Source organism: Sphingomonas sp. CFBP 8760 (assembly GCF_014841615.1).
Classification (GTDB): Bacteria; Pseudomonadota; Alphaproteobacteria; order Sphingomonadales; family Sphingomonadaceae; genus Sphingomonas.
Map to the genome: position 1 here is coordinate 1 of NZ_JACYUG010000021.1, position 54,251 is coordinate 54,251.

Annotated in this window: 40 protein-coding genes and 1 pseudogene; 12 read left to right on the forward strand and 29 right to left on the reverse strand. The window is 63.8% G+C overall.

Features of this window, described 5'->3' with window-relative positions; all coding sequences use genetic code 11:
* The 9 genes from IFT82_RS17695 to IFT82_RS17740 form a co-directional block, all read right to left on the reverse strand.
* On the reverse strand, positions 1 to 249 hold a 249-nt coding region (locus IFT82_RS17695; RefSeq protein ID WP_199860567.1), incomplete at its 3' end, for a hypothetical protein.
* A 571-nt stretch (positions 250 to 820) separates the two neighbouring features.
* Positions 821 to 2,107 carry an MFS transporter gene (locus IFT82_RS17705; protein ID WP_192129346.1) on the reverse strand — a complete coding sequence of 429 codons (1,287 nt, stop codon included), beginning with the start codon at positions 2,105 to 2,107 and terminating at the stop codon, positions 821 to 823.
* A 1-nt stretch (position 2,108) separates the two neighbouring features.
* Positions 2,109 to 3,320, reverse strand: a complete 1,212-nt coding sequence (gene manD / locus IFT82_RS17710) for a D-mannonate dehydratase ManD (protein ID WP_192129348.1) — start codon at positions 3,318 to 3,320, stop codon at positions 2,109 to 2,111.
* A 157-nt stretch (positions 3,321 to 3,477) separates the two neighbouring features.
* Positions 3,478 to 6,237: a glycosyl hydrolase 115 family protein gene (locus IFT82_RS17715; RefSeq protein WP_192129350.1), complete on the reverse strand. Its 2,760-nt coding sequence runs from the start codon at positions 6,235 to 6,237 to the stop codon at positions 3,478 to 3,480.
* On the reverse strand, positions 6,237 to 8,312 hold the full coding sequence (locus tag IFT82_RS17720) for a beta-galactosidase (protein ID WP_207105822.1): 2,076 nt from the start codon (positions 8,310 to 8,312) through the stop codon (positions 6,237 to 6,239). The genes IFT82_RS17715 and IFT82_RS17720 overlap by 1 nt, the downstream gene beginning before the upstream one ends.
* Positions 8,309 to 9,970: a GH35 family beta-galactosidase gene (locus tag IFT82_RS17725; RefSeq protein ID WP_192129352.1), complete on the reverse strand. Its 1,662-nt coding sequence runs from the start codon at positions 9,968 to 9,970 to the stop codon at positions 8,309 to 8,311. Before IFT82_RS17725 ends, IFT82_RS17720 begins: the two co-directional genes overlap by 4 nt.
* Positions 9,967 to 10,290 (reverse strand): hypothetical protein, encoded by a 324-nt coding sequence (locus tag IFT82_RS17730; protein WP_192129354.1) that lies wholly within the window; start codon positions 10,288 to 10,290, stop codon positions 9,967 to 9,969. Before IFT82_RS17730 ends, IFT82_RS17725 begins: the two co-directional genes overlap by 4 nt.
* Positions 10,287 to 13,673 (reverse strand): glycoside hydrolase family 2 TIM barrel-domain containing protein, encoded by a 3,387-nt coding sequence (locus tag IFT82_RS17735; protein WP_207105823.1) that lies wholly within the window; start codon positions 13,671 to 13,673, stop codon positions 10,287 to 10,289. Before IFT82_RS17735 ends, IFT82_RS17730 begins: the two co-directional genes overlap by 4 nt.
* An 11-nt stretch (positions 13,674 to 13,684) precedes the next feature.
* The gene (locus tag IFT82_RS17740) at positions 13,685 to 16,666 is read right to left on the reverse strand and encodes a TonB-dependent receptor (RefSeq protein WP_192129358.1); all 2,982 of its coding nucleotides are present in this window, start codon (positions 16,664 to 16,666) and stop codon (positions 13,685 to 13,687) included.
* 255 nt (positions 16,667 to 16,921) lie between these two features.
* Here IFT82_RS17740 and IFT82_RS17745 point away from each other — a divergent pair, with 255 nt between their 5' ends.
* Both IFT82_RS17745 and IFT82_RS20605 read left to right on the forward strand, forming a co-directional pair.
* On the forward strand, positions 16,922 to 17,677 hold the full coding sequence (locus IFT82_RS17745; protein ID WP_192129360.1) for a FadR/GntR family transcriptional regulator: 756 nt from the start codon (positions 16,922 to 16,924) through the stop codon (positions 17,675 to 17,677).
* 36 nt (positions 17,678 to 17,713) lie between these two features.
* The gene (locus IFT82_RS20605) at positions 17,714 to 17,884 is read left to right on the forward strand and encodes a hypothetical protein (protein ID WP_207105824.1); all 171 of its coding nucleotides are present in this window, start codon (positions 17,714 to 17,716) and stop codon (positions 17,882 to 17,884) included.
* 86 nt (positions 17,885 to 17,970) lie between these two features.
* Here the strand turns inward: IFT82_RS20605 and IFT82_RS17750 are convergent, their stop codons facing one another.
* From IFT82_RS17750 to IFT82_RS17760, 3 genes are read right to left on the reverse strand one after another with little or no spacing between them, the layout of a single operon-like run.
* Positions 17,971 to 20,973, reverse strand: a complete 3,003-nt coding sequence (locus IFT82_RS17750) for a TonB-dependent receptor plug domain-containing protein (RefSeq protein ID WP_192129362.1) — start codon at positions 20,971 to 20,973, stop codon at positions 17,971 to 17,973.
* 41 nt (positions 20,974 to 21,014) lie between these two features.
* Entirely contained in the window at positions 21,015 to 22,319 is a 1,305-nt protein-coding gene (locus IFT82_RS17755; protein WP_192129364.1) for a sugar porter family MFS transporter, read from the reverse strand.
* On the reverse strand, positions 22,319 to 23,461 hold the full coding sequence (locus IFT82_RS17760; RefSeq protein ID WP_207105825.1) for a mannonate dehydratase: 1,143 nt from the start codon (positions 23,459 to 23,461) through the stop codon (positions 22,319 to 22,321). Before IFT82_RS17760 ends, IFT82_RS17755 begins: the two co-directional genes overlap by 1 nt.
* Positions 23,462 to 23,839: 378 nt before the next feature.
* Here IFT82_RS17760 and kdgD point away from each other — a divergent pair, with 378 nt between their 5' ends.
* Complete coding sequence (gene kdgD, locus IFT82_RS17765; protein ID WP_342355149.1) at positions 23,840 to 24,754, forward strand: 5-dehydro-4-deoxyglucarate dehydratase; 915 nt, start codon at positions 23,840 to 23,842, stop codon at positions 24,752 to 24,754.
* A 48-nt stretch (positions 24,755 to 24,802) separates the two neighbouring features.
* Complete coding sequence (locus tag IFT82_RS17770; protein ID WP_192129370.1) at positions 24,803 to 25,690, forward strand: LysR substrate-binding domain-containing protein; 888 nt, start codon at positions 24,803 to 24,805, stop codon at positions 25,688 to 25,690.
* 23 nt (positions 25,691 to 25,713) lie between these two features.
* Here IFT82_RS17770 and IFT82_RS17775 read toward each other — a convergent pair whose 3' ends face one another.
* Positions 25,714 to 27,051, reverse strand: a complete 1,338-nt coding sequence (locus IFT82_RS17775) for an MFS transporter (protein WP_192129372.1) — start codon at positions 27,049 to 27,051, stop codon at positions 25,714 to 25,716.
* A gap of 88 nt (positions 27,052 to 27,139) precedes the next feature.
* Positions 27,140 to 27,403 (reverse strand): hypothetical protein, encoded by a 264-nt coding sequence (locus IFT82_RS17780; protein ID WP_207105826.1) that lies wholly within the window; start codon positions 27,401 to 27,403, stop codon positions 27,140 to 27,142.
* A gap of 210 nt (positions 27,404 to 27,613) precedes the next feature.
* Here IFT82_RS17780 and IFT82_RS17785 point away from each other — a divergent pair, with 210 nt between their 5' ends.
* A complete protein-coding gene (locus IFT82_RS17785) occupies positions 27,614 to 27,799 on the forward strand; it encodes a hypothetical protein (protein WP_192129377.1) in 186 nt (61 codons plus the stop codon).
* Positions 27,800 to 28,192: 393 nt separating this feature from the next.
* Here IFT82_RS17785 and IFT82_RS17790 read toward each other — a convergent pair whose 3' ends face one another.
* The 9 genes from IFT82_RS17790 to IFT82_RS17830 all read right to left on the reverse strand — a co-directional run bounded on the left by IFT82_RS17790 (position 28,193) and on the right by IFT82_RS17830 (position 36,307).
* Positions 28,193 to 28,339, reverse strand: coding sequence for a hypothetical protein (locus tag IFT82_RS17790; protein ID WP_192129379.1), 147 nt, complete (start codon positions 28,337 to 28,339; stop codon positions 28,193 to 28,195).
* Between the two features lie 573 nt (positions 28,340 to 28,912).
* Positions 28,913 to 29,251 (reverse strand): hypothetical protein, encoded by a 339-nt coding sequence (locus IFT82_RS17795; protein WP_192129418.1) that lies wholly within the window; start codon positions 29,249 to 29,251, stop codon positions 28,913 to 28,915.
* Entirely contained in the window at positions 29,251 to 30,351 is a 1,101-nt protein-coding gene (locus IFT82_RS17800) for an IS5 family transposase (RefSeq protein ID WP_192129381.1), read from the reverse strand. The genes IFT82_RS17795 and IFT82_RS17800 overlap by 1 nt, the downstream gene beginning before the upstream one ends.
* A gap of 944 nt (positions 30,352 to 31,295) precedes the next feature.
* Positions 31,296 to 33,341 (reverse strand): TonB-dependent receptor, encoded by a 2,046-nt coding sequence (locus tag IFT82_RS17805; RefSeq protein ID WP_192129383.1) that lies wholly within the window; start codon positions 33,339 to 33,341, stop codon positions 31,296 to 31,298.
* Complete coding sequence (locus IFT82_RS17810) at positions 33,338 to 34,177, reverse strand: DJ-1/PfpI family protein (protein ID WP_192129385.1); 840 nt, start codon at positions 34,175 to 34,177, stop codon at positions 33,338 to 33,340. The genes IFT82_RS17805 and IFT82_RS17810 overlap by 4 nt, the downstream gene beginning before the upstream one ends.
* The gene (locus IFT82_RS17815) at positions 34,174 to 34,614 is read right to left on the reverse strand and encodes a copper uptake system-associated protein (protein WP_192129387.1); all 441 of its coding nucleotides are present in this window, start codon (positions 34,612 to 34,614) and stop codon (positions 34,174 to 34,176) included. The genes IFT82_RS17810 and IFT82_RS17815 overlap by 4 nt, the downstream gene beginning before the upstream one ends.
* The gene (locus IFT82_RS17820; RefSeq protein WP_192129389.1) at positions 34,607 to 35,224 is read right to left on the reverse strand and encodes an SCO family protein; all 618 of its coding nucleotides are present in this window, start codon (positions 35,222 to 35,224) and stop codon (positions 34,607 to 34,609) included. Before IFT82_RS17820 ends, IFT82_RS17815 begins: the two co-directional genes overlap by 8 nt.
* Complete coding sequence (locus IFT82_RS17825; protein WP_192129391.1) at positions 35,224 to 35,700, reverse strand: copper chaperone PCu(A)C; 477 nt, start codon at positions 35,698 to 35,700, stop codon at positions 35,224 to 35,226. Before IFT82_RS17825 ends, IFT82_RS17820 begins: the two co-directional genes overlap by 1 nt.
* Positions 35,701 to 35,887: 187 nt before the next feature.
* Positions 35,888 to 36,307 (reverse strand): DUF2946 family protein, encoded by a 420-nt coding sequence (locus IFT82_RS17830; protein ID WP_192129393.1) that lies wholly within the window; start codon positions 36,305 to 36,307, stop codon positions 35,888 to 35,890.
* 196 nt (positions 36,308 to 36,503) lie between these two features.
* On the opposite strand from IFT82_RS17830, the gene IFT82_RS17835 reads away from it, so the two are divergent.
* Positions 36,504 to 37,691: a DJ-1/PfpI family protein gene (locus IFT82_RS17835; RefSeq protein ID WP_207105827.1), complete on the forward strand. Its 1,188-nt coding sequence runs from the start codon at positions 36,504 to 36,506 to the stop codon at positions 37,689 to 37,691.
* Between the two features lie 111 nt (positions 37,692 to 37,802).
* On the opposite strand, the gene IFT82_RS17840 is transcribed toward IFT82_RS17835, so the two are convergent.
* Together IFT82_RS17840 and IFT82_RS17845 are read right to left on the reverse strand one after the other, a co-directional pair.
* Positions 37,803 to 38,399: a cytochrome b gene (locus IFT82_RS17840; RefSeq protein WP_244646926.1), complete on the reverse strand. Its 597-nt coding sequence runs from the start codon at positions 38,397 to 38,399 to the stop codon at positions 37,803 to 37,805.
* A gap of 1 nt (position 38,400) precedes the next feature.
* Positions 38,401 to 38,736: an STN domain-containing protein gene (locus tag IFT82_RS17845; protein WP_192129396.1), complete on the reverse strand. Its 336-nt coding sequence runs from the start codon at positions 38,734 to 38,736 to the stop codon at positions 38,401 to 38,403.
* 221 nt (positions 38,737 to 38,957) lie between these two features.
* Between IFT82_RS17845 and IFT82_RS17850 the strand changes: the two genes are divergently transcribed.
* Positions 38,958 to 39,938: a GlxA family transcriptional regulator gene (locus tag IFT82_RS17850; protein ID WP_192129398.1), complete on the forward strand. Its 981-nt coding sequence runs from the start codon at positions 38,958 to 38,960 to the stop codon at positions 39,936 to 39,938.
* A gap of 128 nt (positions 39,939 to 40,066) precedes the next feature.
* Here IFT82_RS17850 and IFT82_RS17855 read toward each other — a convergent pair whose 3' ends face one another.
* Positions 40,067 to 40,960 carry an MBL fold metallo-hydrolase gene (locus tag IFT82_RS17855; protein ID WP_192129402.1) on the reverse strand — a complete coding sequence of 298 codons (894 nt, stop codon included), beginning with the start codon at positions 40,958 to 40,960 and terminating at the stop codon, positions 40,067 to 40,069.
* 14 nt (positions 40,961 to 40,974) lie between these two features.
* Complete coding sequence (locus tag IFT82_RS17860; RefSeq protein ID WP_192129404.1) at positions 40,975 to 41,523, reverse strand: isochorismatase family protein; 549 nt, start codon at positions 41,521 to 41,523, stop codon at positions 40,975 to 40,977.
* Between the two features lie 91 nt (positions 41,524 to 41,614).
* On the opposite strand from IFT82_RS17860, the gene IFT82_RS17865 reads away from it, so the two are divergent.
* Positions 41,615 to 42,586: a GlxA family transcriptional regulator gene (locus tag IFT82_RS17865; protein ID WP_199860572.1), complete on the forward strand. Its 972-nt coding sequence runs from the start codon at positions 41,615 to 41,617 to the stop codon at positions 42,584 to 42,586.
* A 175-nt stretch (positions 42,587 to 42,761) separates the two neighbouring features.
* Here IFT82_RS17865 and IFT82_RS17870 read toward each other — a convergent pair.
* Positions 42,762 to 42,908: pseudogene (locus tag IFT82_RS17870) on the reverse strand (IS481 family transposase); the annotation flags it as partial.
* 389 nt (positions 42,909 to 43,297) lie between these two features.
* Entirely contained in the window at positions 43,298 to 44,326 is a 1,029-nt protein-coding gene (locus tag IFT82_RS17875; protein WP_192129407.1) for a substrate-binding domain-containing protein, read from the reverse strand.
* Positions 44,327 to 44,441: 115 nt separating this feature from the next.
* Between IFT82_RS17875 and IFT82_RS17880 the strand changes: the two genes are divergently transcribed.
* The 4 genes from IFT82_RS17880 to IFT82_RS17895 are packed head-to-tail and all read left to right on the forward strand — an operon-like array spanning position 44,442 to position 53,495.
* Positions 44,442 to 46,502, forward strand: a complete 2,061-nt coding sequence (locus tag IFT82_RS17880) for a glycoside hydrolase family 31 protein (RefSeq protein ID WP_192129410.1) — start codon at positions 44,442 to 44,444, stop codon at positions 46,500 to 46,502.
* A gap of 50 nt (positions 46,503 to 46,552) precedes the next feature.
* Positions 46,553 to 47,944 (forward strand): MFS transporter, encoded by a 1,392-nt coding sequence (locus IFT82_RS17885; protein ID WP_192129412.1) that lies wholly within the window; start codon positions 46,553 to 46,555, stop codon positions 47,942 to 47,944.
* A gap of 38 nt (positions 47,945 to 47,982) precedes the next feature.
* Positions 47,983 to 50,703: a cellulosome protein gene (locus IFT82_RS17890; protein ID WP_199860573.1), complete on the forward strand. Its 2,721-nt coding sequence runs from the start codon at positions 47,983 to 47,985 to the stop codon at positions 50,701 to 50,703.
* Between the two features lie 41 nt (positions 50,704 to 50,744).
* Positions 50,745 to 53,495 (forward strand): TonB-dependent receptor, encoded by a 2,751-nt coding sequence (locus IFT82_RS17895; protein ID WP_192129414.1) that lies wholly within the window; start codon positions 50,745 to 50,747, stop codon positions 53,493 to 53,495.
* Positions 53,496 to 54,251 lie beyond the last annotated feature (756 nt).

Below are 54,251 nucleotides of genomic sequence, written 5' to 3' on the forward strand. Positions count from 1 at the left end.
CGATCCCAGGAAATAATAGGTTTTTCCCTTGCGAAACATCGCAGGCGACTCAAAGCCATGAGCCATCGCCTTGTTGATATGCTCGCGGACGCTCCGATAGTCGTCGGCAAGGCGATAGATATCGCCGCCGTGCAGCAGGACATAGCCAGTGCCGTCTTCATCCTGGAACGCACCCATGTCCCACTTCGCGATCGGCTTGCCGTTGAACAGCAGCGGGCCTTGGAACGCGTAGGGTCCGGTGATGTTCATGGCTGTGGCATAGCCAANGGCCCCAGTGCGCCGGATTGCTGCACGGGCAACGCCACGCTTTCGAAGCGCCAATTGGCCAAATCCTTCGACGAGTAGCAATTGAAGCCGGCAAACGCGTTCGTCATGTCGCGGTGCGCTTCCCCGAACAGGTAATAGGTATCACCGTCCTTGGTGATCCCGCCGCCATGCGCACTGACCGGCAGGCCACGCTGATCGAACCAGGGCGTACCGGAATGGATGGCGTCGTATCGGCCCGGTGTTTGCGCGGAGACGGAATGGGAAAATGTGACGAGCGGAAGCAGAAGACCAGCGTAGGCGCATGGGCGGATCATCATCGTGTCAACCTCCAAGGTCTTGGTCAGAACCTGTCGAACTTCGTCGTGCTACGCGATCTTGGTCCATTCTGCCGGGCGCTTCTCGATTGGCATGCCAAATCAGAAAGCCATCCGATCTTGGCAGGTCCATCGGCTTCTGACCGGTGGGTTGGCATGTCGATCTGCTATAGCGGCGTTAGGGAAACACGTCGCCCCGGCGTGCCCATGGCCCGTGCTCCCGCATGTTGATCGACCGATCACGGCAGCCGTTCCCGATCTACGGGCGCGTAGTGGGGTATCAGCAGATGAACGACCAGCAGCGCTGCAAAGTAGGCGCAGCCGGCGATCATGAAGATCGGGCCGTAGCTGCCGACGCCTGCCAGTATCGCGCCGGCGAACTTCGCCATCAGCATGCCGCCGACCGCACCGGCGAGGCCACCTAACCCGACTACGGATCCGCCCATCCCTCGCGGGAACAAGTCGCCGGGGATGGCATACACGTTGGCTGAGAAGCCCTGATGGCAGGCGCATGCCATGCCGATCGCCAGCACCGCCCACCACAGGCCGGGCGCCTGTGCGGCGAAGATGATCGGCAATGCGAACACAGCGCATCCCGCCATGGCGGTCTTGCGTGCACGGTTGGGGCTGGCGCCTCGCGCCAGCAGGCGCGAGGAAGCCCACCCACCTGCGACCGATCCGACGTCGGCCAGCACGTAGACCGCGACCAGCGGCGGTCCGAAGTCCAGCATCTTGACGCCGTACTGGCGGTTGAAGAAGTCGGGCAGCCAGAACAGGAACGTCCACCAGATCGGATCGATCATGAAGCGCGCAAGCATGTAGGCCCAGGTCTGCCTCAGCCGCAGCAGCGTCCGCCACGCCACCGGTCGCGCGGGGGGCACCGGGTCGCTCTCGATCCATCTGAGCTCCCCGGTGGTAACGCGACGATGCACCCGCGGGCTGCGATAGAAGATCAGCCACGCCGCCAGCCATACGACGGTCAGCGCACCCGTCGCTACGAACGCCATCCGCCATCCGAACGTCACGGCGATCGCCGGCACGATCAGCGGGGTCAGGATCGCGCCGACGTTCGACCCTGCGTTGAAGATGCCGATCGCCAGCGCCCGCTCGCGCTGCGGAAACCACTCGTTCGCCGCCGCCAGGGCCGCCGGAAACGCACCCGCCTCGCCGATCGCGAGCGGTAGTCGCGCCCAGATCATCCCGCCCGCGCTGGTGAACAGGACATGCGCGACGTGTCCGATCGTCCAGATCGTCACCGCCACCGCGTAGCCGATCTTCGCTCCGACCCGATCGACGAACCGGCCGAACAGGACGTACGAGATCCCGTACGCGGCCTGGAACGCGATCGCGAGATCGGCGTAGCCCTGTTCACTCCAGCCGTAGCGCGCCTGAAGTTCCGGCTTCAGCGTCGGAAGCACCAGACGATCGACGTAGCTGAGCGCCACGGCGGCGAAGAGCAGTGCGCAGACGATCCAGCGGATGCGGCCCGCCGGCTTTTCGAGCAGATCCGCCGATGGAGCGGTCATTCTACCAGCTCCACAGCGTGCCGTCCTCCAGACGGTTCACCGGCAGATACGCGCGGCGATACCCGTATTCCTTCGCAAGCTCCTCGTCGATGTCGACGCCCAGACCGGGCGCGTCGCCTGGATGCATGAGACCGTCTTCGAAGCGATAAGCGTGCGGGAACACGGCGTCGGTATCCGTGGTGTGCGGCATATGCTCCTGTATGCCGAAATTGGGTACCGAAAGACCGAAGTGCAGTGCCGCCGCCATTGCGACTGGACTGAGGTCGGTCGCACCGTGGCAACCGGTCCGGATCTGGTACAGATCGGCCAGCGCCGCGATCCGGCGTAGGTGCGTGATCCCGCCGGCATGCACCACGGTCGCGCGGATGTAGTCGATCAGCTGGTTCTCGATCAGTGTCTTGCAGTCCCAGATCGAGTTGAACACCTCGCCGACGGCAAGTGGCGTGGTGGTGTGGTGACGGATGAGGCGGAACGCCTCCTGATCCTCTGCCGGGGTCACGTCCTCCAGCCAGAAGGGGCGATAGGGCTCCAGATCGCTGCCCAGCCGTCCGGCCTCGATCGGTGTCAGGCGGTGGTGGACGTCGTGGAGCAGGTGCACGTCCCAGCCCAGCGCCTCGCGTGCTAAGCGGAACAGTTCCGGTACGACGCGCAGGTATTGGGGCGTCGACCAGACGCTCTCGGTCGGCAGCTCGCCATCGGCCGGCTCGTAGCGCTCGCCCGGCTTGGCGACGCCGTACGTCGTCGGCAGCCCGGGGACGCCGCATTGTAGCCGCACCGCGCGATAGCCATCACGGATCGCGGCCCGGGCCTCGTGAATCGTATCCTCGATCGTGACGCCATTGGCATGGGCGTAGACGAGGCAGCCGTCGCGTGCCGCGCCGCCCAGCAACTGGTAGACGGGCAGACCGGCGATCTTGCCCTTTATGTCCCACAGCGCGGTATCGACCGCGGCGATCGCGGTCATCGTCACCGGGCCACGCCGCCAATAGGCGCCCTTGTAGAGATACTGCCAGACATCCTCGATCCGGTGCGCGTCCCGGCCGATCAGACAGGGCACGACGTGCTCGGTGAGGTAGGCGACGACGGCCATCTCGCGGCCGTTGAGCGTCGCGTCGCCCAGGCCGGTCGTGCCGTCGTCGCAGGTGATCTTGAGCGTGACGAAGTTGCGGCCCGGCGCGGTGATGATGACGCGGGCATCGACGATCCGCGGCATCAGCGTGGCCGCGTCGCGTATCGGGGTGCGAACCGTGCAGCGATCATAGGGGTAATGTCCTTCTCATCCGATCCAATCGTCCATCGCCGAGCCGTCGGCGAATTGCCCTCGTGCGGGAGGCGGGGTGGACCACCGCTCTCCGACGCCATCGTGCTGGTCATTGCTTCAGCGGTGCGCCGTAATGGTCCGGCGCGCCTTCCAGCCGCAGGTCGATGCGGTCGAGCAGGAAGCCCGGGTCGAGCGCGTAGAGGCGCAGGTGATGCCGGCCGGGGGCCAACGTCGCCAGACGCAGCGACCGGACCGCACTGTTCGACAGGACGTTGCGTTTCCATTCCTCGCTGCGACCATGCGTCTCATAGTCGAGTATCTGCATGACACCGTCATCCACGCGCACGCCGATGCGTAGCCGGGTTTCCGACGTGAGCGGGTGAACGGGCAGCGCGACGATGCGCAGATCGGCATCGGCTTCCGCGCCAGTCGTGAAGCTGTAGCGCAGTGGATCGCGCGCGGCGTCCGGCTTGATGGAGGATAAGGTAAGCCGCGAGCGCAACGCCGTGCCGCGCGACCCCAGGCCGGGAACCGGCTCCCAATCGGTCGGAAGCAGTCCGTCCGCATCAGTCGCGGCGAGCGATACAATACGCTGATAGGTCACCGGTGCGCCATCCGTCGCAGCGGGAAGCAGGCGGGGCGTGACGGGGTAGCTGCTCCCCTCGCAGCGGACGGTCGCCGACCCGACCGGTCCTTTGCCGTCGTAGCGGAGCATGACTCGCCGCTCGAAGCCGTTGCCGGCATCCAGCCTGCCCGACGACGCGTCAGCAGTGAGTCCGGCGATCGCGCCCATCGACCAGTCTGCGGCTTGTCCAGTGCTCCGGATGGTCGCCGGGTGGCTGGCCGGTTGCCCCGCGACGAACACGAGATCGTCGCTGTCGACCATGCAGCCCGGAACGGCGGGCAGGTCGACCTTGGGATAGAGAGGCTCGGCGAACACCGGCAGGCGGCGTGGCGCCATGTCCATAATGTGCCGCCATTTGCCGCCGTTCTGCTCGTTGTAGGCAAGGGTGTCGGCGATGATCGCGGCGTGAGCCGCGCGAGCCCGGTCGGCCAGGGCATTGACGTTCGCATGGCCTTGCCGGGCAGAAAGCGCGGCGAGATCGAGCGTCAGATTGCGCGTGTTGATGTTGGCGGCGGACCGGACCGGATAAAGGACGATCTGGAAGAAGGCGTCGCGCCGGTCGGCGGGAAGCCCGGCGGCGATCGCCTCTGCTCTTGCGACAAGGTCGGCATAACGGTCGATGCGGCGGCGCGCTTCCTCGCCGCCGCTGCGCACATGGTCGCCGATGCGGATCGGCGTGACCGGTTCGACCTGGCTGAACCCCATGAATTCCGGACGGCGCTCGAATGCCAGATCATAGTATTCGGTCATCACCGCTGCGATACCGTCGGCCTGTCCGGCCCCGAACTGATCGCGCGCCCAGGCGGCGAGATGCGCGCGTGGGGTATCGGTAAAGGCGCGGTGATCGAAGGCGAGGTCGAGGAAGTATTGCGTCAGATACTCGGCCGGCTTGATGTCGCCCACGTTGACCACCCACAGCCGGCGCGCGTCCGTCTGCCAGGCGCGGTCCAGCTGCTCGCGGATCAGCGCGGGATGGGTCGTGGCCAGCCAGAGATAGTCGTGCGGCCGACCCCAATAGGAAATGTGATAGTAGACACCTGACCCACCGTTCCGCGCGCGTTCCATGGGGTTCGGCAGCTGGTTGATGTAGCCGTAATTGTCCTCCGGCCACACGATCGTCACGTCGTCCGGCACCTTGAGTCCGGTCGCATAGATGTCGAGCACTTCCTTGTAGAGCGTCAGCACCTGCGGCACCGCCGCTGCCGGGCGGCCCTGCGCGGCGGCCAGAATGTCGCGCTGCAGCCGGATCGCGTCGGCCATCGCGCCGCGCGCCTCGCCCGGCGTGGACGCCCCCTCCATGCCCGAATCGTGCTTGCCGCGCAGGCCGATGGTGTAGACGTTCTCGAAGCCCTTCACCTCCTCCGCCCGACGGCGCCAGTATCTGGCCATCGCGGCGCGGTTGGAGAAGAAGTTGAACTCGCCGTCGGTCTTGTCATCCCATTCGCGCACGTTGTTGCGCATCATCGGTTCGGCATGGGAGGTGCCGACGACAATGTCGTGCGCGCGGGCGGCCTCGGCGTTGCCAGGAATCTGATAGAAAGGCTTGGTACTGTCGTGCATCGCCGGCCAGATCAGATTGGCCTTCAGTCGCCAGAGCAGTTCGAAGATCCGGGCATAGGTCTTTGGCCCGATGTCACCGACGGCGGGCTCGTGCGTCTTCGCCGCCCAGGGCTGCAGTCCCCAGTCCTCATCGTTCAGGAAGATGCCGCGGTAGCGAACCGATGGCGCGTTCGACAGGCGACGCGTGCCGTTCACCGTCAGCCGATCGACCGTCCGCGGCGTCACGTCCGCCCACCATTCCCAGGCGGAAACGCCAATCTCACGCGTCAGGTCGGTCACACCCCAGACCGCGCCCCGCCGGTCCGACCCGGCGAGCAGCAGATAGCGGCGCGAGGGTACGCTGCGTGACCGGGTTTCGAGCCGCAGATAGCGTTCCCACTGGCCGGCAAGCTCGCCCAAGGCGACCCCCGTGTCGCTGGCGACAGCGCGAACCAATGCGGTGTCCGCCGCACCGACGATTACGCACAGGCGACGGCATTGCGCCACGTCGGTCAACACGCGCGGCGTGCGCCCGGTGACCCGGGTCAGATCACGCGCCAGCATCTGGCTGGCGAGCCGTGCGGAATCATCGGCGGCATGGACGATGTCGGCGACCTCGCGTCCGTCGAACAGCGTCACGGACTGTGCGGCTGCTGCGGCGGGCATGGAAGCGAGGGCCGCCGCCAGGAAAGCGAGCCGCCGCATCAGCGCGCCATCCCGCGCCCGGCGCGCCAGATCGCCAGCGAGCAGGGCTCCACGCGGCGCCCGCCGAGTAGAAAGGGGCCGGCATCAACAGGGGCATTCCATGGCTGCGGCCCATAGTTGAAGGCGAATTGCAGGTCGCCGCGCCGGCGCAGGCGGACATGGTCCGGCAGCGGCAGGATGGTCAGGCCGGCCTTGACGCACGCTGCCTTCATCAACGCGCGGGTGAAGGTCGCATCACCCCGGCAGCCGACGTACCAGCGACGCTCGCTCCCCACCACCGCCGCTTCGCCATCGTCATAGCGCGCCAGCACCGGCAGCGCGGTGTCGAGCCATTCGCGCCAGCCATGGGCGCTGCCGGCAAGGTCGGTTCCGACGACCGGGATGGCGGTGCCCGCGCGCAGCGCCGCCACCTGGGTGACCCGAACCGGCAGCGATTTGCCGAGCGGTCCGGGCGGCAGGGTCGGCGGTATCGCGAAGTCCGCAGTCTTCGATCCGGTGCGCGGGCCGATCACGATGGTGCCGGGGCACCGTTCCAATGCGCTGCGCAGCGCGTCGTCTACGATCCACACCGACGGGACCACCACGAGCCGGTAGCCAGCAAGGTCGGCGCCCGGGCGGACGATGTCCACGTCCAGCCCCAGCCCGCGCAGCGCGGCATACCAGGACTGGACGTGATCGAGGTGCTGCTGGCCGGCGCCGTTCGGCTGTATCTCCGCCATCCACACCGTCTGGTAGTCGAAGACCAGCGCGACGTCGCCGCGGGCGGTGGGCGGCAACGGACCGACCTTCGCGATCTCCCTTGCCACCTGGGCCGCTTCGCGTCCGCCGACCGAGATGGTGCCATCGGGCAGGTTCAGGCCGGCATGCATCTGTTCCTGCCCGATCTGCCCCTGCCGCCAGCGGAAGTGGCTGACCACGGCCGCTCCGTGCGCGAACGCCTCCCATGCCCATAGACGGACCATGCCGGGCATCGGCACGGGGTTGTACCGTGCCCAGTTCACCGCGCCGGGTTGTTGCTCCATGATCCAGAACGGCGCCGGGCTGATCGCGCGCATCACGTCGTGGTTCCAGGCGGTGATGTCGGGGTAACCGGTACGGTCCCAGCGCGGATCGTCCCGTCCCGCCGCGATACCCAGCGGGTAACTGTCCCACGATGCGAAATCGATCGCGTCGCCGATCGGATAATGATCGAATTCGGTGAAGTTGCCCATGAAGTTGGTCGTGACGAACCGTCCCGGCGACGACGGCCGGATGGCCTGCACCTGCGCGTCGTGGAACAGCTTCACCTGTTCGGATGCATAGCGACGATAGTCGAGCAGCTTGGCGGGCGAGGGGTCGTAAGGCGTGGCGACCGGCAGGCCGACCTCGTCGAAGCTGCCGACCTGCTGCGACCACACGACGGCGCCCCAGGCGGCGTTCAGCCGCTCGACCGTGCCGTATCTGCGTGCTGTCCAGGCGCGAAAGCCGGCCAGATCGACGGGACCATAGGAATAGGTCGTGTCGTGGCAGCCATATTCGTTGTCGATCTGCCAGCCGACGACCGCCGGGTGCCGGCCATAGCGGCCGGCCATCGCGCGGGCGATGCGCACGCACTCGGCCCGGTAACGGGCGCTGGAGAAGGTGTAATAGCGTCGCGACCCGAAGCCCTTGGTCTGCCCGTTCGCGCCGACCGGCAGGATCTCCGGCAGTTCGGCCACCAGCCATGCGGGCGGCGTCGCGGTCGGCGTGCCAAGCACGACGCCGAGGCCCGCATCGCCCAGCACCGCGACGACGCGGTCCAGCCATCCCCAATCGTACCGGCCGCGACGTGGCTCCATCAGCGTCCAGGCGAATTCTCCGATCCGGACCCGGGTGATGCCGCGGGCGCGCATTTCAGCAGCGTCGATCGGCCAGCGGCTTTCGGGCCAGTGCTCGGGATAGTAGCAGACACCCATCGTCGCCGTACCCTGGGCGGGCTCCGCCGCATTGGCGACCATCGGCCCGGCGATCAACGCGCCGATCGCGCCGGCGCCGCCGGCCTTCAGAATGGAGCGTCGTGGGTACTGAAGCATCGCGTCGTCCTTATGGTGGGTCATCGGATCGGGAACACGCTGACGCGCAGGATTTGCGGCGCGTCGCCACCGAGGCGCAGCCCCGTGCCATCTTGATAGGTCGCGGCCAGCGTTCCCAGACCATAATCCAGCATCGTCTCGTCGCCGTTCAACCGACGTCTGGGCACCCAGCGCCCCTCGGCGAACTGTCCTTCCTCCACCACGTCCAGGCCGACCGTGGTCCGGGGTGGGCTGGCCGAGAAGGTGATCTGAACGTCCTTGCCGGCGATGGTGAAGCGATCGGCGGCGTCGGCGATGACCAGAGCATAGCCGTGCGTCGCGGCCGTGCTGCTGCCCCGGTTGCGGCGCAGCGCGATATTCAGGACATAGTCGCCGAGCGTGATGCGGCCGCTGCCGTTCGTCGCATCCACCACTACCGCCTTTACCATGCCCCGGGGTTGCTGCGCGAGGATCGCGGGGCCGAGTTGGCGCAGCGTCGCATAGGCGTCGGCGATATCCTTGCCGCCGGCCGCGCCGTCGATACCGAACGGCGAGACGCCGATCGCGCCGTGATTGCCGATGGCGAGAAATGCGTTGCCGGCGCCCTGTGGGCCACCGGGCATCTCGGGAACGAACAACGGATTTCCGGATTGGGTGTATTTCGCCGACCAGTCGGCGAAGCTGCCGTAATAGATGTCGGGGGAGAGAATTCCGATCTCGGGCGCGCCTGTTTGCCAGATGTTCAGCACGAGCGGCAGCGGCCCGCCGCTGGGATATGTGCCTACCTTGCCGTCCTGCCGGCCGATCGCCGCATTGGTGAACAGCGGCAACGGATAGGCCCGGTGGCCGTCGCCGACCACGCCCGACAGGTAACGGGCATAATGCCAGGCCATGAAGATCTCGCTCGTTTCGGGTCCTGTGCCGAACACCTCTTCCCAGGTGCCGGCCGTGCGGCTGCCCGCCGCCCCCCAGACGCCGAGCAATTCGCGCGACAGCGATGCCCGGTCGCCGGTCAGACGCGCGATCAGCGCGGGCGGGACCGGGCCGGCAAAGGCGCGGTTGGCTGCCTCCGAATGGTCGCGTTCGCCCGATCCTAAACCGACCTCGTTTTCGACCTGCACCATCAGCACTGTGTGCTGCGCTCCGTCGATCTGCCGCAGATGACCCATCAGCGCGGCGAAGGCATGTCCGTCGGCCGCCTGTCCTTCCACGCCGAAGGTCGACAGGATCGGCAACGCGTTGCCTGCCCGATCGATCACAGCGGGGAATCGCGCTCGGTCGCGGCGGACCCAGGCGGGGGCGTAGGACGACACCATGTTCTTCCACGTTCCGAACCACAGCAGGCCCAGTCGCATGTCGTGACGGCGCGCATCGCGGATCAGCCCATCGACCAGCGAGAAATCGTAAACGCCCTCACGCGGTTCCATCTGCTCCCACGATATCGGCACCAGGACGGTGTTGAGGTTCATCGCCGCCAGCCGTGGCCAGATCGGCGCCATATGGGCTAGGCTGGACGAACTGGAATTGTGGACCTCGCCGCCCAGCACCATAAACGGCACGCCTTCGACGATCAGCTGCGAGACCGCGCCGCGGCGTTCCAGTCGTGGTGGGTCGGACGCGCGCTGCGCGATGGCGGGCGAAATGGCGAGCGTGGCAACGAAGACGAGTCCGGCGATGCGGCGGCGTGCGGTCGATCGGGTCATGAATACTCGCATGGCAACAGGGAAAGGCGGGAGTTCGGGATTGGCAATCGCGCGGCTGGCCGTACGGTCGCATCGCACAGGCTCTCGGCACGGATGCCGAGCTTCGTTCGATCGCGGCTGCCCGGCTTTGCACGCACGGCGGAGAGTAGTATGGGCTGCGCAGATGGGCAGTTGATGAGATCGCCGTAGCCGGCTGGGTCGACCATCTCGAAGTGCTCGTCATCGTTCGTCGGCGCATGTCGGCGCTGAACCTGCGTCGGTTGGCGGAGCACGATCGTGACCGGCATTGCCACCGCTGCCAGTCCAGTCAGACCCGTCACGGCCGGTCGATCTTCGTGTCGCGATCCGTGAAGCGCACGCGCACGCTGTTCGTGTAGCCGTTCGTCACCAGCACCGGTTTCTTCACGTAGTTGCCCCAGGATAGCTGCGGATAGTTCCAGAGATTGTTGACGATCATCCGGACCTGGCCGTTCGCCGCCTCCTGTCCGATGCGGAAGCCGGCGATCGATACCGTCCGGCCAGCCGTTTCTGCCTGGCGGGCGACGATGCGCAGTGTGTGCTTACCATCCGGCAGCCCCTCGCGACTGAACAGCGCTTCGCGCGTCGTGTCGTTCGCCAGCTTGTCGGGCGGGACGGCGGGGGCGAACAGGCTGATCGCCGCGGCCTCCAACTTGCCGTCGATATAGACGTCGGCGATGCCGCCGGTCGGCGAGCGTGGGCCGAACCAAGTGACGCTGCCGCCGTCGAATGCCAGCTCGGCCGTATCGCCCACGCCGCCGCTGCCCGTAACCGCGCCATCGCTGATCCAGTGACCGGTCAGGCGGACGCGCGGATCGCCGATCTCGACATGCGTCTTGGGGTCCTCCTGCACCGCGAGGCGCACGGCGTCGGTTCCAGGCGAAAGCGCTTCGAGCCGCGCCTTGGACCCGTGCAGCACGGCCGAAGCGCGGTAGATGCCCGCCTTGGTGCTTCGGAAGTCGTTGGTTCCGCGTCCGCCAAGGTCATGCTGGCCCCAGAGTAGGACATTCCGATCGTCGTGTGACCATGGCCATTCCGGCCGTGTGCCTACGCGATGCCCAGCCGACGTCCCGACCCGGACCGCCTCGCCTCGGGTTCGTCCGATATGGTCGGCGGGATACGCCGACCACTGGCCATGGCGATGCCAGGTCAGCCGGTCGATGTCCGGATTGAGCAGGAACGACAGGCCGACCTCGAAATGACCCCCGACGTCGCGGGCGAAGGAATGGCCGCGCGCCAGTTGGCGCTTGATAGGCGGCACGGCGTCCAGCGTGTAGCGCGCGTCGATCGTGCCGGCGCCGTCGATCGTCAGGACGAAGCGGACCTTCGTGGCACCATGGCTGCCGGCGATCCTGACGACGGCCGCCGTGCCCTCCGTCGCGGCCGATAGTCCGTCTAATGTCCATGCTAGAAGCGGAGTGCCGGAGTTCAGGTTCAGGAACAGCCCGCCCTGGATCAGTTCCGCCCCCTTGTAGGTGCCGCTCGCAATCGACCCGGTACGCCGATCGAAGCGTAGGGCGAAGTCGGTGCCGGAAACGAGGATCGCGTCCCGCGTCCGTTCAATCCGTGGGGTGGGGCCGGTGGGGAAGGGGACCGTAGTCAGCTGCGCCGGCGCAATCTGGAGCCGATGCTCGTCTGCGAGCAGGTCGCCGGCGCGGAAGAACCGCAAATCGACGATGTCGCCCGCCTGCCAGTCGCGCGCGGGCAGGGTGATGAGTCCGTCCGCGTGCGGAGCGATGTCCGGTCCGGACATCGTGCCCTTCTCGCCCGCCACCGCCCAGTCGATGCGCAGTTCCTTGAGGTTGCTGTGGTCGAAACGGTTTCCGATGCGGACCAGCAACGGCTTGCCGATCGCGGGCACGGCTGGATTGCTTTCGTCCAGCCGTACCGGCGAATAGGCCTTCTTGACCAACCACCATTCGGGCTTGGGGCGGCGCCATACGTCGACTATCCCCCATTCGGGCGCAGACAGGCGACCAGGTGTCGGCACCTCGTCGATCCCCGCCCAGATCGCGCCGCCCAAGGCGCCGTTCGCCGGAAACAGGCCGTTCCAGAACCGCGCGATGCTCTCGCCCCAGAAATCGCGCAAGCCGGGATCGCGGCGGAGCTCATCGGTGTTGTAGGTAGGGACGTGCGCCCATTCGTCGTGCAGCACCGGCTGCGCGATATGCTCCCAGGCACTGGCGCCATTGGTCTCGAGGTCACCCGGCCCGTGACGCCCGCCGGCGGACAGGTCACGCGACCAGGATGCGTAATGGAGGCTGTAGATGTCGTATGGAGCGTCGGTGCCGCCGGGTGCGCGATCGCCGAAGCTCCATACGGTCGGCCGACTCGGATCCTCGCGCTTCGCGTAGTCGAGCACCGCTGCCATGCCTGCGCCCCAACTCGACTCGTTCGCCAGATCCCAGGCGAATACGGAGGGGTGGCTGCGATCGCGTTCGATCATGTCGGCGACCGCACCGACGAGTTCGGGCATCCGCTTCGGATCATTGGCGGTCGCCGCATCGACGAATGCAATCGACGCCGCGTCGCCGACATAGACGCCAAGACGGTCGGCGGCATCCAGAAACGCCTCGCTCGGCGGATAGTGCGAGGTACGGATGTAATTGATGTTGGCGTCGCGAAACAGCCGGACGTCCTGCTCGTCCATCGCCGCGGTCACGCTGCGCCCGGCAGGACCCACGTCGTGATGATTGATGCCGCGCAACTTCACTTCCTGGCCGTTGACCAGGACGATCCGACCGCGCCGCTCGATCTGGCGGAATCCGATCCGGCGTGTCACCGTCTCCACCGTACGGCCGCCCACTTCCAGCCGCCCGGCCAATGTGTAGAGCGCGGGATGTTCCGCATCCCACTTCGTGGGGGCGACTACGGGAAGCGCGACGGTCGCCTCGCCGACGCCTGCACGCAGATCAACCGATGCGCGCGGCAGCGGTACCGTACGACCTTGCGGATCGGTCAGCGTTAGATGGAGGCGCGCCGCCCGCGCACGGTGGAATGCCGCCTCGGCGGTCACGCGCAAGGTAGCGTCACGATAGTCGCGATCGAAGAGGGTGTCGGCGTGAAAGCGCGTGACGTGGTCCTGCGGCGTCGCGACCAGCCTCACGTCACGCAGCACGCCACCGGCTTCGAAGCTGGAGATGCCGCCGATGGGATCGGTGACCCCGAGCAAGATCGTCGCATCACGGCCCGGCGTCACCAGGTCGGTGATGTCGCGTTCCCAGGCGACGAATCCGCCGCGATGGCCGGGCACGGCCTGTCCGTTCACCCACAGCCGGACGTGCCCAGTCACGCTTTCGAAGCGCAGGATCGTCCGGCTGCCCGCAAAGTCCGCAGGCACCCTGACCGTGCGGCGCAGAGCATACTCCCGACCCTGTCGCGGCGCACGCGCACCAGTCTGAAGATCAGACGGCAGGACCACGTCGCTCCAGTCCGCCTGAACTGTTGCGGTCGTCCAGAACGCTGCCGGGGGATCGAGCGCCAGCGCCCAGGATCCCGCTAGGGACACCACGGGTCGGGCGACGCCGGCGACCGACGATGGCAACGGACGCAGGAGTGGCCGCGGAACCGACAGTGGCCGGTCCTGTGCCGACGCCGCGGCAAGCAGCAGCGCGCCGGGCATCAGGGTCAGCATTCGGGTGAGGGGGCGGCGGTTCTTCACGTCGAGGCTCCTGCCGATGGTCACGACAAACAGGATCAGAAGCTCCCGGCCAAGCCGATGCTGAAGGTCCGGCCGGGCGCGGTGACGGACACCGGCATCTGGCGCTGCCCGTCGATGTTCACGATCTGCGCCTGGTTGGTCAGGTTCTGTGCCTCCAGGGTAAGGCGCGCCGCCCGGTAGAAGGGCAGCTCGATGCCGATGGACGCGTCGAGGAACGACGATTTCTCCATGATCGAGTCGCCCTCGACGTTGTTCACCGGTCCGAAGGAGACGACATACGGATCGCGGTAATTGTAGGAGACGCGCGCACTGATGCCGTGGTTCTCATAATAGGCCGACACGTTCACCGTGCTGGGGGACACCGACGTGACGGGCGGCTTGCGCAGTCTGGTGCCCAGGATGCGATCGGGCGCGTTGGTGGTCTGCTTGATGTAGGTGTAGTTGGCGGTGAAGCCCAGGCCTTCGACCAGAATGTCCAGCGGCTGAAGCAGGCTGATTTCGATCCCCCGTAGGGTGACAATCTCGGTCGTGTTCTGCCGTTGGCTGATGTTGACGGGCGCGTTGTTGGGATTGCCGTTGCCGGCGTTGGTAAGCCCCTGCTGCGTGGCCGCGGGCAGGTTGGCGAAATTGACTCCCAGCGTGCCGAACGGCTGCACCGAACGGACGATGTCGGTGAAACCCTCCACGTTCTTCTGCCACAGGTTGATCGCGATCGTGTTGTTCCGCGCGAGATACCATTCCAGTCCGATGTCGGCGCCATCCGCATAGAAGGGCCGAAGCTCCGGATTGCCGATCGACAACGAATCGCCACTGACGCTGAGTGAAAAGCCCGGTGCCAAGTCGCCCGGATTGGGGCGCGTGATCGTGCGGGAGGCGGCGAGGCGCAGCACCAGCCGGTCCGTCACGTCCACCGCCAGATTGCCGCTCGGCAGCCAGTCTGAATAGGTGTTGCCGAAGAACTGCACGTCGCGCCCCAGCGTCGGATCGCTGACGATGCCCGACACGCCCTGCCTCGTGCTGATGTACCGCATGCCCAGATTGTACCGCACGCCGTGACCGCGCAGATCCTGGTTGCCGTCGACCTGCACATAGGCGGAATGGGTTCGTTCGGTAATCGCTCGGGGGTTGATCGTCGACAGGTGGTTCACCGGATCGAGTTCGCGTTCGAAATAGGGGATGTCGATCGCCGCTTCCAGCCGGTCGTAATCCGGCAGCGCCCAGGCGTTCAGGCCGACGTCGAAGCCGGATCGTCGGTACAGCGGCTTGGACGAGAATGGGACCATGTAGCCGTTCAGCTGCGAATTAGGGACCGAGGCGATCGCTCCGTTGCGGTCGGTGACGATTGTCGTACCGGGGCAGGGCTGTCCCGCGACGCCGTTGGTGGCGCAGTTGCTCGTGTCCCAGTTGACGATGCGCCGCTCGAACTTCGGCAGTTGGATGCCGGCTGTGACCTTCAGCGCTTCCGTGCCGTATTCGCCGTGGAGCTGGAAGTCGCGCTGCTTGGCGTCACGGAATTGCGGCTGAACGCGCAGCGTGTCCCATACCCAGCCGAGATTTGGATCGTTCACGTTGCGGTTGAGCGTCATCGTCGGCGCGATCGCGCCCTCGGGATGGTTGTAATCGACCGCCAGCCCGATGTTGGGCGCGGTACGCAGCAGGAACGTCCAGGCGCGCTGGTCGAAGCTGCTTGTGTTGTAAGCGGCCGACCCGCGGATGCGCAGCAGATCGGTGACGTTGTAGTCGAAGCCAATCGAGTAGTAGCCGAAATCGGAGTTGGTGTAAACGCGCCGGTTCTCCGACAGCATCTGGACGTTGCCGAACGTACCCTGGGTGAGCAAGTTGGCGTCGTTGACCGCAAAGTTGACAGGAACGAGATTGTTGGTGCTGCGCACCATCATCATCAGATCGTTCTGCGAATAATACATCTTGGCGTGGCTGTACATCGCGTCGAAGTTGAAGGTGAGATCGGCATCGGGTGCCCATTGACCGGTGACCAGCCCGGTCAGTCGGGTGCGATTGCCCACCTGCACCTCAGACCGGGCAAGGCGCGGCAGGATGGCGTAGCTCAGCGCGTTGCAGCTCAGGCCCGACGTGCCGCCCGGTCCGCAGGGGTTGAGCGGGGCGCCGCTGGTCAGTCCAAGGCCGGTATTGGCGGGCACGAAGCCCGGGATGGTCGCACCGCCGCCGTACCCATAGGTCGGGTTGGAGGCATTGCCCGCAAATGACTGAGAATTACACCCTCCCTGGGTGGGCGGGCACCGCGTCTGCAGGTTGAGGCTCGTATGGCCGACGGTATGGAACAGGTCGGTGCGATACTGATTGCGCACGAATGCGAAGCCGCCGAGCAGGCCGACCTTCCCGATCCCCGTGTTCCACGTGTTGCTGGCGAAGATGCTGCCGCGGGGGGATACCCGATCGCTCACGTCCTGGTAGGTCGCCTTAGTCTGCCAGTTGAGGTTGAAGCCGTCGCGGTCGAAGGGCCGCACCGGCCGCAGGTCGACGTTGCCGGCGATGGCGCCTTCGAGCTGGCCTGCGGTCGCGCTCTTCGACAACGTCAAGCTGCGGAACAATTCGGTCGGAAACAGGTCCAGGCTGATGCCGCGCCCTTCCGACGAGGCGCCCGAAGTTTCCGACACCGACTGGATCTGGGCGTTGTTGAGCGAGACCAGACTGAATTGCGGTCCGAGGCCCCGGACGTTGATGCGGGCGCCTTCGTTGTTCACGTCACGCTCGATCTGGATGCCGGGCAGGCGCTGGAGCGATTCCGCGAGGTTGACGTCGGGAAACTTGCCGATGTCCTCGGCGAAGATCGAATCCGTGAAATTGGTGCGCGAACGTTTGTCCCGAGCGGCGTTCTCAAGCGACTGACGGAAGCCCGTGACGACAATGTCGGTGGATGCGTCATCCGGAGCCGCCGGAGTGGTTTCGGTAACGGCATCGGCTTGAGCGGGTGCCCGCTCCGTTACCTGCGCGTCCGCGTTGGCGATGGCGATCGTCGCGGTCGCGCTGAGCATCATGGCGCGAACGCTCCATCCCGCACGAGTAACCATTACCCTCTCCCCTCCGATGGATATTGGTAGGACCAATATTCTGTTGTTGTTGGGTCATTTAGATTGGTGAGATCAATCGAGTCAAGAAATGGTTTTCCATGGAAGACGAAATTAGTCTTGGATGAAGCTGCTCAATCCCGCTGAAGCAGATGGCTGCTGTGAGGTCATGGCCCAACCAATTATTTCATTGATTGATGCCGGTCGCGTGTGGCAGCTGCGGTCATGGCCAATGTCGATAAGCTCTATAAGTTGATCGCTCAGCGGTTGCTGACGCAATTGCAGTCAAGTCGCTTCGTCGTTGGGCAGCGAATGCCTACAGAACGCGAGCTGGCGGTCGAGTACGGGGTCAGCCGCAACACGGTTCGTGAAGCGCTGATCGTACTCGAGGCGAGGGGCTGGATCGCCATCACCCACGGCCGCGGCGTGGAGGTGCTGCGGATCGCGAACGAAAGTCCGATGACCTTCGACGATTCGGAGGTCGGATCGTTCAAGCTCATTGAGGCGCGTCGCCTGATCGAAGGCGAAGTGTGCGCCTTGGCCGCTCCGGGCGTCACTCCGCACGAACTCGCGCACCTGGAGGGATTGTTGGAGGCGATGACGGACGCTAACCGTGAGATCGCTGAGCGCGCCGACCGAGAGTTTCACCTCACGATCGCGAGGGCCACCAACAACGAGGCGATCATCGCCGTCGTCCAGAGCCTCTGGGACTGGCGCTACTGGTCGGCCACCGCGAAGCAGCTGCTGGTCGATGTGGCCGACAACGGCATGCAGGATCGCATCGTCGAGCACCGCGCCATTCTGGACGCGTTGCGATCCGCGTCGGCCGGGTCCGCCCGTACGGCGATGCGTAACCATCTGGATCGCGTGCGTGACCATCTGCTCGCCGCCATCGAACAGGAAGAAATCAAAAGGATCCAGAACGTCAGTTCGCAGCGGGGTCAGAGCCTGAAGGCCCGCGCCCGCAGCGTCGACGTATGACCGATCCGGTGGGCTTCCGACCGGATCCGAGTGCTGATGGACGAAGATGATCGTGTTCTGAACCCACAGAACGGCGTTCAATGTCGATCATTCTTTCTGGTCAAGCATCACGGAGATGCCTGCGGCAAGTTCGGCACACGGTGGCGGCGGCAATTCACGCGGGCCGATACCACCGGCAAGGACGAGCACGAAGGCAGACCTTTCTAATATATCTTGCCGTCATCGACGGCACCTAATCGACCGCGATGCTGGGGTCTTCCAGCCGGCATCGCGGTCAAGGGGAGGCGAAGCGGTCAGCGGTTGAAGCGTACGCCCAGACGGAAGACGCGCCCGATCGTGTCGTAGATGGTAGTGCTGCCGAATGGCGGAATGCGATGATTGCCGACGTTGTCGATCCGGCCGTAGAATTCGACCGCATCGTTCACCTTCAGTGCAGCGCCGACGTCCACATACAGGGCACCGGGCACACGGTTGAAGTTGGTGGTCGGGTTCTGGACGGTGGGTGCCGGACAACCGGTCAGGCAGGTGATGTAGTTCGGGTTGATCTTGCCCGCGCTTACCCAGCGTTCGGTGAGGTTGAACGATACCGCGCCGCGCGTCCATGCCTGGCTGGTGTTGACCTTCCAGCGCGGCGTATCGGCGGTGTTGTTGCCCGCCTGCTGCTGGATGATCTGACCCGAGATGCCCGGATTGACGGTGTAGTCGATCGTGTGGGTGGCCAGCGCATGCAGGTCCAGCTTGCCCACCGATCCCAGTCCGAGGCGATAGCCGGCCTCGAAATCGATGCCGCGCGTCTGCAGTTGGGCAAGGTTGAACGGCTGGACGTTGACGAAAGGCGCCGTACCAGTGCCGATCGTCCCGGTCAGGTTGAACGCGCTGCAGAAGTCCTGATTGCCGTTGGTGCAGAGGTCGATGATCTGCTGCGCGGTGAAGGCCGAGATCGCCTGCTTGATCCGGATGTCGAAATAATCGATCGAGAAGACCAGTTGTGGCAGGAAGGCCGGACGATAGACAATCCCGAATTCCTTGCTGTTCGAAACCTCTGGGCGAAGGTTGGTGTTGCCCGTCGTGTTCGCCAGGATCTGCACGCTGGCACCGCTCGCGCGATTGATCACGATCTGGGTCTGGGTCTGCGGGGCTGCGAACAGTTCGCTGAGGTTGGGTGCACGGATGTCGCGCGACAGCACGCCGCGCAGCCGCAACCCGTCGAGCGGCGTCGCCCAGGTCGCACCGGTCTTCCACGTCCTGGCGGTACCCGACGTGCTGTAGTCCGCGATCCGGCCGGCGAGATTAACGTCGAACTTGCCCGCCGCCTCGCTGTCGAGCAGGGGCACACCCAATTCGAGGAACGCCTCCTTCACCGAATAGGCGCCGCGCCCGTTCTTGTAGTTGCCCGCGAACCAGTTGCTCCCATTGGTGGACAGCAGCGGATCGACCGGATAGTCGGCGCCGTTCAGCGAGGCCGATCCGGGGCCGGCGCCATAGGGGTCGGCGCGCGTCACATAACGTTCGCGGCGCCATTCCGCTCCGGTCGCCACCGCGACCTTGCCTGCCCAGGTGCTGAACGGCGTCGCGTTGAACGCCAGCGAGCCGGCGTCCTGAACGAAGTTGGTGCGTACCCGCGGTCCGTTAGCCGGTGCGAGGTAGTTGTACTGCGCATCGGTCAACGGGCGACCGCCGAATACATTGATGGGGACGCAGCCGCCCGCGATCGCGGCCGCCGACGCGCAGACGATCTGGCCTGCCGCATTGCGGGTCGCCTGAATCGCCGCGTTGAAGCGGGGCAGCAGGATCATGTTGTCGATGTCGATATCGACGCGGTTCTCCCCGTGCGTGTAATAGGCGTCGAACTTCACCCGCTCGCCGAGCAGGTTGAACGATCCATCCGCGCCGCCGACGAGGCGGGTCTGGAGCCGCTCGGTGAAAATCTCCGCCCGTCGCGGGAAGTTGGCGTTCGTCGTGCCGAAGAGGAAGCTGGTGATGCGGTTCGCGGAACAGGCGGTCGATACCGACTGCGGCAGGAGCGGGTTCGAACACTGGATCGTGATCCCCGCGCGCCGCGGATAGGCGATCGGCGTGTTCGAGATCTTGACGCTCGCAATGCTCCCGGTGCCATAGATCTCGATGTCAGGCGTCACGTCGAACCCGATCCGGGTATAGCCAACGAGGCGCTTCAGCGGATCGTCGATGGTCCGGGTGGAATTGACGAAGTTGGACTGGTCGCCACCCTGACAGATCGCGCCGATGCAGCCCGAGACGCCCGGATTGCCGGTCCGCAGCGGGGTGCCGTTGCCGCCGTACTGGAACGTCGTGACGTTGCCGTTCGCGTCGAATGCGGTGCCCTGCAGCGGTCCGGCGGTGATGAGACCGAAACGCCCGAAGGTGATGTCCTGCGCATCGCGCAGATAGAAAGTGTTCTGCGGCGCCCCCGCTGGCGTCGCGGCGATCGAATAGGACGTGGCGCCTTCGCGATAGGCGACCGGGCGTCCACCGGACGGAGCGCCGCCTACCGAGCCGCCGACGATGCCCGTATTTCGGAAATACTCTCCGCTGACCTGCACGTGCAGTCGATCGTCGAACGCCGTGCTCCCGATCGCCAACTGCGCCAGGACGCTGCTGTCGTCGCCATAGGTCGAGATGCCGCTCTGGACGTTGCCGCGAATGCCCTTGAAGTGCTTCTCGGTGACGAAGTTCACGACGCCCGCGACCGCATCCGAACCATAGGAGGCGGACGCGCCGCCGGTGACGACGTCGACCTGCTGGATCAGAAGCTGGGGGAACTGGCTGATGTCGACGACGCCGTTGATGTAGGCCGGGACGACGCGCTGGCCGTCGAGCAGCGTCAGCGTACGGATCGTCCCGAGGCCGCGCATGTTGAGGGCCGACAGGCCGTTGTCGCCGACGCTGGTGTTGGAGTTCTGACTATTGTTCGCCGCGCCGGTGCTGCCCTGCAGGGCGGGCAGCTGGGTCAGTGTGTTGAACACGTTGGGCTGCGCCGTCCGCCGGATCATCTCGGCACTCAGCGTCGTGGTCGGAGTCGGCGCGTCATAGCCTGCGGCGGTGATGCGCGATCCGGTCACCACGATGTCGCGGTTGTCGGCGTCCTCCGGCGTGGTCTGGGTGGCGGGATTCTCGGGCGATACGGATGTCGGGGCCGGCGCTGCCTGCCCTGCGTCGGTCGTCCCGCTCGTCGGTGCGGTGGCACCTTGTGGTGCGACGGTCTGCGCGCCGGCGGCGCTGGACAACAACAATGCGATCATCGATGCGCCGCTCAGCGGCATGACATTACGGCCCATGATACTCCCCTTTGTTTCTTGCTTGAATGGTGTTCGTGTCGTCAGAGATCGCTGCCGAGCGCTTCCAGCGATCGGCGTTTGGTCTCCGGAAAGAAGGCGAGAACCACGACGAACTGCAGCGCCATGCAGGCGGCGAAGAAGATGAACGGCAGGCCGCGCATATGCTGAGCGACCAGCGGAAACGCTGTCGCGATGATCGCATCCATGAACCAGTGCGTCGACGATCCCAGGCTCTGCCCGCGTGCCCGCACGTCTGTCGGGAATATCTCCGAGATGTACACCCAGATCACCGCGCCTTGGCTGAAGGCGAAGAACGCGATGAATGCGATCAGTAGCCATAGCAGCAGCTCGCGATGCTGCCCCGTCATGAAGATCGCGGCGACGCCGCCTAGCGCCAGCGTGACGCCGACTGATCCGATCAGCAGCAGCGTCCGTCGCCCGAACCGATCTATCACGGTCAGTGCCAGCGCGGTGAAGAACAGGTTGCACGCACCGATTGCGATCGACTGGCGATCCGCGGAGACGCTATCGAACCCTGCTGCGGCGAAGATGTCGTTGAGATAGTACAGGATCGCGTTGATCCCTGACAGCTGGTTGAACCCGGCTATCGCAAACGCCAGCAGGATAGGGCGACGGTGGCGCGTCCAGCTAAGCCGCGGCGTCGTAGTCAATTCGTTGCCTCGGCGATAGCCGGCGAGCTCGCCGTCAGGGTCGGCGGTGCCGAGCGCGGTAAGGACGAGGCGCGCTTCCTTCGTTCGGCCCTTCGCGGCCAGCCAGCGCGGGCTGGCCGGGATCGTGAACATCATTGCGAACAGCAGCAGCGCCGGCAGCCCCGTCACCCCGAACTTAACGTGCCAGTCGAGCGCGCCGAGGGCGAGCGATGCGACGAAGGCGTTGCTGAGATACGCGACCAGGATGCCGATGACGATGTTCAGCTGGAACGTGCCGACCAGCATTCCGCGCCGCTCCGCAGGGGCGATCTCGGCGATGTAGACGGGCGCCAGCACCGATGACGCGCCGACCGCAAGGCCCGCAAGGACACGGAAGAAGATCAAGGCGGACCAGTTCCACGCGAACAGGCAGCCTATGGCGGAGGCGAGATAGAGGATCGCTATGAGGATCAGCGAATTGCGCGCCCCGTAGCGGTCGCCCGGCACACCCGCGAACAATGCGCCCGCCAGCGTCCCCCACAGCGCACTCGACACGGTGATGCCCAGGCTTGTCGCATCGAGGTCATAGGCCTGGCGGATGCCCTCGGTGGTTCCAGCGATGACCGCAGTGTCGAAGCCGAACAACAGCCCGGAGAGCGCACCGACGACGACCCCGCGGACAAGAACCGCATTCATCACGTCGCGTGCGCCCGCTGCGCCGACTGGAGCAGTCCGCGGATATAGCCGTAGGCGAACGCGAAATTCTCGGCCCGCGGCGTCCAGACCGGCTTGCCTTCGACGACCAGTGGATCGTCCATCCCGGGCACGTGATCGGGCATGATCATTCCGTCATAACCGACTTCGGCATAGGTTCGCAGGGCGCGCACCATGTCGATGTCGCCTTCGTCCGGGAACGTCTCGTTGAACTTGTTCCGCGCGCCATGGATGTTGCGAAAGTGGACGTTGAAGATCTTCTTCCGCTCGCCGAACCAGCGGATCACGTCGAATATCTGGTCGGCGGGGTCGGTGAGATTTTCGCACACCGATCCCTGGCAGAAATTCAGGCCGTGATACGGGCTCTCGTTGATCAGCACGAACCGCTTCAGGCCCTCGATCGTGCCAAGTACATTGTCGATCCCCTGATAGCCGCCCGGCGGCGTGCCGGGGTCTTGCGGGTGGCAGGCGATCCGGACCCTGGTCTCATTGGCGATCGGCACGATGCGGTCGAGGAAGTATGTGATGCGCTTCCAGAACTCGGCCGTATCGACCCGCCCGGCGCGGGTCAGCGGGGTCGGCGGCTTGGCCTTCGCGAGGTCCCAGCCGAAATACTCCGATCCACCACGCCCCTCGACCGGCGCGGTGCGCAGGACACCGAGCAGACTCATGTTGTATTTGACACAGGGAATGCCGACCGCTGCGCAATTGCGCAGCGTGGTTGCGAACGCCTCGATTTCACGCTCCCGGTCCGGGTCCTGTCCAAGCATGATGCCGGGATGCCTTTCGCGGTCGATATGCGTGGAGTTGAGGATCTCGGGTTCGAGCATGTCGAGGCTCAGCCCATGACGCTGCGCCATCTGCTTCAACGTCTCGAGCTCGGCGACGGTCGGATACATCCGGCCATCTGCGACCTTGGCGCGCCCCGATATGTTGCGCACCCCGTAGCGCGCGAAGACCTGGAAGTGCTCGTCGGTGGAGGGCATGCTCTGGCAACCGAGCTTCATCCGGTACTGGTCGGGCGAGGGCTGCTCGTTGCGTTGGCGTGAACGCGATCGGCGCGTCTGCGCTTCGACGTCCTCACCGATCACCGACAGCGATGCGGCTGCACTGGTACCCAGCATGAATGTACGACGATGCATACTGCCCTCCCCTTGATGCCGGCGGCAGATGTTCCCGTCCGCCGGTTCGGGACTCTATGGCCCGGATGATGCCTATTGCATCCGACCCGGACCGAATTCCATTGCCAATCCTAGATCGGTCGATGCAATTCGGGACCAGACCAGGATCAGCGGTTTGTCCGGGAAGACGCATCATCCTCATGGGGCCGCCTGAAACGGCAGCTGCGAACAATCAAGCTAAGTAGGGCATCGATCGATGGCGCCTTTGATATGGACCGCATGGCATGGCTGCCATAACTCTCTTATCGAACTGTCCCGCATCAGCGGACATGGTGTGGTGCGGCAGGGGAGGCGTACGAAATGGCATTTGAACCCAAGGACGTGGCGAAGACGATCGGCGGCGGCTTGTTGTCGTTCCCGGTCACGCATTTCAATGCAGCAGGCGAATTTCTCGAAGATCCGTACCGCGCGCATTGCGACTGGATGCTTCAGCACGACCTCGCCGGGCTGTTTGCAGCCGGCGGCACGGGCGAGTTCTTCTCGCTGACGCCCACTGAGGTCATCGACGTCGTTGCGGCCGCGGTGGCGGAAGCCAAGGGCAAGCTGCCGGTGATCTCCGGCTGCGGCTACGGCACCGCGATCGCCTGCGAGATCGCGCGTGGAGCCGAGCGCGTTGGCGCAGACGGGCTGCTGCTGCTGCCGCCATATCTGACGACGTCGAACCAGGATGGCCTCGGCGCGCATATCGACGCGGTGTGCCAGTCGACCGGCTTGGCCGTGATCGTCTACAACCGCGACAACGCGATCGTCGACGACGAGACGCTGGCACGGGCGTGCGAGCGAAACACCAATCTGGTTGGTTACAAGGACGGCGTCGGCGATATCGAGCTGATGGCGCGGATCTATTCGCGGATGGGCGACCGGCTCACCTATATCGGTGGCCTGCCGACTGCCGAGACGTTCGCGACGCCGTATCTCACAATGGGCGTCACGACCTATTCGTCGGCGATCTTCAACTTCATGCCGGAATGGGCGCTCGGCTTCTACAGGGCGGTGCGCTCGGGTGATCACGCCAAGGTGCAGGCCGAACTGCGTGATTTCGTGCTGCCCTATATCGCGATCCGCAACCGCAGCCGCGGCTATGCGGTTTCCATCGTCAAGGCGGGCATGCGCATCGTCGGCCGCGATGCAGGGCCGGTGCGTACGCCGCTGACGGATCTGACCGCGGACGAGGAGCGCGATCTCACCGCGCTGATCGCCAAAGCGATGCCGGCGGCAGTCAAGCGGCCGGCGTAATCGTGATCGAATGACATCCTAGTGGCCGGCACTCTATAGATGTCGGCCATGTTCGACATCAGCCAGCTCCGCTGTTTCGTCGCGGCGGCCGAGGAACTGCATTTCGGCCGCGCGGCACAGCGCCTCAATATGACGCAGTCGCCACTCAGCCGGCAGATACAGCTGCTCGAGCGCATTCTCGACGTGATGCTGCTGGAGCGGACAAGCCGCCAGGTGCGACTGACGCCCGCGGGCAGCGCGTTTCTCATCGAAGCGCGCCGTATTCTTCGCCTCGCGGAAAGCGCCGCTTTGTCAGCAAGACGAGTGGCGCGCGGGGATGCCGGCCGAGTGGTGATCGGCTTCACTGCGGTATCGGGCTATGACCTGATGCCGCGGATCGTCGCGCAGGCGATCGCCCGCCTTCCCAATATCGCGCTTGAATTGCGCGAGATGGTCACGTCCGAACAGGTCGATGCGCTGGTCACCGGGCTGATCGACGTCGCGTTCGTACGCCCGCCGATCGACCGCCACGAGTTCGAGTCGGTCTGTGTGCTGCGTGAACCCTTGATCGCGGCGTTGCCGGCGGGTGATCCGCGTCAGGCGAGGGGGGTGCTTGTCCCCTCCGATTTCGATGGCCTGCCGCTGATCATGTATGCGCGGCACGGCGCGGGTTATTTTCATGAGATGCTGCTGAAGCTGTTCGCGGACGCTGGCGCGGAACCCGAATACGTCCAGCACGTCACGCAAATTCATTCCATGCTCGGGTTGGTTCGCGCTGGCCTCGCCGCTGCGATCGTGCCCCAGGCGGCGACTGAATTGCACATGACTGACGTCCAATTCCGTACGATCCAGACCGTTCCCGAAAATCCGGTCGAGTTGGTCATGGCCTGGCGCCGCGATAATTCGAACCCGGCGTTGGCACCGATGCGCCAGCTCTGCCTCGATACGCTCGGCTGACGGTGCTCACATCCCGATACGACTTACGCCTTCAGTTCTACCCGCTTGATCGGACCGACCACCACCAGAAATGCGAAGATTGTCAGTAGGCAGTGCAGGCCGACGAAAACCAGCGCGCCGTCGAACGATCCGGTGCCGGCAACGATAAAGCCGATCACGATCGGCGTTACGATCCCCGCCATGTTGCCGAACATGTTGAAAATGCCGCTGGCGACGCCCGACAGATCGCGCGGTGCGACGTCGGACATCACCGCCCAGCCGAGTGACGCGACGCCTTTGCCGAAGAACGCGACCGCCATCAGCGTGATGATTAGCCATTCCGCTTCGACGAAGACGCACGCGATGATCAGCGTCGCGAGCAGCATGCCAATTACCAACGGCGTCTTCCGCGCAATATCGAGCGAGCCGGTTCGACGCAGCAGCGTGTCGGACAGATAACCGCCGACCAAGCCTCCGACGAACCCGCATAGCGCTGGTGCCGCTGCGGCAACGCCGGCCTCCATGATGTTTAAGCCGCGTTCCTTGACGAGGTAGATCGGAAACCACGTCACGAAGAAATAGGTCAGCACGTTGATGCAATATTGGCCGAGATAGATCCCGAGTAGCATCCGATTGGCAAGCAGTTGGCGGACATTGTGCCAGCTGAAAACCTGCTTCGCGCCTGCGGCTTCCTCCATATGGATCAGCCCGCCGCCCGCCTCGATAAGCGTGAGTTCGGCGGCATTGATGCGGGGATGGCGCACGGGGCTGCGGATGAACAGCCAGAATACTGCGGTCGCGATCAGGCCGAGCACGCCCATGACCCAGAACACGCTGCGCCAGCCATGCTCGTGTACCAGCCAGCCCATCAGCGGCGCAAACACCACCAGCGAGAAATACTGCGCGGAGTTGAAGACGGCCGATGCAGTGCCGCGCTCACTTCCTGGAAACCATGCGGCGACGAGCCGTGCATTACCAGGAAATGATGGCGCTTCGGCGATGCCGACCATGAACCGCAATGCGAATAGCATTGCCAATACGGGTAGCGCCACGAGTCCAGCCAACCCCTGCATTGCCGTCAAAAGAGACCAAATCGCTATCGCAGCCGCATAAACCCGACGCGTTCCAAATCGGTCGAGCAGTAATCCGCCGGGAATCTGGGCCAGTACGTAGGCCCAGGCGAATGCGGACAATATGAAGCCGGTCTGCACGGTCGAGATGCCGAGGTCGTGCGACGCCGCAGCACCCGCGATCGAAAACGTTGACCGATCCGCATAATTCAGCGCCGTAATGATGAAGATCAGCGCAATGATGCCGTGCCTGACCTTGGTCGGCTTGCCACCGAGCCGCTTTGCGTCGTGCACAGAATCCGCCACGCTCATTCTCCCCCGAACTCCACGTTTACGTGGTTACCTGACACCTTAGAGGCGGCAAGTCGATCAGTCCAAACTGGTCCACAACTTGATCCATTCATAAATTAGCTCGATCCGAAATAGCCGCCCGATCAGGCCGCTTCCAGCACCCCACCCGGTTGATGTCGCTGTTCGTCGAATCGACGACCCGCCAGACGAAGTCGAAGACGCGCTGTGGAATGCCGCTCGGGACCTCGACGCTGGCGGCAGACACCCCACGGAGCCATGCCGTCATCACGCGACGCGTCTCGCCGTCCGGATGAATCGGACACAACAGGATGCCCCCGTTGCGGACGCCCGTGAGTTTGGCGCCCCGGAACATCGCAGGCGACAAGAAGCGGCCTTCCGCACTTCGATGGGGCGTGGTTGGTCTGCGCCATCGTCGCCTTCGTCCGGAGCCCCACGACGCACGGCGCGCTGGCGAGGATCTCGACCCGGTCGTGCCCCGAGGACGTTAACGTAAGGTCTCGACCACGATCGCGTTCGGATTCACAACCGACCCTATATGCCCCTCCAGGGGAGAGGGGTGGCGATGACGTCGAACGGGGACCTGTACTTCAACGCAGTCGACTACAAGCCCAACTTCGGCATTCGCAATCCCGACGTTGCATGGCTGGTGCAGGAACTGACCCACGCATGGCAGTATCAGACCGGACGCAGCATGAGAATGCGTGGGCTGTTGGAGCAGATCGGCCGGCTGCGCGGTCACGACCCGTAACCATACGGGAAGGTCGATCCCAAGAGACCTTTCAGGACCTATAGGAATGAGCAGCAGGCGGCGAGGGTGGAGGACTGGTTCTGCCTGCGGCATGGTATGCCTCGACGCTTCGGGTCAGGGTCGATCGAGGATTACGAGGCGGCGATACCGTTCGTACCAAAGACCGTGGCGGGGCAGAGGCTGGCCCGCGCCCGAGCGATCTTGCGGTCGTGCGCTCATCTCGCAAGGCTGCTGGTGCGGTATGCCGCTGTAGGTGAGGATCATCGTCGATCATTCTATCCCGCAATGCCTTCGCGATCGGGGGGATGTCGGTCTGGCTGCGCTGGTGTCGCTTCCAAGTCCGTCTTCGAGGCGTGCCACTGACCCGGACAGGCGTGGTCGACCGATTGAATGTCAGATGACGATGTAGAGTACGGCATCCCGTCCGGCGACGATTGCGGCATCTACAGCCAAGTTGACGTGACGATCGCCATCATCGACGGCGGCATTGCCTTTTCCTCGCTCGGGTTGGGCGTCGCCCGTGCGTTCGAAGCCGGCCACGCACCCGGCGCCTCCCAGGTCGCCGCCTTCCTCATCTCGTCATCCGCTGAAGCGCGAAGTCCGAAGCCGCTGCCGCGCGAGAAGCGCCTACGGCGAAGCGAGCCGCTCTCTGATGAGCGCGCTTGTGACGTCGCCATCGGGCGGTGCCCCGTCGGTCTGGATCCGGCATTCGTGTCGGCCCGGGATCCGGATGGTGTCGCTGCCCGAGCTGGGGCGTCGATGCCGCGTCGTCCTGGCAGATGGCTGTTTGCAGCCCTGACGATCGTCGGCTGCCTTCCGGCATCGGCTACGTGGTCGCCGCCGCCTTCACTGATCGTTCCATGCCTCTGGGAGTGCCGAATTTCCAAGAATTGGAGAGCGTTGACCTTGTCGGGACGGACAGCGTCTGACGGGGAGGGGGCGGCGGCATCGGGTATCGGCGGCGACGATCTCGGTACCAGGACATCGAACGGCAGGCTGCCCCCCGGGACAAAAACGTCAGACGTTTCTATCGTTGGAGAGATGCGAGAGCCTGGGCGACGTACGCCGCGACCACGTAGAGCCCCAGTGCATCCGCCATCTTCATCACCTCGTTTAACAGGCCGCTGAAAAAGGCCACGGCTTGCCGATGAAGGAGGTGTCGTCGCCGTTGTCGTATGCGATTTCGCCTTCGAGGCAGCCGTCCTCACGCAGATCGGCCCACCCGGTGCCGGTCACCTGATCACCTTCATCGGCACCATTCCATTCGAAATCGACCCCGCTCGGGGTGAACCCGCTGTCAATTGAGGCGCAGAGCGCCCCGAACGCCATTTCCCCGGTGCCATCGGCGTCGATACGCAGGAAAGCCGGGCCGCACAGATCGAGATGGTCGCGCGGCCATGTTCCGCTCTCCACGATCCGCCATTTACCGACGAGGGCAGCGTGCGCGACCATCACCCCGTCTCCAGCAGCTTGGGAAGCCTGACCAGATTGTAGGCGGCAATCGTCAATGTGAAGGCGAAGCGCACCCGGGCCAGCCCCCGAAACCGGGTCTTGCCTTGCCCGGCCGCGGACTTCACCCAGCCGAACACCTCCTCGATCCGTTTGCGGATGCGGATACTCGCGCGATACCCTGGATGCCGTGTCGTGCGACCGTCGATGGCGGAGCGCCGGCCGCTCACATTCTGGGCGACGTGCGGGGTCACACGGCGCTCCCGCAGCTCGTCGATGAAATCGCGGGTGTCGTATGCCCGGTCGGCCGCCAGCGTGATCCGGCTGCCTTGCGCGCGGTCGACGTCGTCGAGCATCGCCACGGCGGTCAGTCGTTCTGCAAAGCCTGCCACTCGCGTCGTCTCGGCATCGACCGCGAGTCCGTTGCGGTTCTCCATCAGGACGTGCCCCATGTAGCACAGCTTCGCGCTTGCCCCTGGGCTCTTGCGATATAGGCGCGCGTCCGGATCGGTGGTCGAGGCATGGGTATCGTTGCTGCGCCTGGTGCCGCGGAAGTCGATCTCGCGGTTGCGCCCTTCCGGGCCGTCCGCGGGCGGTTCATCGGCTTCGGCCTCATCCTTTGGACGAAAGCTCTTCATGCTGCACCATGCTTCGATCAGCGTGCCGTCCACCGAGAAATGCTCGTTCGACAGCAAACGCTTCACCTGCGGGCGCGCTAGGATCGCCGACAGGAAGCGCGTGGCGATCTCGCCGTACAGCAATCGCTCGCGGTTCTTTGAGAAGGTCGAAGCATCCCACACCGGATCGTCGATGCCGAGCCCAACGAACCAGCGGAATGACAGGTCGAAGTCCAGCCGCTCAATCATCTGCCGCTCCGAGCGGATACCGTGGAACAGCTGCAACAGCAGCGTCCGCTCCAGCTTCTCCGGCGCGATCGAGGGCCGCCCGATACGCGAGTACACCGCCTCCAACTCCGGCCCGATGTCTCTCAGCGCCTCGTTCACCAGACCACGGATCGCCCGAAGCGGATGGCCCGCAGGCACCCGTTGCTCCAGATCGACATAGGAAAACAGCTTGCCCGATCGCTCGTCCGTCCCGCGCATCCATCGCCTCGTTCATCGCGTCCTGACACGATGAATCACCTCACTGCGCGATAGCCAAGCCCTTTTTCAGCAGCCTGTTAATGACTCCCGTAGATCACGGTGAGGGCTGAGCGCTTCATTTGCCATGCTTTCGTCTCCCGGCCATTGTTGAGAGAAACTTGCTCGACGTTTGTAGGGGGCATTCTTAGATGACCCCTACACAGGTGGACCGTCGCCCTCCGGGGCTTGATGCCGCCGATATTCGCCTCATGCGGAGAAGTTGTCATCAGCTACGCGTGTGTGAAAAGGACATGTTTCAGTGTTTTTCGGACATTCCGGTGGGCGGAGCCGCTGTCGGCTTCGGTCTCTGCGGTCTGACAAACGAGGATCAAGTGGTTTGCGCAATTGCGGTAGGTTGCGGTCAGGGGATTATGCCCCGAGCGCATTCGCCGTTCGTCGCCTCGCGACATTTACGCCGGACGCGTTATGTCGGCGCGGCTTGGGGCTGGGCGATACGGTCTAAGCGTTGATACGCTCACGTGTTTAATTATCGCCACGGCCGTAGTCAGACGGTCCCGCTCTTCCGGCACGCCCAACGAAAAGGCGCCGCCCATGGGATACGGCAGGATGTGCACTGTCTCGGTCGGTGCTTGCGCGCTGGCGATCGTCGACAAGATTGCAGGCGCTGCGCCCATGCTCGCCGCAGCAAGGCAGCGAAAGCGATGCTACGTCATGTCCATATCCCGCCCTTGGGCGTGACGTCGCCGGATCGGGGCTGGACGCACCACCGGATAGCTGAGGTAGGAATACGGATGGAAGGCACGCCGGTGGCCAAGGTTGGACGTGTAGAACATCAGCGCCGATCCCTTGAGACCGGGCACCGAAAGCAGCAGTCGGAGCGGCATGCACAACCAGTGACGTTCTGTTCATCGCGATAAGCCACGACCGCGTCCGAGCCGCCGTCATCAGAATCGTGCCCGCACTGCGCCGAAAACGCTGTGCGGATCGGCAGGAGCATGGAGACGCTGCGCGCCGTCATACCAAACATATTCGTAGCGATCGTTCGTCAGGTTACGAACCTGTGCGGAGATTTCGATCGCTTTGGTGATCCGATACGCCAGTTCGGCGGTGACCTGAAAATAGCTGCCGTATCGCCCCTGATCGTTAATCGTATTCAGTTCGTAGGATGATTGGCCGTTGCCCCAGATCGACGCGCGCCATGGGACGTCGCGCGGTGCCCATTCGATGCCAGCAGTATAGACGTTGCGTGGAACGTGATCGATGTCATTTCCAACGATCAACGGGGCGGCAGGATCCGCCTCGCGGATGACAGCTTTCTGGTGCGACCAACTCGCCCAGGCCGATACACCAGATACTGGTCGTACCGTTGCCTCCAGATCAAAGCCGCGGCGTCGGGTTTCGCCCAGATTGTCGAATTCGCCATTCGGGTCGTCGAGGCGGCGCTTCAGCTCCCCGCTCGCAGTCTGCTGCCAGACCGCGGCGCGGAAGCTCAGCCAGCGTCCTTGCTTCAGCTTGATCCCGCCCTCGAAGCCTTCGTTGATCGAAGCGGCAACGTCGCGAGCGCGAGGCGGGATTACGAACGCCCCTGAGCCCGCACCGATCTGGAATGTTCGTCCATAGTTGCCGTAGGCCGTCAGACCCGCGATCGGTGTTACCGCCACGGACAGCTTGGGCTGGTTGATCGTGCCGTATTCGTTGACCGGGTAACTGCGCCCGTTCAGCCGGTTGGTGAAGTCACCGCCCACCCGGTCCATACGCCATGCAGGGGTGACGGTCAGCCAATGGACAGGCGAGACGATCGCTTGCACATAGGCCCCCCCGATCGTCATGTCGAAATCCTGGTCACGGGTAGCTGCGGTGATGATGCGGCGATCGGTCGTCCAGCGGCGACTGCGGTTATGCTGCCACTGAACGTCGCCACCCGTTTCCGCCATCAACCAGTCGGCGACGTACCAGTGAAGGCCGGTGATGACACCATATTGCTGCTCGTTGCCGAGCCGCTGCTGTTGTGGCACGTTCGCCGAGAAGCGAATGTAACGATTATCAGCGATCGTGTTGGCATAGGCAACGCTGGTAAATGACAGGCGTGCCGCCAGATCGGCATCGAGGTGCAGGCTATATTGTGATAATTCGCGAGTGCCGCCATCCGTGGCGGAGAATGGATTGGACCTCCGGCGGTTGGTGTCGGCGTAGGCGTCAGTCAGATATCCCGCCTCGTCCGCGGCAATGCGGCTGTGACGTATGATCAGCCCGAGCTTTGCAGGACCGAAATCATAGAACCACTTGCCCGCAAAGTTGATACGGTCGAGATCGGCATGGTCGCGGTAGCCATCGGTTTGACGATAGGCGATCAGGTAGTTCTGGCTGAGCCGCCCGCTTTCGACACCGGCGGATAGTTGCGCGTCATAGGTGCCGAACGCGCCGACGATCGCGCGCGTATCGAGGTAGGTGCCGCCGATGCGTGTCAGTACGTTCGCGCTACCCGCGATCGCGTGCAGTCCCCAGCGTGGATCGGAGGTGCCGCGGACCAGCTCGACCGACGCGATGTCCAGTGGGGCGATCATGTCCGTGAAGTCCATGCGACCCGAATTGTCGTTCGACGGCACCCCGTCGATCAGGAGCTTGACGGCGTTGATCTCCCCTTCGCCGTTGAAGCCCCGGATCGAGAAGCGTCCAGGCGTCGTGCCCTGCCCGAAATCGGTTAGGACGACGCCTGGCAGGCGCCCTAATAGTTCGAACGCGGAATTGACGTTCTGGCGCTGCGCGACGTCGCCCGAGAGCACATCGACCGAGGTGAGAACGTTGGCGGAGGAGCGCGCCATCGACTTGGCGGTGATGACGATTTCCTCTCCGCCGATCATGACCTGCGTATCGGGCTGGATGCGATCAGTCGGATTGACGTCCCGATCCTGAGCAATTGCGGGTGTTGCAAGGCAGAGGCCAGCGAGGATGGTAAGGCTCGCCGAAGCTGACGAATGCCGCCCGATCATCCCGCGATCCCCAACCGCTTGGCGGCAGCCGCAACCGCGGTATCGACCTGCCCATCCATCCAGGGTGTGCGGCCGGTAAGCTCGGCTGAACGCGTTGGCCCTGCTTCCTGTGGCGTTCCGTTACGGAAGGGCGGTTCGGGAGCATATTCCATGAGTAGCTGCACCCGACGCGCGGCTTCCTCACCCTTCAGATGAGCAGCAAGTGTCAGCCCGAAATCGATGCCGGCAGTGACACCGCCCCCGGTCATGCGGTTGCGATCGATCACGACGCGTTTGTCGACATGGCGCGCGCCCATCCGCGGCAGCAGATCGGCGACTTGCCAATGTGAGGTGGCGTCATAGCCCTTGAGGAGCCCTGCAGCCGCCAGTGCCAGGCTGCCGGTACATACGCTTGTCACCCACTTCGCACGGGATCCGCGGTCGGCGAGAAACGTCATCACCGCAGGGTCATTCATGCAGTCGACCGTGCCGAGCCGGCCACCAGGCACGAACAGCACGTCGACGTCCGCCGGCACCTCGTCGAACGTCTGCGTTGCCGCGATGGGAATGCGAACGTCGGTGGAAACCGGGACCTTGTTCTTCCACACAAGCTGGACGTTGCATCGTAGCATGTTGAACACGGTCATTGGCCCGATCAGATCGAGCACAACCATCTTCGGATAGACCAGCATCGCGATCTTCGGCGCATCAACTGGCATCGCTGTCGGATCGGGCAACGGCTGCGCTGCGCGCTCTGCCGCAGTCTGGGCGGAGGCTGGCCATGCCGCTGCGGCACCACCCAGGCTGGCAAGCGCCAGCATCTGACGCCGATCAAACGGCGCGGTGAGGTCGGTCATTGGTCATTCCCCAACGTTTTGATGTAGTTCTCATGGTCAGTGGCCGTGCCGACGAAGCGCTTCATGCGAGCCAGGCGCTCGCTCGGTAGTGCTGCCTCCGCCTTGGCAAGCTGATCGGCGATGTAGCCCGCGTTAAAATCAGGCACTCCGGCTCGCTTCAGGTTCGCCGCGTGGCGTATCGAGTCACCACTGCACAGCAGCAGCATCCATCCGTAGGAACCGCGTTCGAATAGCGCTCGTCCGCCAAAGTCGCCCTGGGTCCAGTCGGCAATCGCATGATCCCCGCTGATGACGACGGGGCCGATGTCGAGCGGGAAGCGCGGACTTCCAAAATGCGCCTCTGTCGCTTCTCGGATGCGCCCTTCATCAACGACCGTGTTCTGGATGCCGCAGCCAGCGAGCGCGATTGCGCCCGCCAGTGCCAGCCACCTATGCATTGATGAGCCGGCTCAGCCGCCTAACCGCCTGATCCTCCGGTTCCTTCGCGTCCATCGTGTCTGCGAACTGCCCGTCACGATCGAAGAGCAGAATGCGGGCGGTATGGTCGATCGTGTAATCCCCGTTCGGCAACGGCACCCGTTCGACGTAGATCTTGAAGGTCTTCTCCATCCGCTTCAGTTCTGCCGGATCGCCCGTAAGGCCGATGACCGGTGCGTCGAACATCGACAGGAAGCTTGCGATATCCTCACGCTTGTCGTGCTCGGGATCAACCGAGACGAACACGATGTTCATCTTGTTGGCCTGCGTACCCAGCTTCTTATGAAGGACGGCCATCCGGGCCATCGTGGTTGGGCATACGTCGGGGCATCGGGTGAAGCCGAAGAAGATCGCGTACGGCTTCCCCTTCAGCGTCTGGTTAGTGACGGTCTGGCCTTTGGTATCGACGAGCTTGAAGGGGCCACCTGGACCGCCGCGTTCCGCTGCCGTGGTCCGATTGCTGGCATCAGGACTGGCAGAACAGCCGGCGATGCCCACCGCCAGGCCTAATGCCAGCAAAGCCCCGAGCGCTACTGTACGCGGTTCCGGGCGTGCGTTGGATACGCGCATCACTGGTGCCCCCCCTGACGAACGCCAGCAACGGTCGAGCCTGCACCTACGACCTTGAACTGAATCCTGACATCTCCGGCGCGCGCGAAGCGCAGCGTCGCGGGGACGCGCTCTCCTGCCTTCAGAGGTGACTTGAGCCCGATCAGCATGATGTGATTACCACCGGGTGCAAGCAACGCTTCGCCGCCCGCCGGGACTTCGAGGCCATTGGGAAGGGGCCTCATTCGCATGATGCCGTCGTCGAGTGACATCGTGTGGATTTCGACCTTGGCAGCCCGAGGTGATGTGGCGGAGACGAGCCGATCCGCCTGCGCGCCGGTGTTCCGTACCGTTACATAGCCCGCGCCGATGCTGGCGCGTGACGACGTGGCACGAGACCAGGCGCCAGCAGCGGTGATCGAGCCGTGGCGGGTGATCTGCGCAGACGCCGGGGCAGCGAGCGCAGCGATGAGCGCCAGCGCAATACGAGGGGTCATAGGTATTCCTTGAACGACACGGCGCACCCACTCGATCGATACCCATCATCGCGATGGGGCGCTGGCGCCCGAAGGGCTGCGCCACACGCTTTGCGAAGTCAGGATATGACGGGAGGAGCACGCCGGGAGGCGGGCTTTGCCCGCCGCAAAACTAGCCCGGTGGGTCCGGGCTGTCGGCCTAATCAGATCAGACGGTTGACGGAGGACCGCGCAGATGTGGACGCAGGTAGGGCGCCGCGCGGATAATCGTTGGAGACAAGCTGTGCAGCGCGAGCGCTGCGACAAAGGCGAGCGCGGCGACCAGGAGAGTGGGGTCGACAGCACCCAGGGCTTGAGCGGACAGGCTGGAGAACGCGCACGGCATCTCTGCCTTGCCATGCTCTTTGGATTTACCGTGCTCCGACATGGTGTGATCCATGCCCGGCATGTCCATCGCCATAGATGGCTGCGGCTGGGCAACCCCGGAGCACGAGGTCACTGCCACCCGTCCATGATCAACAGAGATCATGTACCCGGTGGGAATCAGAATGCGCAGCGCCAACACAGCGACGCAGATCAGCGCAGCTAGATGGCTATGAGCCAAGACGAGACGCCGGAGGGCTTGCACAAACTGCCATTATGGGGCGTGTTCCGCCCTGTCACCGAGACATTTTGCCCCAGTCACGTCTCCCTCTCGGCTTCCGACCACGGCTCTCAAGGGTTCAGTCGGTCGTAGAGTAGTCAAGTTCTCGAAGATGCTAAGGCAACGAATTCCAACGTGTGAACTGCATGGCCGAAAAGCAGTGGTCCACGTCCTTTACGCCATGGTGACGCTGCCCGACAGGTGTCGAACACATCGACACACAGGGATGCCCATGCGCACTATCAATCGAAGGACGGCCATCGTCTCGGCAGCGGTAACGCTTGGCGGGATGGCACTGGGTAGCAGAGCTGGCGCCGGGCAGGCAGAGACGATATCCGGGGTTTTCGACGCTTCGAAGAATGCCAGGGTGGAGAAGATCCCGCCTTATCAGGCGCGCTTCAGCCGCACCAAGCCTCTCGTTGCGATCGTCGGCCTTAACGAGGGCACGATCATCAGTGATTTCTGCATCCCGTTCGGTGTGATGGCACGCTCCGGCGTTGCCGATGTCATGTCGGTTTCCATCAAGCCCGGCCCTGTGAAGATGCAGCCGCTCACCTTCCAGCTCCAAGCCACAGTCGACGAGTTCGACAATCGACATCCCGAGGGTGCCGACTACATCTTCGTGCCAGCGGTCGAGAATGACAGCGATCCTGAGCTACTGGGCTGGATCAAGGCGCAGGCCGCCAAGGGCTGCACGGTCATCAGCATCTGCTACGGCGCAATGGCGGTTGCCAATACCGGCCTATTCGATGGCCACCGGGCCACGTCCCATTACAGCAATGAAGGGTTCCGGGCGAAGCGCTTTCCCAAGGTAAAGTGGCAGAAGAACATCCGCTACGTCGCCGACGGCAAGGTCGCTTCCAGCGCCGGGGTCAGCGCCTCGATGCCGACGTCGATCGCATTGGTTGAGGCGATCGCAGGTCCGGCCAAGGCCGCCCAGGTTGCTCGCGACGTGGGCATCGATAACTGGAGCTCGAGGCACAACAGCGATGCATTCCAGTCCGATCCCGGCAACGCGGACATGCCTGCCCGCGATGCACGGCCAGACGTCACGCTGGGTATCCCGGTCAAGGCCGACGACGACGAGATCGCCCTCGCGCTGACCGCTGAAGCCTATAGCAGGACGGGAAATACCTTCGGCTACGCCGTCGCGTCGAGCAAGGCCCCAGTGCGGCTGGCCCACGGCCTCATCGTACTGCCTGACATGGTTGCCGGCGCCGCGAAGGTCAGCCGTATGCTAGCCCCGCTCGAGGCGCATGAGGCAACACGCGCCCTCGATATCGCGCTGACCGACATCACAAAAACCTATGGCCCGAAAGCCGCACGTAACGTTGCCCTGTTTATGGAGTATCCGGGCAAAATCGAGTGACTGCGGCGGCGATCTGACGCTGCCCGACGCCCACACCGAAGCCGTGGCCGGTGACCATCGGGTACAAGCAACGAGGGCGCTGAGAGATCAGCGCTCTCGAAGCATGCATGACTACAGCATCCGCGGCAGAACGTCGCTGCCGGAGCGCTTATCGAAATACCGGTGCTTCACCACGCCAGCGACGTGAAGGACGATCATCACCAGCAACGTATAGGCCATGACTCCGTGGAGGAGCTGGAATACCGCGAAACGCGCGTCATCCTTGGGGAGAAGTTCGGCAACGGGGAAGCCGAAAAAGGTAACGCCGTCGCTGTGGCTGTAGCTGCTCGACATCGCATACCCCATCAGCGGCACCGCCACGAGCAACATGTACATGGCGGCATGGACCAGTTTCGATAGTCGCGCTTCCCATACATGGATGCCGGGAGCGGAAGGCGGAAGCGTCGCTCGCAACCGGATCACGATCTGGACCACGACCAGGCCGAAAACCAGTAGCCCAAACGATTTGTGGGTTGGATAGAGCCTGCCGTACTTCCACGGCGTCGCGTCATCGAGGCTGGTCATCAACCAACCTGCCGCGATCATCCCGATGACCAGCACGGCACGAGTCCAGTGCAGCATCCGCAAGGAAAGCGGATAGCGCAGGCCGTCCCACCCAGTCATCGGCAGCGCGGAGAGTTGCTGTTGAGCAGGCGGGACGGTGGCCATCTTACTTGCTAACCGAGAAGCCGCCATGGATGGGCGTGCTTTTCAGTGGCGTGCCCCGCAACATGCGCGCGAGTGCCTGCCCAGGCGTCAGGCGTCCTTTGGCCAGCGCGGTCTTGACGGTCCGGATAGGGCGGCCCCTCACCTGATCCGTATCGATAGACACGGGACAGCGGGTGATGCTGGTGAACCTGGCGAGCGCCCGGTCGAGTCTCATCGGCGCGATCGCGATCCGAATGCGATCATTTTGACAGTCGTAGAAGCTGGCGTCTTGCGCGCTGGCGGGATGTGGCAGGAGGGCAGCGATGCCAAAGGTCGCCGAAAGCAGGAATGTGCGCATGAAATCTCCGTGTGCTGGGTGGGGTGCGGTTTAGAACGGTTCGCCCGAATGCGGAGGGCGATCAGGGGCCGTACCCAGCGGTGATCCGGCCAATCTACCCCTCTCACGGCATCTCACTGTAGGGCATTGATCCCTCGATTTCGGCCATCGGCCGGTTTTACGGATGCGTCGGAAAGCAATTTGTCTAGGAGGTGATCTGGCTCGGATCAGAGGGAAGTACGATGTCAGCGCCGTTCGCCTTCTACCTGTGCGAAGGCTTCCAGCTTCTGGACCTCGCCGGGCCCACGGCGGCTCTGACCGCAGCAAACCGTCTGATCGGGTCGGAATATTACCTGATAGAACTCGTCTCCAAGGACGGCGAGACCGTTTCAGGTGATGCGGGGCTCAGCCTGACGACATGCCTTGCGGGTTCGTCCGCAGCTGACACCGTCGTGGTCGTGGGCGGCGTGATCGAGCCGATGCTGGAACCTGACAACATAGCCGGTATCCAGCGTGCATCTGCCGAAGCCTCGAGCATCGCAAGCATTTGCACCGGTGCGTTCCTGCTTGCCGCTGCGGGCTATCTGGACGGCAAACGAGCGACGACGCACTGGCAGTTCGCACAGCGATTGCAGGATCGATATCCCAAAGTGACGGTCGATGCGGACCGAATCTTCATTAACGACGGGGCGATCTGGACGTCGGCTGGCATGACCGCTGGTATTGACCTGATGCTGGCACGCATCGAAGTCGATCATGGCGCAGAAATGGCCAAGGCGGTATCGCGCGAGCTCGTCGTGTATCATCGGCGACCAGGTGGACAATCGCAGTATGCGGCAATCTCTCAGATGGAGCCGCGGACCGATCGCATCAGGAAAGCGCTGACCTACGCCCGCGACCATCTCTCGGAGCCGTTACCGGTCGAACGGCTTGCGGAGGCTGCCTGTCTAAGCGTCCGCCAATTCACTCGGCTATTTCGGAAGGAAACCGGCGAAACGCCTTCACGCGCGGTCGAACGTCTGCGCTGCGAAGCTGCACGCATCCGCCTCCGCGACGGGCATGAACCTGTTGGAACGGTCGCGCTGCTTGTCGGGTTTGCGGATGCAGAACGCATGCGGTGTGCATTCCTGCGAAGTTTTGGTCATCCCCCACAGACACAGCGTCGGCTCGATCAGCCGCTTTCAGCAAATGTTAGCGGCCTCACTTGCTGGCCCCCAGGATGACAGCGCTGATAGACCGGATCCAGCCATTTCTGCGATAGCCGGGATCAGGTTAGCCGCGTTTAAAGTCGTTGCTGGCGCCGTACGACGTCGTGGGGCAGCATCATCGTTGCTGCCCCACGACGCCTTCCCTAGATCGAAATATGCTCGCCGTCGGCGGGGATAAGTAGCCGCTGAGCGAAGCCTTCCTTTTTAGCAAAAGCTGCGAGATCGGCCCGACTAAGGACACAGTGGTTGATCGCTTCCATATGCGTCGCGACAAGCTGAGCGGTCGGTGCTGCGCGATGGACGGATAATACCCCCTGTGGACCCATCAGGATCGGCCCCAGATCAACCCATTGGGCATACCCCGCGTTGAGGACGATGACGTCCGGTTTGTAAGTCTGGACCGCCTGCGCCACGGCTGCATCCCAAATAGTGTCCCCCACGACGTAAACCGACTTGTGCGATTGGTGACGGAAAACAACGCCGCTGACGGGGTCGAGAGTTGGCACTGCGCGCAACACAGCGTCTCCGCCATGATGCCCGCCTGTCCGGGAAAGCTGGACACCCTTGAAGCGCGTATCTGTCGTCATGATCCGCACATCGGAAAAGCCCTGCCCGCGAATGGTGGCAGCGTCCGTTGCGTTCTGCACGAAGATTGGCATCGTCTTCGGCAGCGCCTTCTGCGCGGCATCATCCCAATGGTCGATATGCGTATGGGTGACGATAACAGCGTCGGCATCGACAAGGTCCGCAACTGAAACTGGCAAAGGAACGAGCGGATTGCGCAGATGGCTCATCGCTGAACCGGGGAAGCCCGGATAGGCACCTGGATCCGCAAACATGGGATCAACCAGGAACCGCACCCCGGCATAGTTGACGCGAATTGTCGCGTTCCGGATCTGGGCTATCGAGTCTCCGGTGCTTGCTGCAGGCAACGGCGCTGCCTTGAGCGAGGGGGCGACGCTGAGGGTAGCGGCAGCGGCACCACCGGCTGCCAGAAGCTGGCGCCGAGAGAAGCCGGACAGAGTTTCCGATGTCATAGTAATGCTCCAGCTTAGGCAGGAAGGAAGTCGGCGGTGGAGACTACCTGGCCGTAGGCAAAGGCGAGTGCAGCCATGAAGGCGGCGTGGACATGGGCCGCAGGGACCTCGACGCCGTTGATCGACAACGCGCGCGTGGCACAGGCGTCATCAATGACGGTCACTGCATAACCGAAGTCGAACGCTGCGCGAGCCGTCGCATCGATGCACATGTGGCTCATCGCGCCGACGATGGTCACCTCCTGCACGCCCGCATCATCGAGCAGTGCCTTTAGCCCTGTGTCGCGAAAGGCGTTGGGGTAATGCTTGGTGAGCGTTGTTTCACCGTCGACAGGTGCTACCGCCACGATGGTTTCGGTGCCGCTCGTACCGATCGCGAAAGGTGCATCGTCTGAACCCGGTGTCTCATGACGAATATGGACGACCAGTTCCTCGCGCTCCCGCGCTACAGTAAGGACGCGCATCGCATTGCCGACAGCTTGATCCAGCTTCTCCAGCGGCAGCTTGCCACTAGCTTCATATTCGTTCTGCAGATCGACCACGATCAGGGCGCGCTTGGCCACAACATTTCTCCCGTTCAGTATGGAGCCTTTCTACTAAACCTGCCCGACCTATATGAGTGGCGGGGATGACAAAAACCGGGTTGTAGACGACATGATCGAGATCGCTCTCGTAGCCTACCTCGGAGCCCAGCAGGCGGCGATATTGGGGATGACGGATCTATTCGTCACTGCCGATCGGATTGCCGCTGCGCTGCCGACGCAAGCCAACGGCGCCAGGCTGTTGGTCAGTCACTGGGGCGCAGCAGGGACGACGGGCCGGTTGGAGCGCATCTATTGCTCAGGGCCATGCAGCACTGATCCATCGATATGCATTCTGCCACCGGCGTTGGATGGCCCGCACGAAGCCACGGATTCAGACATGAAGGGCTGGTTGCTGGAACGGCACGCCGATGGCGCCGTGCTGGCCTCGATCTGCTCAGGTGCATTCGTACTTGGCGATACCGGCTTGTTCGACAACCGAAGCGTCACGACGCATTGGACCTACGAAGATCGCTTTCGCAGCCGCTTCCCCTTGGCGCGGGTTGATACCGATCGGATCGTCATTGACGACGGCGACGTCATCACGGCCGGTGGCGTCATGGCCTGGACCGATCTGTGCCTGACGATCATCGCGCGGTTCATGGGGGATGCCGTGATGATAGAAGTGGCCCGCGGCTTTCTTATTGACCCGCCTGGACGCGAGCAGAGCTATTATAGCGGCTTCAGCCCCCACGTCGGGCACAAGGACGAAGCCATATTGAAGGTGCAGGATTTCCTGGAGCATAGTGAGGGCAAAATAGTCGACGTGCCGACGCTTGCAGCTCAAGCCAGCCTTGAAGAACGAACACTCCTACGCCGATTTCAGAAAGCGACCGGCTACACCACGACCGAATACTGGCAGCGCCTGCGGGTATCGAACGCTAAGGTAAAGCTGCGTGGAACAAGGCTTGCGATCGACCAGATCGGCTGGGACGTGGGCTACACCGATCCGAGCGCGTTTCGGAAGGTCTTCCATCGCATCGTCGGCTTGTCCCCATCGGATTACCGACGACGGTTCGCTACGGCGAACAGATCCGCGGCCTGACGCTGCCTGCAGTCTGTGGGCAGCACCATATGCTGCCAGAGACGACAATCTTTAAAACATCTTCTTCTTCGAGAATGCCGGTTCGTGCAGATGGAGGGGCAGTACCAAAAAGCGTAGTGTCTTGAATCAGATTTGGAGAGGCGTATGTAAATGCGTGTACTATCCAAAAGCGTACCTAGGTGTTTAGTCCCGGTATCGGGTGGATCGGGTTGACGATGAACTGGTCTGGCTCTGACGTCCAGATCTTGGCAATATATTCGTAAGGTGTGAGGCCGCTCAGTGTTTTGAGCCGGCGGGCGAAGTTATAGGCGGCCATGAAGTCGGCGGTAGCCGGCAGATTGGTGGCCGGTGATGAGGGTAATAGTCTGGAAATGCACGTATGCGAAGAAGATCATACTTGGTTGCTAACTCTAGTTATCGCTGGTTCGGTGACGAGCCGGTGGCTTTCCCCCGATGAGGAGACCGTCTCAATGGTAACGTTGGATAGTTAAGCAATTAACCCCATTTCTCACTGAGAAGCGGCTCAGTCGGAGACGACTTCAAACGCGGCCGTTTCGGTTTCTGCCATTAAGCCGTTTGGGCAATTGATCCTGATTGCTGGCTGCCATCAAAAATCGACATGAACGAATGGCGGAAGTTGGGAATGGGCATTGAACTCTGAATGACCTGTTGTCGGTCGTCGATCATATGTAGTCTTACTAAGGGAGGACATCATACTGCAGATCGACGATGGCTCCGCCCGGGACGTAGTTCCATCGGCCAACGTCGTTGCGTGTGAAGGACATTGTCACTGGAATGGGATGCCAGATTTTGGACGATCCCTTTTGCAAGCGCCAGCCCAAGCTCTCCAAGATCCAGGGTAAAGCAGGTGAGGTCAGGTGACAGAGCCCGACATGTTGGACTGTCCCGCAGTCCAATCACCGAAATCTCACGTCCGGGCTCGAGCCCGAGCCCACGCAGCGCGCGATAAGCCCCCACCGGTGCCGTTTCACCCATCAGCAGCAGCGCGCTCGGCCGATCGTTCAACGCCATCAATTGCCGCGCCGTCACCTCGCCATCGCTTTCATCGGTTTCGCCGTTGTGGACCAGCGCCGGATCGAAAGCGATGCCGGCGTTGTCCAGCGCCTTTCGGTAACCGTCGACGATGATATGGCTGTGGTTGATCGTGGCCGGCGGTGCGACCAGTCCGATGCGACGATGACCGGCCGCCGCGAACAGCGCCACGGCTTCAGCGACGACGTTTTCGAAATCGAGATCGATCCAGGAGAAGGGCCGCGCCGTCGCGGAACGACCGAGGGCGACGAACGGAATCCTGCGATCGACCAGGAAGTCGATCCGGCTGTCCTCATAGCGGGTCGCTGACAGCAGCCAGGCATCGACGGTGCCGCGCGCAACATGGCGACGCAGGAAGGTGAGGCCGTCCTCCCCCTTGCGCGCAAGCAGCACGACCAGATCGAGACCGTGTTCGGCCAGCCCGGTCTGCACCCCCTCCAGCAGCGCCATGAAGAACGGATCGCCATGGACGGCACTGTCATGTTCCAGCGTCAGCATGAAGCCGATGGTGCCGGTCCGTCCGCTGCGTAGCGTCCGGCCCGACTGGTTGGGCGTGTAGCCCAGGCGCACCGCTGCTTCGAGTACACGCTGGCGGGTGGCGGCGCTTACGTCCTTGCGGTCGTTCAACGCGCGCGAAACCGTGCCGATCGATAGGCCGAGCTGGCTGGCAAGGTCGCGGATGTCCATGCCACCGTGATCGCGGCGCGGCTTCGTGAGCGCAAGTGGATTGACAGCGAAGCGACTCCACGCAACAACACCGGAAACGTTTACGGGACGGCGCGAACCGTACCCGAGGGAGAGGATGGCATTGGATACGCTTGCCTTGGAATCGCACTCGATCGGCTGGTCGTACAATGGCGACTGGCTGATGATCGAGGCGCATGGACCGGACGGCCTGCGCCTGCGGGCGTCCAATTGTCCGGCGCGGGCAGCGTCGCCGGGGGCGCTGCTCGACGTGGCGACGTCCGATCCGGTCGTTCGACGGGACGGTAACATCGCCCGGATCGAACAAGGCAATATCGCCGCGGAAATCGACCTGCAGGGGCGGGTGCGCTTTCTCGATCGAAACGGCCGGGTGTTGCTGGAGGAAAAATGGCGCCAGCGCGATACGGTGACGAAATTCTGGACGGTCGGCACGGATGCGACGGGCATGATCAGCGCGCTCGGCATCGCGGGGCGGGAGTTCATGCCGCTGCACGGCGACGTATCGCGAATCACCGTGCGGTTCGAGGCGAAGCCGGGCGAACGCCTGTTCGGCATGGGCCAGTATCAGCAACCCAATCTCGATCTGGCCGGCTGCATCCTCGAGCTGGCGCAGCGCAATTCGCAGGCGAGCGTGCCGTTCGTCCTGTCGAGCGACGGCTATGGCTTCCTCTGGAACAATCCGGCGGTCGGCGATGTCTGTTTCGCCGCCAACGGTGCGTGCTGGACCGCGCAGGCCGCGCACGCGATCGATTACTGGATCACCGCCGGCGATACGCCCGCCGCGATCGTCCGTAACTATGCCGCCGTCACCGGCACGGTGCCCAAGATGCCCGATTTCGCGCTGGGCCTGTGGCAGAGCAAGCTGCGTTATCGCACGCAGGACGAACTGCTGGCGGTGGCACGCGACTATCATCGGCGCGGCATCCCGCTGGCGGTGATCGTCGCTGATTTCTTCCACTGGCCGGTGCAGGGCGACTGGCGCTTCGATCCGCGCGAATGGCCCGACCCGGCGGCGATGACCGCCGAGCTGAAGGCGATGGGCACCGAATTGCTGGTGTCGGTGTGGCCGACGGTTGATCCGCGGTCCGAGAATTATCCGGAGATGGCCCAGAAGGGCTATCTGGTGCGAACTCGCCGGGGGATCGACATCCAGCAGGATTTTCTCGGCAACACCCGCTTCATCGATCCGACCCATCCCGGCGCGCGGGCGTTCCTGTGGGATCGGCTGAAGCGCAACTATCGCGATCTCGGCGTCAAACTGTTCTGGCTGGACGAGGCGGAACCGGAATACACCGCCTATGATTTCGACAATTACCGCTATCACACCGGCGGCGTGCCGGAGGTCGGCAACGCCTATCCGTTTCACTTCGCGCAGGCCGTCCATGACGGGCTGCGCGACGAGGGCGAGACGGAGATCGTCAGCTTGGTCCGCTGCGCCTGGGCGGGCAGCCAGCGGCAGGGGGCGCTGGTCTGGTCGGGCGATATCCACAGTTCGTTCGAGGCGATGCGCAACCAGCTGAGCGCCGGGCTGAACATGGGGATGGCGGGAATCCCGTGGTGGACCACCGATATCGGCGGCTTCCACGGCGGCGACGTCGACGATCCCGCCTTTCACGAACTGATGGTGCGCTGGTTCCAGTGGGCGGTGTTCACGCCGGTGCTGCGGATGCACGGCCACCGCGACCCGATCACGCCCCCCGCCGAGCCGTTCCGCGATGGCGTGGCGCAATGCGACACCGGCGCGGGCAACGAATTGTGGAGCTTCGGCGAGGCGGTGTTCGCGATCCTGCGCGACTATGCCGCCCTGCGCGAGCGCCTGCGCCCGTATGTCGCGTGGTTGATGGCGACGGCACACGCGCACGGCGATCCGCTGATGCGGCCAATGTTCTTCGACTTCCCCGACGACGCGCGCTGCTGGTCGCTGGACGACCAGTATATGTTCGGCCCCGACCTGCTGGTCGCGCCGATCGTGGCGGCGGGCGTGGCCGAACGCGATGTGTACCTGCCCGTCGGCGACTGGGTCGATGCGTGGAGCGGCGATGCAGTGACGGGCGGGTGCTTGGTCCGGTGCGCCGCGCCGATCGCGCGCATCCCGGTGTTCGTTCGCGTCGGTGCCGCCGTGGCGTCGGCCTTCGCCGAAGACGCCGCGACGAGTTGAGACCAACGGCACGCGCAAAGCGGCATCGACGGGAAGGAAAGGAGACGCTGATGGTGACGATCGCGCAACAGGGGGACGCCGGTATGGTGGGGCAAGGCTTTGCCGCACCCGTGGACCGCGTGCCGTTTTTCGAGAAGGTCTGTTATGGCCTCGGCGACGCAGGCGGCACGATCATCACCGGGCTGATCGCCAATTTCCTGACCTTCTACTACACCGACGTGTTTGGGCTGGCGCCGGGCATCGTCGGCATCATCTTCCTGTCGCTGCGCATTTTCGACGCCATTTCCGATCCGCTGATCGGGATGATGGCCGATCGCACCAACACCCGCTGGGGGCGCTTCCGGCCCTATCTGCTGTGGACCGCGATCCCCGTAGGACTCAGCTGCTTCCTGACCTTCCAGTCGCCCGACCTGGGCTATGACGGCAAGGTCGCCTATGCCGCCGCGACCTACTTCCTGCTGGCGCTGTCCTATTCGCTGAACAACGTGCCCTATTGCGCGCTCATCACCCGCATGACCGACAGCGCGCGTGAGGGCGTGGCGTGCCAGTCTGTGCGGTTCGCGATGGTCGCGATCGCATCGTTCGGGGTGTCGGTCGGCCTGCCGATCATGGTGCGTCATCTGGGCGGCACCGACCTGGCGCTCGGCTATCGCAACGGCGTCGCCATCCTCAGCCTGGCCGCGGTGGCGATGTTCCTGATCTGCTTTGCGTTCGTACGCGAGCGGGCGGCGCCGTCCGACGCGGTCGAACCGCCGCTGCGCGTCGCCATCGCCAACACGCTGAAGAACGACCAGTTGCGCCTGACCTTCGTCATGACACTGCTGCTGATCGGCATCTTCAACACCAAGGGCGGCGCCGCGCTCTATTTCATCACCTATGTGCTGAACGGCGGCACGACCTATCAGGCGCTGTTCTTCGGCATCGCCACCACCGGCGGGTTCATCGGATCGATCGTCGTCCAGCTGTTCACGCGGCGCTACGACGTGAAGACCATCTATGTGTGGGTCAATCTAGTGCTGGTCGCGGGCCATTTTGCCTCCTTCTTCGTGCCGGGCGATTATCCGACGATATGGCTGGTATTGGTCGGCCTGTGCTGCACCGTGCTGGGTTGCACCTTGCCGCTGCACTTCACGCTGATCCAGCTTGCCGACCAATATGGCGAATGGAAGCTCGGCACGCGGTCGTCGGGCATGAGCTTTGCGTTCAACCAATTCTTCGTGAAGCTGGCCTGGGCCGTGGCCGGGGTGCTCATCAGTGGGGTGCTGGTCGCGGTGTCGTACAAGGCCGGTGCCGGCAACCAGACGCCGCTCTCGCTCACCGGCATCACCCTGCTGTCCACCGTCATCCCCGGCCTGATGCACCTCGCGCTCGCGTTGACCGCGAACCGCCTGGTCCTGAACCGCGCGACGATCGACCGCATGACCGCGGAGCGCACGGCATGAACTGTCATCACCTTCCCAAAGAGGCCGAGCCACATTCCATGACAACCGCGCCATTCCGCCCCCGCCGCCCAGGCCGTCGTGCCACGACCATCGTCGCGGTCCTGCTCGGCTCGTACGCCCTCGTCGCTGCCCCGGTGGCAGGCCAGCAGGTGGCCGAGCGGCTGGAGGTAGATCTGTCGAGCGACACCGGCCCGGTTCACGGCGGCGCGTCCGGCACGCTGTACGGCCTGTACGATGCACGCCTGCCCAGCGCCAATCTGGTCGAGGGGATCGCGTTGCGCACCGTATCGACGAAGGCACAGGACGGGCCGCAGCATCCCGGTGCCGACGCACTGGAGGTATCGACGCTGCTGACCGACGCATCGGGCGGCGACACCTATATCTACATGACCGACATCTACCGCGAATTTCCCTATGCGTGGAAGACCGGCACCTGCGAACAGTCGGTGGCGTCCTATCTCGACAAGATACGGATGCAGACCGAACAGGTCCGCGCGATGCCCGCTCGCTATCGCGATCGCATCGTCTTCGCGCCGTTCAACGAGCCCGAAGGCAACATGTTCGGCAAGGCTCCCAAGGGATGCAACGGCGTCGGCTGGAACAAGAACCCGGCCGCGTTCTTCGACACGTGGGACCGTGCCTATCGCGCGATCCGCCAGATCCTGCCCGGTGCACGCATCGCAGGGCCGAACACCAGCATCCTCTATGACGAGGTGAAGGGCTTCATGGCGCATGCGGTGAAGTACGACACCGTGCCGGACGTCGTGACGTGGCACGAGCTGAGCAACCCCGCGACCGTGCGCGCCAGTGTCCGCAAATATCGCGCATGGGAGGAAACGCTTTTTGCAGGCACGCCGTTGCAGGGGCGTCACCTGCCGATCAACATCAACGAATACGCCCACAACTACCATACGTCGGTGCCCGGGCAGATGGTGCAGTGGATCGCCGCGATCGAGGATTCGAAAATCGATGCGGATATCGCCTATTGGAACATCGACGGGAATCTGAGTGATTCCGCGGTTCAGGCCAATCGCGGCAATGGCCAGTGGTGGCTGCTCAACGCCTATCGGACGATGCGCGGGCACAGCTTGGCCGTCACCCCGCCGCATCCGAACGTAAGCTACACGCTGCAGGGACTGGCGTCGTTCGATCCGGCGCGCGGGCAAGCCCGGCTGTTGTTCGGCGGCAGGAACGGCGCGGCGACGATCGCGCTGACGAAGGTGCCGGCATCCTTCGGCACGGCCGCGCGGGTGCGGGTGCGCGAGATCGGCTGGACCGGGCAACTCGGCGATGCGACGCCGCCGCTGGTCGTGGCCGAACGCGCGGTGCGGGTGCGCGACGGGCGGGTGGAACTGGCGTTCGGCACCAGCGACCTGCCGATGCTGCGGGAAGAATCGGCCTATGAAGTCGTCCTGACGCCGGGTGCCGAAGGATCACGGCTTACTGGGCTCACGGTGCCGTGGCGGCAGGATTATGAGGCGGAGGCCGCGCGCCGGACGGGCACCGGATTGACGGTGCGCGGGCCGGAGGGGTCGCCGAAGGATGTCGGCCGCTTCCACACCTCGGGCGGTTATTCGGTGGAGGGTTTCGCTACCGGCGTCGAGGCCGGGCTGGACTTCGCGGTCGATGTGCCGCGCAACGGCCGCTACGACCTGCGCGTTCTCGCCAGCACCTTCAACCAGGACCCGAAGGCCGCCGCACAAGGACCGACGAACGTCTTCCTGCGCATCGACGGCAAGGCAGCGGGCGAGGCCGAGCTGTTCCTGCCGCTCGGCTACAAGCCGTCCGTCCTCGACCACGCCGACACCGTGGTGATGCTGACGAAGGGCCGCCATATCCTGACGCTGGCGACGCGCAGCCTTGACGGCAAGCGCCGCACACAGGGCAATGCGCTGGTCGATCGCATCACGTTGTCGCTCGGCGATCCGGCGGTCGAGGCCCGATACGAGGCGCGGGACGCCTGGCTGACGCGGGCGAACGCCGAAGCCGATGCTGCTGATGTGGTGCGGCTCGACAAGGGTGATACCGCGACCTTCTGGGTCTATGCGGCACAGGACGGCCCGGCGCGGCTGACGCTGGAGACGGGCGAAGACGCCACGACCGGCCTCGCCGTCAACGGACGCACGTTGGCCCGTGCGGCGACCGATGCGTTTCTGGTCGGCGGCATCAACAAGGTGACGGTCACCGGGCTGACCGGCACGACCCGGTTACGTCGCCTGCGCGTCGATCGTGCGTCCGCATCCGCGATCCTCACCTATGAGGCGGAGGCCGCGACGATCGTGGGTACCGCGCGCATCATGCCCGCCTCGCTGGCGAGCGGTGGGCGAGCCGTGTTCGACATCGGCGGCGCGCCGGGCAACGGCAACACGCTGACCTTTCCGGCCGTCACGGTAGACCGGGCGGGCAGTTATGCGCTCACCATACGATACTCCAACGATGAACAGTCGAAGGCGACGCACTACAATCCCGATCCGCTCGCCCGGATCGCGCGCGTCTCGGTCAACGGCGCTGCGCCGGTGCTGGCGACCTTTCCCCACAGCTTCCACCGCAACAACTGGTGGGAAATGACGGTGCCGGTCACACTGCGCGCCGGCGCGAATACCATCCGCATCGCCGGCGAGGAACAGCCGAACTGGGACGGTCGCACCTTCGCCTCCCAGCAATGGCCGGGCGTGCTGCTGCGCTCGCGCTTCGCACCGAACATCGACCGTATCACCGTGGCGCCGATGCCGGGATCGAAGGCGCCCGCCACCCACTGACAAGACGACATCAACGAAGCCAAAAATCGAGGAGGGGTAATATGAAGAACATAATGATCGCACGCCTGTTGACGTCCACGGCAACAATGCTGGTGCTGGTGCCCGCCACACCGGCACTCGCCCAGCAGCAGGTGCCCGGCACGACCAGCGCCGACCCGACCACCGACACCACCCCGCCGACCGACGGTTCGACGGACGACATCATTGTCACCGGCATCCGCCAGAGCCTGAGCAGCGCGCAGAACATCAAGCGCAATTCGGACGCCATCGTCGACGCGCTGGTCGCCGAGGATATCGGAAAATTTCCTGACAATAATGCGTCGGAGGCGATCGCGCGGATCACTGGTGTGCAAGTGACGCGTTATGCCGACGAAGCCAACGGCGTGTTGATCCGCGGCCTCCCGAATGTGCAGACCACGGTGCAGGGGCGCGAGATCTTCACTGCCGACGGCCGCTCGGTCGCGATCCAGGATTTCCCGGCGCAGGCCCTGTCGCGCGTCGATGTGTATAAAGCGGTGACCGCGCAGAATCTGGAAGGCGGCATCGCCGGCCTGATCGACGTCGGACTGCGCCGGCCATTTGATTTCAAGGGCTTCGAGCTCGCCGGCGCGGCACGGGGCGTCTACAACACGGAGTCGCGCAAGCTCGACCCGATCGGCAGCCTGCTCGTCAGCAATCGCTGGCAGACCGGCATCGGCGAGATCGGCGCACTGCTCAACGCATCCTTCACCCAGACCCGCTATCTGAATTCGATCCGCTATCAGGGTTTTCAGGACAATGTGCCGACCGCGCAGCAGGTGTTGCCGACATCGGTCGGGCGCAATTTCACCTTTCCACAGGATATTGGGCTCTTCTATCAGCGTGGCAATCGTCAGCGGCCGTCGATCAACGGGTCGCTGCAATGGCAACCGTCCGACAATCTGATGATCTACGCCGATGGTCTGTATCAGGGCTATCGCAACAAGGTCGCCAATGACTTCTTTGGCCTCTCGATCCAGTCGAGCACCACCGGGGGCAGTCCACCACCAATTCGCAACGCGGTCCTGACGCAGGACGAAACGACGCTCGATTCGTTCGACATCGATCTGGGCATCGTCAACGGCCCGACCAAGCAGGCCGGGCGTGGCCGCACCGACACGCTGCAAGGTGCGCTCGGCGCCCGGTGGGAGGTGAGCAATGCCGTCTTCACAACCGATCTGGCGTTCACCAAGTCGACGGTCGACAACACCTATTACGAATTCCAGACCCAGATGATGGGTCCACTGTCATTAGCGGTACGGCTGAACGCGGAACGCAGCGTCGATTTCGTACCCACCGGCGCCGACTTCACCAATCCGGCGAGCTTCAACGTGCGCGGTCTCTATGAGAATAGGAGCCGCGCGACCGGCGACCAGTGGCAGTGGCAGGGCAATATGGACCTCGACACCGGCTCCACCTTGTTGCCAAAGTTCAAGTTCGGATTGCGCTATGCCAACCGCAACGCCAATTCGACCTATGGTGATCGCTATGCAGGTCTCGCCGGTCTGCGCGATCCCATCTCGCGGGTGCCCGGCGTGTCCGACGGCAAGATCATCGAGGCCGGTTTCCACGGCGATGACGTGCAGAAATTCCGGTCCTGGTTCGCACCGGACGCCGACATCCTGAACGACCGCATCAACGACGTGCGCGGTTATGTCCGCGACGCACTGGTGCGCGCCAGCGCCGATGCGGGAACGCGCGGGCAATGGGCGCCGGAACGACCCACCCTCAACCCCCTGAACGCGTTCTCCGCGCGCGAGCAGGTGTTCAGCGGCTATGCACAGGTCGACTATGCGTTCGACCTGGGTATCCCGATCGATGGCGTGATCGGCACGCGCATGGTCATCACCCGCAACCGGCTGGACGGGACCAACTCGCTGCCAGGCGCAGGGGGCACGACGTTGCTTGTTCCGATCGCGTCTTCCCAACAATACACCGACGTGCTGCCGAACATCAGCGCGCAATTGCATTTCACCGATCGCCTGAAGCTGCGCCTGTCGCGCACGGAGGCACTGACCCGGCCGGGCTTCAACCAGATCAATCCGACGCTGACGGTGCAGCAGGGGACGATCGGCGGCAACATCTCGTACACCGGCAACGGCGGCAACCCGGACCTGCAACCGGTCCGTTCCGACAATTATGATGCGTCGCTGGAATATTACTTCTCACGCACCGGATCGGTATCGGTCGCGGGCTTCTATCGCGAGATCGATGGCTTCATCAATTCGCTGCCGCAGATCGTGAATGTCGCGCCGTTCGGCAACATCCTCGTCTATCGCCCGACCAATGCCGGCTTCGGCAAGATCAAGGGGATCGAGGCGGCGGCGACGACCTTCTTCGACTTCCTGCCCGGTGCGCTGCGCGGTCTCGGTGCGCAGGCCAATTTCACCTATATCGACGGCGAACAGACGCTGCAGTCGGCGGCGAACTTTGTGGGTGGTCGCAACACCCTGCCGGGAGTGTCGAAGTACAGCTTCAACGTCATCGGTCTCTACGAACTCGGGCCGACGAGCATCCGGCTGGCGTACAACTACCGCAGTGCCAACGTCGACGGCTTCGGCGCGCCGGGCGTATTCACGACCGTTTATTCGGATTCGGTCGGCCGCCTCGATCTGTCGGCTAGCTACAACATCAGCGACAACCTGACCTTCACGGTCGACGCCACGAATCTGCTGCGCACGCCGTATCACAGCTACGTCAAGGATTCCCGCTACCCGCGTGACGTTCGATGGGAGGCGAGCCTGTTGTCGGCGGGCGTCCGCTTCCGCTTCTAAACAGTGACGACGAGGAGGAGGGCGGCAATCAGTCCGATCCGGCTGGCACTGATGCGAAAAGTCGCCCTCCTCGCCGCTACGGCCACAGGCGCGGACAATCTCATTATCCAGAGGCGCTTTACCACTGACGCCGCGCCGTTCGCCCGCGACGGGGTGGTGTCTTTCTTCATCAGCGATGACGAGGACTAGGTCATCCTAAACAGAACAAAGTTGAGCCTTTGTACTCTTCGTCATAACTGAAGCGGGCAAAAAGGGGCCATACTACGAAGGTGAATGGATGTCTGAAATTGGGCGCGGGGGGGAGGGGCGTGAATGTTCGATCCTGTTAGGGAAATCTGGCACCGGCAAGTGTATGATATTCTCCAAAGCAAGAAGCCGCGGGCCTTCGATGCTGACCTATGGCTTTTTCGGTTTTCGGCAGTTGGACCGTCGGGTGGGCCAGCCGGCGGCAGTCGTCCTGGCCGGAGCGGTGCTGACCACGGAATACGAAGTCAGACGCTGATCTCGAGCCGGGCCGCAAGGCGGATGTGACGTTGCGCTCGTTGCAGGTGTCATTAAGCAATGGCCCGCTTCTGATGGTCGCAACGTCGCGGCCGGCATTTAATCCCCTGATGAAGGACGGCGAGACAATGACGACGCTTCAGTCACGTGCGTTGGCCGGCGGCCTGCTCTCTCTCACGGCGCTTGCGCAATCCGTACCGGACAGATGGTTCGGGGAATCTGCACAGCGGGGATAAGTGGATTGCCGATCTGACA

What these genes read in the sequence shown, in the direction of transcription:
- IFT82_RS17705 (WP_192129346.1), bottom strand. Translation starts at nt 2,107, where the DNA reads ATGACCGCTCCATCGGCGGATCTGCTCGAAAAGCCGGCGGGCCGCATC.
- manD (WP_192129348.1), bottom strand. Translation starts at nt 3,320, where the DNA reads ATGCCGCGGATCGTCGATGCCCGCGTCATCATCACCGCGCCGGGCCGC.
- IFT82_RS17715 (WP_192129350.1), bottom strand. Translation starts at nt 6,237, where the DNA reads ATGCGGCGGCTCGCTTTCCTGGCGGCGGCCCTCGCTTCCATGCCCGCC.
- IFT82_RS17720 (WP_207105822.1), bottom strand. Translation starts at nt 8,312, where the DNA reads ATGACCCACCATAAGGACGACGCGATGCTTCAGTACCCACGACGCTCC.
- IFT82_RS17725 (WP_192129352.1), bottom strand. Translation starts at nt 9,970, where the DNA reads ATGACCCGATCGACCGCACGCCGCCGCATCGCCGGACTCGTCTTCGTT.
- IFT82_RS17740 (WP_192129358.1), bottom strand. Translation starts at nt 16,666, where the DNA reads ATGATGCTCAGCGCGACCGCGACGATCGCCATCGCCAACGCGGACGCG.
- IFT82_RS17745 (WP_192129360.1), top strand. Translation starts at nt 16,922, where the DNA reads ATGGCCAATGTCGATAAGCTCTATAAGTTGATCGCTCAGCGGTTGCTG.
- IFT82_RS20605 (WP_207105824.1), top strand. Translation starts at nt 17,714, where the DNA reads ATGGACGAAGATGATCGTGTTCTGAACCCACAGAACGGCGTTCAATGT.
- IFT82_RS17750 (WP_192129362.1), bottom strand. Translation starts at nt 20,973, where the DNA reads ATGGGCCGTAATGTCATGCCGCTGAGCGGCGCATCGATGATCGCATTG.
- IFT82_RS17755 (WP_192129364.1), bottom strand. Translation starts at nt 22,319, where the DNA reads ATGAATGCGGTTCTTGTCCGCGGGGTCGTCGTCGGTGCGCTCTCCGGG.
- IFT82_RS17760 (WP_207105825.1), bottom strand. Translation starts at nt 23,461, where the DNA reads ATGCTGGGTACCAGTGCAGCCGCATCGCTGTCGGTGATCGGTGAGGAC.
- IFT82_RS17770 (WP_192129370.1), top strand. Translation starts at nt 24,803, where the DNA reads ATGTTCGACATCAGCCAGCTCCGCTGTTTCGTCGCGGCGGCCGAGGAA.
- IFT82_RS17775 (WP_192129372.1), bottom strand. Translation starts at nt 27,051, where the DNA reads ATGAGCGTGGCGGATTCTGTGCACGACGCAAAGCGGCTCGGTGGCAAG.
- IFT82_RS17780 (WP_207105826.1), bottom strand. Translation starts at nt 27,403, where the DNA reads ATGTTCCGGGGCGCCAAACTCACGGGCGTCCGCAACGGGGGCATCCTG.
- IFT82_RS17785 (WP_192129377.1), top strand. Translation starts at nt 27,614, where the DNA reads ATGACGTCGAACGGGGACCTGTACTTCAACGCAGTCGACTACAAGCCC.
- IFT82_RS17795 (WP_192129418.1), bottom strand. Translation starts at nt 29,251, where the DNA reads ATGGTCGCGCACGCTGCCCTCGTCGGTAAATGGCGGATCGTGGAGAGC.
- IFT82_RS17800 (WP_192129381.1), bottom strand. Translation starts at nt 30,351, where the DNA reads ATGCGCGGGACGGACGAGCGATCGGGCAAGCTGTTTTCCTATGTCGAT.
- IFT82_RS17805 (WP_192129383.1), bottom strand. Translation starts at nt 33,341, where the DNA reads ATGATCGGGCGGCATTCGTCAGCTTCGGCGAGCCTTACCATCCTCGCT.
- IFT82_RS17810 (WP_192129385.1), bottom strand. Translation starts at nt 34,177, where the DNA reads ATGACCGACCTCACCGCGCCGTTTGATCGGCGTCAGATGCTGGCGCTT.
- IFT82_RS17815 (WP_192129387.1), bottom strand. Translation starts at nt 34,614, where the DNA reads ATGCATAGGTGGCTGGCACTGGCGGGCGCAATCGCGCTCGCTGGCTGC.
- IFT82_RS17820 (WP_192129389.1), bottom strand. Translation starts at nt 35,224, where the DNA reads ATGCGCGTATCCAACGCACGCCCGGAACCGCGTACAGTAGCGCTCGGG.
- IFT82_RS17825 (WP_192129391.1), bottom strand. Translation starts at nt 35,700, where the DNA reads ATGACCCCTCGTATTGCGCTGGCGCTCATCGCTGCGCTCGCTGCCCCG.
- IFT82_RS17835 (WP_207105827.1), top strand. Translation starts at nt 36,504, where the DNA reads ATGGTGACGCTGCCCGACAGGTGTCGAACACATCGACACACAGGGATG.
- IFT82_RS17840 (WP_244646926.1), bottom strand. Translation starts at nt 38,399, where the DNA reads ATGGCCACCGTCCCGCCTGCTCAACAGCAACTCTCCGCGCTGCCGATG.
- IFT82_RS17845 (WP_192129396.1), bottom strand. Translation starts at nt 38,736, where the DNA reads ATGCGCACATTCCTGCTTTCGGCGACCTTTGGCATCGCTGCCCTCCTG.
- IFT82_RS17850 (WP_192129398.1), top strand. Translation starts at nt 38,958, where the DNA reads ATGTCAGCGCCGTTCGCCTTCTACCTGTGCGAAGGCTTCCAGCTTCTG.
- IFT82_RS17855 (WP_192129402.1), bottom strand. Translation starts at nt 40,960, where the DNA reads ATGACATCGGAAACTCTGTCCGGCTTCTCTCGGCGCCAGCTTCTGGCA.
- IFT82_RS17865 (WP_199860572.1), top strand. Translation starts at nt 41,615, where the DNA reads ATGATCGAGATCGCTCTCGTAGCCTACCTCGGAGCCCAGCAGGCGGCG.
- IFT82_RS17875 (WP_192129407.1), bottom strand. Translation starts at nt 44,326, where the DNA reads ATGGACATCCGCGACCTTGCCAGCCAGCTCGGCCTATCGATCGGCACG.
- IFT82_RS17880 (WP_192129410.1), top strand. Translation starts at nt 44,442, where the DNA reads ATGGCATTGGATACGCTTGCCTTGGAATCGCACTCGATCGGCTGGTCG.
- IFT82_RS17885 (WP_192129412.1), top strand. Translation starts at nt 46,553, where the DNA reads ATGGTGACGATCGCGCAACAGGGGGACGCCGGTATGGTGGGGCAAGGC.
- IFT82_RS17890 (WP_199860573.1), top strand. Translation starts at nt 47,983, where the DNA reads ATGACAACCGCGCCATTCCGCCCCCGCCGCCCAGGCCGTCGTGCCACG.
- IFT82_RS17895 (WP_192129414.1), top strand. Translation starts at nt 50,745, where the DNA reads ATGAAGAACATAATGATCGCACGCCTGTTGACGTCCACGGCAACAATG.